The organism is Allobosea sp. P2_B12, from assembly GCF_056404835.1.
Genome location: NZ_JBFUDG010000003.1, coordinates 448229 through 504099, shown reverse-complemented (window position 1 = coordinate 504099; position 55871 = coordinate 448229). Strand labels below are relative to the sequence as shown.

General features: G+C 67.1%; 52 protein-coding genes and 1 tRNA gene (2 of these 53 running past the window's edge). 27 read left to right on the top strand and 26 right to left on the bottom strand.

Annotated features, from left to right (window positions below; genetic code table 11):
* From AC1DYU_RS11205 to soxA, 5 genes are all read left to right on the top strand, one after another.
* A protein-coding gene (locus AC1DYU_RS11205; protein ID WP_476791666.1) for a xanthine dehydrogenase family protein molybdopterin-binding subunit crosses the window boundary here: on the top strand, nt 1-259 show its 3' end. It extends 1940 nt beyond the left edge of the window; 259 of the gene's 2199 nt are visible here — the last part of the coding sequence; the start codon falls outside the window, past its left edge; it ends in the stop codon at nt 257-259.
* 17 nt (nt 260-276) lie between these two features.
* A complete protein-coding gene (gene soxX / locus AC1DYU_RS11200) occupies nt 277-711 on the top strand; it encodes a sulfur oxidation c-type cytochrome SoxX (RefSeq protein WP_476791753.1) in 435 nt (144 codons plus the stop codon).
* The gene (locus AC1DYU_RS11195; RefSeq protein ID WP_158485569.1) at nt 674-1168 is read left to right on the top strand and encodes a thiosulfate oxidation carrier protein SoxY; all 495 of its coding nucleotides are present in this window, start codon (nt 674-676) and stop codon (nt 1166-1168) included. The genes soxX and AC1DYU_RS11195 overlap by 38 nt, the downstream gene beginning before the upstream one ends.
* A gap of 10 nt (nt 1169-1178) precedes the next feature.
* On the top strand, nt 1179-1502 hold the full coding sequence (locus tag AC1DYU_RS11190; protein WP_476791665.1) for a thiosulfate oxidation carrier complex protein SoxZ: 324 nt from the start codon (nt 1179-1181) through the stop codon (nt 1500-1502).
* A gap of 101 nt (nt 1503-1603) precedes the next feature.
* Nucleotides 1604-2416: a sulfur oxidation c-type cytochrome SoxA gene (gene soxA / locus AC1DYU_RS11185; RefSeq protein WP_476791664.1), complete on the top strand. Its 813-nt coding sequence runs from the start codon at nt 1604-1606 to the stop codon at nt 2414-2416.
* Nucleotides 2417-2567: 151 nt separating this feature from the next.
* On the opposite strand, the gene AC1DYU_RS11180 is transcribed toward soxA, so the two are convergent.
* The 5 genes from AC1DYU_RS11180 to AC1DYU_RS11160 all read right to left on the bottom strand — a co-directional run bounded on the left by AC1DYU_RS11180 (nt 2568) and on the right by AC1DYU_RS11160 (nt 6191).
* The gene (locus AC1DYU_RS11180; protein ID WP_158485572.1) at nt 2568-2960 is read right to left on the bottom strand and encodes a c-type cytochrome; all 393 of its coding nucleotides are present in this window, start codon (nt 2958-2960) and stop codon (nt 2568-2570) included.
* 36 nt (nt 2961-2996) lie between these two features.
* Nucleotides 2997-4274, bottom strand: a complete 1278-nt coding sequence (locus tag AC1DYU_RS11175) for an FCSD flavin-binding domain-containing protein (RefSeq protein WP_476791663.1) — start codon at nt 4272-4274, stop codon at nt 2997-2999.
* Between the two features lie 19 nt (nt 4275-4293).
* Complete coding sequence (locus AC1DYU_RS11170) at nt 4294-4644, bottom strand: c-type cytochrome (protein ID WP_476791662.1); 351 nt, start codon at nt 4642-4644, stop codon at nt 4294-4296.
* A gap of 218 nt (nt 4645-4862) precedes the next feature.
* The gene (locus AC1DYU_RS11165; protein WP_158485575.1) at nt 4863-5102 is read right to left on the bottom strand and encodes a tautomerase family protein; all 240 of its coding nucleotides are present in this window, start codon (nt 5100-5102) and stop codon (nt 4863-4865) included.
* Between the two features lie 102 nt (nt 5103-5204).
* Entirely contained in the window at nt 5205-6191 is a 987-nt protein-coding gene (locus AC1DYU_RS11160) for an MBL fold metallo-hydrolase (RefSeq protein ID WP_476791661.1), read from the bottom strand.
* Nucleotides 6192-6233: 42 nt separating this feature from the next.
* Between AC1DYU_RS11160 and AC1DYU_RS11155 the strand changes: the two genes are divergently transcribed.
* A complete protein-coding gene (locus tag AC1DYU_RS11155; protein WP_476791752.1) occupies nt 6234-7196 on the top strand; it encodes a LysR family transcriptional regulator in 963 nt (320 codons plus the stop codon).
* Between the two features lie 37 nt (nt 7197-7233).
* On the opposite strand, the gene AC1DYU_RS11150 is transcribed toward AC1DYU_RS11155, so the two are convergent.
* The 4 genes from AC1DYU_RS11150 to AC1DYU_RS11135 form a co-directional block, all read right to left on the bottom strand.
* Nucleotides 7234-8388: an NAD(P)/FAD-dependent oxidoreductase gene (locus tag AC1DYU_RS11150; RefSeq protein ID WP_476791660.1), complete on the bottom strand. Its 1155-nt coding sequence runs from the start codon at nt 8386-8388 to the stop codon at nt 7234-7236.
* Entirely contained in the window at nt 8385-9749 is a 1365-nt protein-coding gene (locus AC1DYU_RS11145; RefSeq protein ID WP_476791659.1) for an FAD/NAD(P)-dependent oxidoreductase, read from the bottom strand. Before AC1DYU_RS11145 ends, AC1DYU_RS11150 begins: the two co-directional genes overlap by 4 nt.
* Nucleotides 9742-10056 (bottom strand): (2Fe-2S)-binding protein, encoded by a 315-nt coding sequence (locus tag AC1DYU_RS11140; RefSeq protein ID WP_476791658.1) that lies wholly within the window; start codon nt 10054-10056, stop codon nt 9742-9744. Before AC1DYU_RS11140 ends, AC1DYU_RS11145 begins: the two co-directional genes overlap by 8 nt.
* A 92-nt stretch (nt 10057-10148) precedes the next feature.
* Nucleotides 10149-10973 carry an IclR family transcriptional regulator gene (locus AC1DYU_RS11135; protein ID WP_476791657.1) on the bottom strand — a complete coding sequence of 275 codons (825 nt, stop codon included), beginning with the start codon at nt 10971-10973 and terminating at the stop codon, nt 10149-10151.
* A gap of 121 nt (nt 10974-11094) precedes the next feature.
* Between AC1DYU_RS11135 and AC1DYU_RS11130 the strand changes: the two genes are divergently transcribed.
* The 6 genes from AC1DYU_RS11130 to AC1DYU_RS11105 all read left to right on the top strand — a co-directional run bounded on the left by AC1DYU_RS11130 (nt 11095) and on the right by AC1DYU_RS11105 (nt 18505).
* Entirely contained in the window at nt 11095-11868 is a 774-nt protein-coding gene (locus AC1DYU_RS11130; protein WP_158485580.1) for an enoyl-CoA hydratase/isomerase family protein, read from the top strand.
* Nucleotides 11869-11957: 89 nt separating this feature from the next.
* Entirely contained in the window at nt 11958-13025 is a 1068-nt protein-coding gene (locus tag AC1DYU_RS11125) for an ABC transporter substrate-binding protein (protein WP_476791656.1), read from the top strand.
* A gap of 5 nt (nt 13026-13030) precedes the next feature.
* The gene (locus tag AC1DYU_RS11120) at nt 13031-14107 is read left to right on the top strand and encodes an ABC transporter ATP-binding protein (RefSeq protein ID WP_476791655.1); all 1077 of its coding nucleotides are present in this window, start codon (nt 13031-13033) and stop codon (nt 14105-14107) included.
* Nucleotides 14104-15867: an ABC transporter permease subunit gene (locus AC1DYU_RS11115; RefSeq protein ID WP_476791654.1), complete on the top strand. Its 1764-nt coding sequence runs from the start codon at nt 14104-14106 to the stop codon at nt 15865-15867. The genes AC1DYU_RS11120 and AC1DYU_RS11115 overlap by 4 nt, the downstream gene beginning before the upstream one ends.
* A 21-nt stretch (nt 15868-15888) precedes the next feature.
* Nucleotides 15889-17418, top strand: coding sequence for a class I adenylate-forming enzyme family protein (locus AC1DYU_RS11110; protein WP_476791653.1), 1530 nt, complete (start codon nt 15889-15891; stop codon nt 17416-17418).
* A gap of 1 nt (nt 17419) precedes the next feature.
* Nucleotides 17420-18505, top strand: coding sequence for a hypothetical protein (locus tag AC1DYU_RS11105; protein ID WP_476791652.1), 1086 nt, complete (start codon nt 17420-17422; stop codon nt 18503-18505).
* A gap of 87 nt (nt 18506-18592) precedes the next feature.
* Here the strand turns inward: AC1DYU_RS11105 and AC1DYU_RS11100 are convergent, their stop codons facing one another.
* The gene (locus AC1DYU_RS11100; protein ID WP_476791651.1) at nt 18593-19486 is read right to left on the bottom strand and encodes a LysR family transcriptional regulator; all 894 of its coding nucleotides are present in this window, start codon (nt 19484-19486) and stop codon (nt 18593-18595) included.
* 146 nt (nt 19487-19632) lie between these two features.
* Here AC1DYU_RS11100 and AC1DYU_RS11095 point away from each other — a divergent pair, with 146 nt between their 5' ends.
* Both AC1DYU_RS11095 and AC1DYU_RS11090 read left to right on the top strand, forming a co-directional pair.
* Nucleotides 19633-20286: a hydrolase gene (locus AC1DYU_RS11095; protein WP_158485587.1), complete on the top strand. Its 654-nt coding sequence runs from the start codon at nt 19633-19635 to the stop codon at nt 20284-20286.
* Nucleotides 20287-20473: 187 nt separating this feature from the next.
* Nucleotides 20474-24229, top strand: a complete 3756-nt coding sequence (locus tag AC1DYU_RS11090; protein WP_476791650.1) for a DUF2339 domain-containing protein — start codon at nt 20474-20476, stop codon at nt 24227-24229.
* Between the two features lie 82 nt (nt 24230-24311).
* On the opposite strand, the gene AC1DYU_RS11085 is transcribed toward AC1DYU_RS11090, so the two are convergent.
* The 6 genes from AC1DYU_RS11085 to AC1DYU_RS11060 form a co-directional block, all read right to left on the bottom strand.
* Nucleotides 24312-25463 carry an ABC transporter substrate-binding protein gene (locus AC1DYU_RS11085; RefSeq protein WP_476791751.1) on the bottom strand — a complete coding sequence of 384 codons (1152 nt, stop codon included), beginning with the start codon at nt 25461-25463 and terminating at the stop codon, nt 24312-24314.
* 23 nt (nt 25464-25486) lie between these two features.
* Entirely contained in the window at nt 25487-27676 is a 2190-nt protein-coding gene (locus AC1DYU_RS11080; RefSeq protein WP_476791649.1) for a TonB-dependent receptor, read from the bottom strand.
* A 316-nt stretch (nt 27677-27992) separates the two neighbouring features.
* A complete protein-coding gene (locus AC1DYU_RS11075) occupies nt 27993-28331 on the bottom strand; it encodes a LysR family transcriptional regulator (protein ID WP_476791750.1) in 339 nt (112 codons plus the stop codon).
* Nucleotides 28332-28627: 296 nt separating this feature from the next.
* A tRNA-Thr gene (locus tag AC1DYU_RS11070) sits at nt 28628-28702 on the bottom strand.
* Between the two features lie 200 nt (nt 28703-28902).
* A complete protein-coding gene (gene pdeM, locus AC1DYU_RS11065; protein ID WP_476791749.1) occupies nt 28903-29604 on the bottom strand; it encodes a ligase-associated DNA damage response endonuclease PdeM in 702 nt (233 codons plus the stop codon).
* A gap of 5 nt (nt 29605-29609) precedes the next feature.
* Nucleotides 29610-32096 (bottom strand): ligase-associated DNA damage response DEXH box helicase, encoded by a 2487-nt coding sequence (locus AC1DYU_RS11060; protein WP_476791648.1) that lies wholly within the window; start codon nt 32094-32096, stop codon nt 29610-29612.
* 229 nt (nt 32097-32325) lie between these two features.
* Between AC1DYU_RS11060 and AC1DYU_RS11055 the strand changes: the two genes are divergently transcribed.
* A complete protein-coding gene (locus AC1DYU_RS11055) occupies nt 32326-32799 on the top strand; it encodes a VOC family protein (protein WP_476791748.1) in 474 nt (157 codons plus the stop codon).
* Nucleotides 32800-32825: 26 nt separating this feature from the next.
* Here the strand turns inward: AC1DYU_RS11055 and AC1DYU_RS11050 are convergent, their stop codons facing one another.
* A complete protein-coding gene (locus AC1DYU_RS11050) occupies nt 32826-33785 on the bottom strand; it encodes a class I SAM-dependent DNA methyltransferase (protein ID WP_476791647.1) in 960 nt (319 codons plus the stop codon).
* 23 nt (nt 33786-33808) lie between these two features.
* On the opposite strand from AC1DYU_RS11050, the gene AC1DYU_RS11045 reads away from it, so the two are divergent.
* Nucleotides 33809-34900, top strand: coding sequence for a ligase-associated DNA damage response exonuclease (locus AC1DYU_RS11045; protein WP_476791646.1), 1092 nt, complete (start codon nt 33809-33811; stop codon nt 34898-34900).
* 7 nt (nt 34901-34907) lie between these two features.
* On the opposite strand, the gene AC1DYU_RS11040 is transcribed toward AC1DYU_RS11045, so the two are convergent.
* Nucleotides 34908-35690 carry an SGNH/GDSL hydrolase family protein gene (locus AC1DYU_RS11040; RefSeq protein ID WP_476791645.1) on the bottom strand — a complete coding sequence of 261 codons (783 nt, stop codon included), beginning with the start codon at nt 35688-35690 and terminating at the stop codon, nt 34908-34910.
* Between the two features lie 119 nt (nt 35691-35809).
* Between AC1DYU_RS11040 and AC1DYU_RS11035 the strand changes: the two genes are divergently transcribed.
* From AC1DYU_RS11035 to AC1DYU_RS11025, 3 genes are all read left to right on the top strand, one after another.
* Entirely contained in the window at nt 35810-37588 is a 1779-nt protein-coding gene (locus AC1DYU_RS11035; protein ID WP_476791644.1) for a cisplatin damage response ATP-dependent DNA ligase, read from the top strand.
* Nucleotides 37589-37738: 150 nt separating this feature from the next.
* Entirely contained in the window at nt 37739-38419 is a 681-nt protein-coding gene (locus AC1DYU_RS11030) for a response regulator (protein ID WP_476791643.1), read from the top strand.
* 88 nt (nt 38420-38507) lie between these two features.
* Nucleotides 38508-38780, top strand: a complete 273-nt coding sequence (locus AC1DYU_RS11025) for a DUF6460 domain-containing protein (protein ID WP_476791642.1) — start codon at nt 38508-38510, stop codon at nt 38778-38780.
* 3 nt (nt 38781-38783) lie between these two features.
* On the opposite strand, the gene AC1DYU_RS11020 is transcribed toward AC1DYU_RS11025, so the two are convergent.
* Entirely contained in the window at nt 38784-39872 is a 1089-nt protein-coding gene (locus AC1DYU_RS11020; RefSeq protein ID WP_476791641.1) for a quinone-dependent dihydroorotate dehydrogenase, read from the bottom strand.
* A complete protein-coding gene (locus AC1DYU_RS11015) occupies nt 39869-40213 on the bottom strand; it encodes a DUF952 domain-containing protein (RefSeq protein WP_158485627.1) in 345 nt (114 codons plus the stop codon). Before AC1DYU_RS11015 ends, AC1DYU_RS11020 begins: the two co-directional genes overlap by 4 nt.
* A 165-nt stretch (nt 40214-40378) precedes the next feature.
* On the opposite strand from AC1DYU_RS11015, the gene AC1DYU_RS11010 reads away from it, so the two are divergent.
* The gene (locus tag AC1DYU_RS11010) at nt 40379-41008 is read left to right on the top strand and encodes a S24 family peptidase (protein WP_158485706.1); all 630 of its coding nucleotides are present in this window, start codon (nt 40379-40381) and stop codon (nt 41006-41008) included.
* Nucleotides 41009-41023: 15 nt separating this feature from the next.
* Here AC1DYU_RS11010 and AC1DYU_RS11005 read toward each other — a convergent pair whose 3' ends face one another.
* The 4 genes from AC1DYU_RS11005 to AC1DYU_RS10990 all read right to left on the bottom strand — a co-directional run bounded on the left by AC1DYU_RS11005 (nt 41024) and on the right by AC1DYU_RS10990 (nt 47626).
* Nucleotides 41024-42484, bottom strand: coding sequence for a sensor histidine kinase (locus AC1DYU_RS11005; protein WP_158485628.1), 1461 nt, complete (start codon nt 42482-42484; stop codon nt 41024-41026).
* Nucleotides 42485-42494: 10 nt separating this feature from the next.
* Nucleotides 42495-43952, bottom strand: coding sequence for a dihydrolipoyl dehydrogenase family protein (locus AC1DYU_RS11000; protein ID WP_476791640.1), 1458 nt, complete (start codon nt 43950-43952; stop codon nt 42495-42497).
* Between the two features lie 250 nt (nt 43953-44202).
* Nucleotides 44203-46530 carry a putative bifunctional diguanylate cyclase/phosphodiesterase gene (locus AC1DYU_RS10995; protein ID WP_476791639.1) on the bottom strand — a complete coding sequence of 776 codons (2328 nt, stop codon included), beginning with the start codon at nt 46528-46530 and terminating at the stop codon, nt 44203-44205.
* 139 nt (nt 46531-46669) lie between these two features.
* Nucleotides 46670-47626: an enoyl-CoA hydratase-related protein gene (locus AC1DYU_RS10990; protein ID WP_476791638.1), complete on the bottom strand. Its 957-nt coding sequence runs from the start codon at nt 47624-47626 to the stop codon at nt 46670-46672.
* A gap of 664 nt (nt 47627-48290) precedes the next feature.
* On the opposite strand from AC1DYU_RS10990, the gene murA reads away from it, so the two are divergent.
* From murA to AC1DYU_RS10955, 7 genes are all read left to right on the top strand, one after another.
* Complete coding sequence (murA, locus tag AC1DYU_RS10985; protein ID WP_476791637.1) at nt 48291-49580, top strand: UDP-N-acetylglucosamine 1-carboxyvinyltransferase; 1290 nt, start codon at nt 48291-48293, stop codon at nt 49578-49580.
* 31 nt (nt 49581-49611) lie between these two features.
* Nucleotides 49612-50058, top strand: coding sequence for a DUF2948 family protein (locus AC1DYU_RS10980; RefSeq protein WP_158485633.1), 447 nt, complete (start codon nt 49612-49614; stop codon nt 50056-50058).
* A gap of 36 nt (nt 50059-50094) precedes the next feature.
* The gene (gene hisD, locus AC1DYU_RS10975; protein WP_476791636.1) at nt 50095-51384 is read left to right on the top strand and encodes a histidinol dehydrogenase; all 1290 of its coding nucleotides are present in this window, start codon (nt 50095-50097) and stop codon (nt 51382-51384) included.
* A 71-nt stretch (nt 51385-51455) separates the two neighbouring features.
* Entirely contained in the window at nt 51456-51944 is a 489-nt protein-coding gene (locus tag AC1DYU_RS10970) for a UPF0262 family protein (protein ID WP_476791635.1), read from the top strand.
* A gap of 49 nt (nt 51945-51993) precedes the next feature.
* On the top strand, nt 51994-52398 hold the full coding sequence (locus AC1DYU_RS10965) for an arsenate reductase/protein-tyrosine-phosphatase family protein (protein ID WP_476791747.1): 405 nt from the start codon (nt 51994-51996) through the stop codon (nt 52396-52398).
* A gap of 253 nt (nt 52399-52651) precedes the next feature.
* Nucleotides 52652-53005 (top strand): hypothetical protein, encoded by a 354-nt coding sequence (locus tag AC1DYU_RS10960; RefSeq protein WP_476791634.1) that lies wholly within the window; start codon nt 52652-52654, stop codon nt 53003-53005.
* On the top strand, nt 53002-54459 hold the full coding sequence (locus tag AC1DYU_RS10955; RefSeq protein WP_476791633.1) for a methyl-accepting chemotaxis protein: 1458 nt from the start codon (nt 53002-53004) through the stop codon (nt 54457-54459). Before AC1DYU_RS10960 ends, AC1DYU_RS10955 begins: the two co-directional genes overlap by 4 nt.
* 21 nt (nt 54460-54480) lie before the next feature.
* Here the strand turns inward: AC1DYU_RS10955 and AC1DYU_RS10950 are convergent, their stop codons facing one another.
* The gene (locus AC1DYU_RS10950) at nt 54481-55713 is read right to left on the bottom strand and encodes a phosphopentomutase (RefSeq protein ID WP_476791632.1); all 1233 of its coding nucleotides are present in this window, start codon (nt 55711-55713) and stop codon (nt 54481-54483) included.
* 2 nt (nt 55714-55715) lie between these two features.
* A protein-coding gene (locus AC1DYU_RS10945; protein WP_476791631.1) for an ABC transporter ATP-binding protein crosses the window boundary here: on the bottom strand, nt 55716-55871 show its end. Its footprint extends 1473 nt past the window's final position; 156 of the gene's 1629 nt are visible here — the last part of the coding sequence; the start codon falls outside the window, past its right edge — the gene reads right to left on this strand; it ends in the stop codon at nt 55716-55718.

Here is a 55871-nt window from a genome sequence, read left to right as displayed (position 1 = left end):
GTCGGCTTCGCTTTATGGCGAGATCACCATCAAGGACGGCCGTGTCGAGCAGGAGAATTTCGACACCTATGAGGTGATGCGGCTGGAGGCGATGCCGGCGGTCGAGACGGTCCTGGTGCCGTCGGGCGGCTTCTGGGGCGGTGTCGGCGAGCCGACGATCGCGGTCGCGGCGCCGGCCGTGCTGAACGCGATCTTCGCCGCGACCGGCAAGCGCATCCGCAACCTGCCGATCAAGAACGCCGATCTCAAGAAGGCGTGAGAGCGACGGCCGGAGTGATGTTGCGTCTGGCGCTCGCCGGGGCCGTGCTGGCATCCGGCGGCGCCTCGGCGCTCGAATCCTACACGGTCGTTGGCGACGCCATTCCGCGTACCCTCGGCGGGCTTGCCGGCAACTCGGCGCGGGGCGCGGCGCTGGTGCGCGATCGCGAGCGCGGCAACTGCCTGATCTGCCATCAGGGCACGGACGCCTCCGAGCCCTTCCAGGGCACGATCGGGCCGCCGCTCGCTGGCGTCGGGGCTCGTCTCGATGCGGGCCAGATCCGCTTACGGCTGGTCGATGCCTCCGTGCTCAACCCGCAAACGGTGATGCCGCCCTATTTCCGGACGGAAAACCTGCATGATGTCGCCCCAACCTATCGGGGCAAGCCGGCCCTCTCGGCCCAGGAGATCGAGGATGTCGTCAGTTATCTCGCCTCGCTCAAGACGTTCTGAAGCCGGCCCTGACCGCCGCAGCGTCCTCGCCGGCGCAGCGGCAGGCCTGCTGGTCGCGACCTTGCCTGCGCGCGCGGCCACCGACATCTCGCCCGAGCGCGCGCAGCTGATCGCGCGCATCACCGAGGGCGCACTGCCGGAGCGCGGCCGCATCACGCTCGACATCCCCGCTTTGGTCGAGAACGGCAATTCGGTCGACACCCGCATTCTCGTCGAGAGCGCGATGACCGAGGCCGATCATGTCCGCTGGATCCATCTGATCGCCGAGAAGAACCCGTTTCCGGACATGGCGCGGTTCCATCTCGGCCCCCGCGCTGGCCGCGCCGAAGTCGCGACCACCTTGCGGCTGTCGCAGTCGCAGACGGTGACAGCGGTCGCGGCGCTGAGCGGCGGCGGCTTCGTCATGGCCGATGCCGACATCGTCGTGACGCTGAGCGCCTGCATCGACGGCGGCTGAGGAGAGCCCGATGAGCTTCAACGCCCGCATCACCCTGCCGGCCCAGGCCCGCGCCGGCGAGATCGTCGAGATCAAGGTGTTGACCCGCCACCCGATGGATCGCGGCGGCCAGTCCGACGGCAAGGGCGGCACCGTGCCGCGCATGATCCTCAACCGTCTGACCGCGACCTATGCCGGCGAGCCGATATTTCGTCTCGACATGCACACCGGGGTCTCCGCCAACCCCTTCGTCTCCTTCACGACGCGGGCGGTTGCGACCGGCGACATCGTCTTCGAATGGCGCGAGGACGGCGGCGCGACCTACACTCGGACTGCAAGGCTGACCGTGACGTGAGGCCGATGGAGCTTCCGGTTCTAATCGTGCGCGAGTCATCCCGGGCGACCAATGGGAGACCCGGAATCTATGCCGGAACGCCTACCCGGAAAGGTCCCGGAATGGATCCCGGATTTCCGCTTCGCTACGTCCGGGATGACTCGCGTGTTTGTGGAGCAATCGGGTTTGCCCTTGCGCTGGCATGCTTCGTCCTCCAGCCCAGCCCCGCCTTCGCCGACATCAAGTCCGGTACCGAATTCCTCTCCCCCGAGATGCGTCGCCAGCAGGCCGACGAGACCCGCAATCCCGCCTTCTTCTGGGTCGAGCAAGGTCGCGAGTTGTTCAGCCGCAAGCCGTCGCCGGAGGGGCAGGCCTGCGCCTCCTGCCATGCCGAGCCGCAGCAGAGTCTGCGCGGCGCCGCGACGCATTATCCGCAGGTCGATGCAGCCAGCGGCAAGCTGCTCAACCTCGAAGGCCGGATCGAGCAATGCCGCGTCGAGCGGCAGGGACAGCCGGCCTTCGGCTATGAAAGTCCCGAGCTTCTGGCGATGACGGCCTATCTCGGCTCGCTTTCACGCGGGCTGCCGATGGATGTGAAGACCGATGGCGCGGCAAAACCCTATTACGAGGCGGGCAGGGCCTTCTTCGAGCGCAGGCAGGGCCAGCTCAACCTGTCCTGCCAGCAATGCCATGACGGCCTCGTCGGCCAGAAGCTGCGCGGCGACACGATCAGCCATAGCGCCGGCACCGGCTACCCCGCCTATCGGCTCGAATGGAACGATGTCGGCTCGCTGCACCGACGCTTGCGCGCCTGCTCGCTCGGCGTCCGCGCGACGCAGTTCGACTACGGCTCGCCGGAATATCTCGCGCTCGAGCTTTTTCTCGCCGGGCGGGCGAGAGGGCTGCCGGTGGAGACGCCGGGAATCCGGCGTTAACTCAAGCCCGTCTTGGTTCGGAAACACCGCGTCATCCTGGACAAGCGGCGCAGCCGTGCAGCTCCGGGATCCATCGGAGGGCTCAACGCTCTACGATGGATCCCGGGACGACCTTCGGTCGCCCAGGATGACGGTGCGTATCCTGCTGTCCTCAGAGCTTCTTGCCGTCCTTGTCGAACTGCTTGAGATAGGCGGTGAGGTCCTTGACCTCCTGCTCGTTCTTGATGCCGGCGAAGATCATCTTGGTGCCGGGCATCTTGGCCTTCGGGTCCTTGATGTAGTCGGCGAAGACCGCGTCGTCCCAGGTCAGGCCGGCCGCCTTGTTGGCGGGCGAGTAGCTGTAACCCTCGATCGAGCCGGACTGGCGGCCGAACAATCCGTTCAGCATCGGGCCGATCGTGTTCTTCGCGGTTTCGCCGAGCTGATGGCAGGCGCGGCACTTGTTGAAGGACCGCTCGCCGGCGGCAACGTCCTGAGCATGGGCGGAGGTTCCAAGCAGCAGGGCTGCGGCAAGGATCGAGGCGCTGGCAAGTATTGCTTTCATGGTCTTTCCTTCGTCGGTCAGGAGGTTTTGCGCCCGTCAGGTGAACATGTCGGCGCAGATGGCGTCGTACCAGGCGATGTTCTCGGCCTGGATCTGCCTGCGAATCTCGGCGCTTTCGCCCGGCTGCGAGATGAAGGTCTCGACCGCGGCAATGCGGCCGTCCTTCGGCTCGTAGCGGCCGCCGACCTTGATCGCGTCGTCGGTGTCGACCAGGCTCCAGCAGGTGTTGAGATAGCGCGCCGGGAAGGTCTGGGCGCCGACGAGCTCCCCGCGCAGGATCATCGCCGCGACCTTGGCCTGGTTGTTGGCGGAGAAGGCCGATTTCGGCATGTCGCCGGCATTGCAGGCATCGCCGAGCACGACGATGTTGGAATCCACCACCGACTTCATCGTCGCCGGGTCGATGGCGCAGTATCCCCCGGCCGGGGCGAGGCCCGCATCGCGCGCGATCGCACCGGCCATCTGCGCCGGGATCACGTTGACGAAGGCGCAGTTTTCATAGGTCTCGAAGCCGGTGACGACGGTGCCTGTCTTCGGATCGACTGATGTGATGCCGTCATGCACCTTGGGGCCGAGCCATTCGATCATGGCGCTATAGCGCTTCTCCCAGTCGGGCATGAACACGCCTTGCTTGGAGAAGCTTTCCTTGGGATCGAGGATGACGATGCGGGCCTTGTTGCGGCCGCTCTGCTGCAGCACATGCGCGAACATCGAGGCACGCTCATAGGGGCCGGGCGGGCAGCGATAGGGATTGGGCGGGGCGATCATCACGATCGTGCCGCCATCGGGCACCGCGTCGAGCTTCTCGCGGATCAGTTGCGTCTGCCGTCCGGGTTTCCAGCCATGCGGCATGGCCTCCTCGGCCTCTTTCGACCAGCCCGGCACGGAATCATAGTTCAGGTCGATGCCGGGCGAGAGCACGAGCCGGTCGTAGGGCAGGCGCCGGCCATCGCTCAGCACGACCTCCTTGCGGTCGCGGTCGATCTGCGTGGCGCGGCTGCGGACGAGCGCGATGCCATGGGTCGAGGCGAGAGCGTCGTAGCGATGGACGATCTCCTCATAGCGCTTGAAGCCGCCGATGAAGAGATTGGAGTGGAAGCAGGTCTGGTAGGTCTCGTTCTCCTCGACCAGCGTCACCGCAATCGCGCCGGCACTGTCCTTCGCGAGATACTTGGCCGCCGTCGCACCCCCCGGCCCGCCGCCGACGACCACGACGCGCGGTTTCGCCTGTCCGAGGACGGCGGGCGCAGCCAGCGTTCCCGCCGCGAGCACGGCACTGGTGCCTGCCATCCAATCGCGTCGCGTCGGTTTCATCGGCCTGTCCTCCACGCGTTCACGGCTTCGCCACCAGAGCGCCGAAATAGGCGGCGAGCGCAGTCATCTCGTCGCGGCTCAGCCTTGCGGCGATGGTCTGCATCGTTGGGTTGTCGCGCTGCTTGCGGCCATAGGCGTCGAGCGCGGCAACGAACTGCTCCTCCGGCCAGCCGATGATCGGCGGGATGCCGCCGCTGCCGCGGCCGGAGAGCTGGTGGCAGCCGGTGCATTCGGCGGCGAGATATTCGCCCAGCGCCCGGTCCCCGGCGGCCTCGCCAGGCGCGGCGGCAAGCAGAAAAGCCGCGACGCCCGTCAGGGCAAACCCTGCGGGACGTCGCGCATGCCGCCATCTCGTCCTGTGCCTGCCCAAACCGGGCTCTCCCATCGTCATCGTCCACCGGTCGCCCGGCCTCCGCTGCGCAAAGCAGCAGAGTGGCAAGGCGGGATGATGGAGCCGGACTCCTTTTTGGAAGAGTTCTCAGGTTCCGTCTTTCACGATCCTGTCAGAGGTTCGCGAGCAAGGGCGGCCGCCGCAGATCCAGTCAGCCCTGCGCTGGTCGGGAGGCACGCGGGAATGTTTGAGAGTGGCTACGGAGCATCAAGCTGAGCGGTTTGGTCAGGCTTGGCCCGATACGCCTCCGGGATGACGAAAACCCGATCGGCACGAGCATAGCCGCCATCGGCGACCTCCTCGATCAGCACCATGGTGTGTGGCCTCGCGGCTTCCGAGAAATACTCGACCAGCAAGTCCGTCACCCGATGGGCGATCTGCTCCTTCTGAGCCCGGCTCAGCGCGGCTTCGGGCGTCTTGATGTTGACGAATGGCATGCGGCTGTCCTTTCGGGACGAGGTTTTTGAGAGTGCGAGCCTGGCTCGCTGCGGCTGTCGAGGTGGCTAGGCGTCAGCGCCTCGCCGGCAGTGGCGGGACCGTCAGAAACGCCAATTGGCGGGCACCCAAGCATAGCCGTTGTCGATCTTCAGCATGCGGCCGAGGCCCGGAAACGGGTAGTGGAAGCCCAGGACCAGCATCTGCTCGGCTGCTGCCCGGTCGAAGATGCGCCGACGGATCTGCCGCGCGGCCTCCTGATCGCGGTCCGGGCCGGGTCGCCATGGCCGATCAATGTTGACGACCGGATGGTAGGCGAGGTCGGTTGTCAGCAGCAGCTGCTCGTCGCCCGAATGGACCAGGAAAGCGACCATGCCGGGGGTATGGCCCGCAGCCGCGATGGCTGTCAGGCCGGGCAGGATCTCCCCGCCGGGCTCGTAGAGCTCGATCTCCCTGGCGACCGGCTCGACACTGCGCTTGATGGCCGCGCCGAAACGGCGCCGAAAATCCTCCGGCACGGGCATGTAGGACAGGTCGGGGTCGCCGCTCACGAAGAAATCCCAGTCCGCCTTCGGAGCGAACACCTGCGCACGCGGAAACGCCTTGCCACCATCGGCCGTTCGCAGGTTGCCGACATGGTCCGGGTGGGTGTGAGAGATGACGATGGCGTCGATATCGTTGGCGCTCAGGCCGATCGTCGCGAGATTGGCGAAGACCCTGCCGGCATTCGGTCCCATCGTGTCGCCGGCGCCTGCTTCCAGCAGAACCCGCCTGCCGCCTGCTTCAAGCAGGAGCGTGTTGAGGTTCAGGGTCAGATGATCGGTTGGCAGGAAGGCGCGTCGCAGCGCCGTCTGGAGTTCGACCTCAGGGGCATCGCCTGCATAAATCCGGGGCGGCCCTCCGATGACCCCGTCGCTGAGTACTGTCGCGTGAATGTCGCCGATGCGGAACTGATAGACGCCGGCATTGCCTGGGGGACGCACGACCGGCTGGTCAACGGCTCTGCCTGTGCCGAAGGCTGGCGCGAGGCCGGCTCCCGCCGTTGCAGCAGACAGCATGATCGTACGGCGGTTGATGGTCAGGCGGCTCATGTCGTGCGTTCCCGTCAGCTGGTCCGGTTTCGTCCAGCCAAGATGACAGCGGCTCAGCGCGCAGATAAGACTTGCAGATCCGATCAGCTTGATAAGGCATGCTTTGCAATGAGCGCTGTTCGCCTCGACAGCCTGGAGGCCTTTGCTGCGATCGTCCGCTGCGGCGGCTTCCGTGCTGCAGCCAGGGAGAGGCAGGTTTCGTCATCCGCGTTGAGCCAGACGGTGGCCTCCCTGGAAGAGGCGTTGGGAATCCGGCTTCTGAACCGAACGACGCGAAGCGTGGCGCCGACCGAGGCGGGCGCACGCCTTCTCCAGCGACTTGGACCGGCCCTTCGGGACATTCACGACGCGCTCGGCGATCTCGATCTGCTCCGGGACACACCTTCGGGCCTGATCCGGATCAACGCCCCGGCCCCGGCGGTGGATCATGTCCTATGTCCCCTCGTGTTCGATTTCATGCGTCTCTATCCCGACGTGAAGGTCGAACTCGTCAGTGACGGCGCGCTGGTCGATATCGTCGAGCAGGGCTTCGATGCCGGCGTCCGCTTCGGGCGGCAATTGGCGCAGGACATGATCGCCACAGCGCTCGGGCCGGCATTGCGATATGTGATCGTGTGCTCGCCGGCCTATCTCAAGACGCGGGAAAGACCCTCCTGTCCGCAGGAGCTGATCGCGCATGACTGTATAGGCCGCCGTTTTCCCGGCGGAACGATCGCCTCCTGGGAGTTCGAGAAGGAGGGGGAGGCGTTGGAGATCGTGCCCCAGGCGCGGCTCACGCTGGGCTCGGCGCATCAGGAGCTTCAGGCTGCGCTGGCGGGGCAGGGGATCGCCCACGTCTTCGATGACTATGCCAGGCCGTTTTTGAAGGATGGCCGATTAATCGAGCTGATGCCCGACTGGAGCCGCAAGCTGCCGAGCTGGTACCTCTACTATCCCAACCGCCGGCACCCGAGCGCTGCCATGCGTGCGTTTCTTGATCATGTCAGGTCCCATTCCGTGGCATAGCCATGGCGCATGGCGCTCCAGATCGGTGCCTGATCCGTCAATCGAACTCCTTGCGGAATTTCTCGCTGACGGTGGCCGACTGACGGAAGCGGCCGATGGAAAATGGGTCCAGCGGCGTCGGCGTCGCGCCGTCGATGATCATCTCGCTGAGGCACAGGCCCACGCCGGGGCCGATCTGGAAGCCGTGGCCGCAGAAGCCGAAGGCGTGGAACAGGCCGGGCGTCGTCTCGCTCGGCCCGATCACCGGAATCATGTCGGGCAGATAGGCCTCGATGCCGGACCAGACGCGGATGACGTGGCAATGCGCGAGCATCGGCGCGACCCGTGCCAGCGCCCTCATCGCCGCGAGCGTCTTGGCCGGAGGCACCGGCGCCCGGTTCGCGACGGGATCGGCCGCCGTACGCGGATAGCCGGCCAGGATGATGTTCCCGCGCGGGATCTGCCGGAAGATCACCGAGCCGTCGATGGCCTGCACCGAGGGTGCGATCATATAGGGAAACGGCTCGGTCACGAACTGGGGCGGGCCGGCGGGGAAGACCGGCGCCGTCTCGCCGAAACGCTCGGCGATCTCCAACGCCCAGGCTCCGGCGCTGTTGACGAGGGCGCCGCAACTCAGTGTCGCGCCGTCCGCCAGAGAAAGGACGAAGCCATCGCCGCGGCGCTCTGCGCCCGTGACGCATGTGTTTTCGCGGATGATGGCGCCATTCCTTGCCGCTGCGCGCATGATGGCAGGCGTGGCGAGGCGCGGATTGGCCGTGGCGTCGCGGGCGGAGAAGGTGGCGGCGACAGCGCGTTCGCCGAGCCAGAGCCAGCGCCGCCTGAGATCGGCCGGGCCGAGGCGCTCGATCCTGAGCCCATAAGACTCGGAAACCTCGGCATAGCCCTCAAGCTTGGCGTGCTCCTCTGCATCATAGGCGAGATAGAGATGGCCGGACTGCTCGAACTCGCAATCCTCGCCGATCAGCGCGTCGAAATCCTCCCACAGCGCCTGGGATCGCAAAGACAACGGGTACTGGCCGGGAAAGCGGCCCTGGAGCCGAAGGTTTCCGAAGTTCACGCCGCTCGACTGCGCGCCGACCACGCCTTTTTCGAGCAAGGTGACGCGTTGGCCGCGCCGCGCCAGGAAGAAGGCGGTCCAGGCGCCGATCAGCCCGCCGCCGATGATCGCGACATCGCTCGTGCGGTCGCTCATGCCGGATCTCCGGCGGCCGCAAGTGCGATCGGCTTGATCGGGGCCTGACCGCGCAGCCGGCCGGCAAGGGCACCGTCCTGTCCCGCCTCTGCGGCCACGATCTCCTGCAAGGCGGGGCCGCAGACACGGCCCTGGCAGCGGCCCATTCCGCAGCGCGTCATCGCCTTGACCCGGTTGACCTCGATCGGGCCGAATTCCCGGCACATCTCAGCCCGCACCGCGCCGACCGTCACATTCTCGCAGCGGCACAGCGTCACGGAATCGGACAGGGCGGCGATCTGCGCGGTCGGCCAGGCGAAAGCACGCGCCAGCCCGCGTTGAAAATTGCGCAGACGCTTCACCCTCCGCGCCAGCCGCCTCACCACCTCGATATCCTGCGGGTGGCTGAGATCGGAAAGGATCGCGTGGGCGGCCAGCGCACCGCTCGCTTCGGCGGCGTCGGCGCCACCGATCCGCACGCCATCCCCGGCGAGATAGAGACCGGGCCGGGCACGCCCCAGGCCGTCGATCTTCGGCAGATGCAGCCTGAAGCCGGGGTCGTAGGCGAACTCCGCCCGCGCGAGGTCGGCGAGTTGCGTCTCCGGCTTCAGGCCGTATCCGAGCGCGACCGCGTCGCAAGCGAAGCGGTGTTCACGGCCGCGCTTATCGCGCAGCACCAGAGCCTCGACCCGGTTCTCACCCTCGACGGCGACAGGGGTTACGCCGTGCAGCATCGGCGTGCCCGCGCGCAGCGACGCGGCCATGTACCAGATGCCCCGCCGGAGCGTCCGCGGAGCCCGCAGCAGCGCCGGCAGCGCGGCGACCTTGGCGGCCAACGGCGTCGTATCGGCGATGACTGCGATCTCCGCACCCATGTCGCGATACTGCTTCGCGGCGAGCGCCAGCAGGGGCGAGGAACCCAGGAAGGCGACGCGGCTTCCGATCAGGCAACCCTGATCCTTCAGCGCGACCTGCGCTCCGCCGAGCGTGAACACACCGGGCAAGGTCCAGCCGGTCAGGGGCGCGACCCGGTCCATCGCGCCGCTGGCGATCAGCAGCTTGTCGAAATCGAGTGTCTGGGCTTGCCCATCCCGCAGCAGGTGCAGCTGGTTGCCGTCGATAGCCCAGACCAGCGTGCGCGGCCGATAGTCGATCTTCGGCCGCAACATCTCAAAACGGCGATGCAACGCCGTGTATTTCCCGGCCTCCGAGCCCATCAGCCTGTTCATGTCGAGCGCAAGATCGTCGGCCGGGCGCCGATAGCCTTGTCCGCCCGCCTGCGCGCTCTCGTCGATCAGGACGGGCCTCAACCCCTTGGCGCAGAGCACCTCGGCTGCGCTGATGCCGGCCGGGCCGGCACCGATGATGACGATGTCAGCCATGGCCACCGGCCATCGGCCGCGGGTCGGCAAACAGGGTCATCCCGTCGGCGACCGGCGCGGTGCAGGCCCTGAGCCTGCCGCCTTCCGCACTCCAGACCCAGCAATCCTGGCAGGCGCCCATCAGGCAGAAGCCGGCACGCGGTTCAGCCCCGAATTCCAGCCGGCGGATCAGGGCTCCGCTCTCGAGCAGTGCCGCGAGCACGCTGTCGCCGATGGTCGCCCGGATGACCGTGCCTTCGAAGCTGAGCGTCGCTGGCTGTCCGGCGCGAATTGCGACGCGGCGGAACTGGGCCTTCGGAGCGTCCATGTCGGGAACTCGGTATTTATCTCAATGCGATAAGAGTTCGCGAATATTGATAAGGCGGGCGTCGCGCTGTCAAGCGCCTCCTGGCTTGCGGCTCAGACCCGCGAGATGGCGTGCGCGGCGGCGATGACCAGCGAGGAAAACCGCGAGACGACCTCGGCATGGCTGTAGCGCGAGGTCGAGGTGGCGATGTTCACGGCGGCCTCCGGGCGGCCGTGATGATCGACGATCACCGCCGCGATCGAGGCGTCGCCGAGATAGACTTCCTCGAAGGCGGTGGCGTAACCCTGCGCCGCGGTCTGGCGCAGCTTCTCGCGCAGGACGTCGCGTTGCCACGTCGTCGAGGGCGTGTGGGCCTTGAGATCGGACGCGTCGATGATCGCCATCGCCTCGTCCTCCGGCAGCCGCGACAGCATGGCGATGCCCGGCGCCGTGGCATAGGCCGGCATCCGCGTGCCGATGATGACGTCGGTGTTCAGCACATGGCGGCTGAGGAAGCGCGAGACGAAGATGATCTCCGGTCCCTCGCGCACGGTGAGGTTGACCGTCTCCTCCGTCTCCTTGCTGAGGTGCATGAGATAGGGCATCGCCCGGTCGAGCAGGCGGCTGCTGCGCACGAAATGGTAGCCGAGATCGAGCGTCTTCGCGGTCAGCTCGAAGCGCTTGGTCTGGGCATCCTTGCGCAGATAGCCGAGCTTGGTCAGCGTGTGGGTGAAGCGCTGAGCGGCGCTGACATCCATCCCCGTCTCGGAGGCGACCTGCGACAGGTTGAGCGTCTGATGCTGACGGCCGAAGGCGGACAGCACCCGGAACGCCTTCTCGACCGAATTGACCATCAGCGCATCGTTCTTGCGCCCGGCCTGATCGGCCGGGGCCGCCGCCGTCTTGCGGCTGCTCTGTGTCGCTTCGGTCGTCGTCATCGGGGCCGGTTCTCCTGGCTCGATCAATGGCTGCGGCCAACGGCCTTGACAAGGTGAGGCATTCGCGCAGAATATTCAATAGAAGTTATCGCATACCAATAAATACTCATCGGAGAGCGGCATGAAGGACTCTGTTCTGGTCGAGGTGCGTGGCGCTGTCGGCATCCTCACCCTCAATCGGCCGCAGGTCCTCAACGCCTGGAACGCGCCGATGCGCGCCCGCCTGGTCGAGGCGCTCGACGAGCTGGAGGGCAATGAGGCGGTGCGCGCCATCATCCTGACGGGCGCCGGCGAGCGCGCCTTCGGCGCGGGGCAGGATCTCAACGAGACCAAGACCTTCGACGCCGACAGGGCCGAGGAGTGGATGGGCGAGTGGGAGCGCCTCTATGACCGGCTGCGTTCGCTCTCGAAGCCGATCATTGCGGCGTTGAACGGCGTGGCGGCGGGGTCTGCTTTCCAGGTTTCGCTGCTCTGCGACCTGCGCATCGGCCATGAGGGCGTCACCATGGGCCAGCCGGAGATCAATTCCGGCATCGCCTCGGTGACCGGCCCCTGGATCATGCGCGAGATGATCGGCATCGCCCGCACCATCGACCTGACCCTGACCGGGCGGATGATGGATGCCGACGAGTGCTTCCGGATCGGCCTGATCAACCGGATCGTGGCGAAGGAGAAGGTGATGGAGGCCGCGCTGACGCTCGCCACCGAACTCGCCGGCAAGCCACCCGTCGCGATGCGTCTCAACAAGGCCCGCTTCCGCGAGGTCACCGAGGACAGCTTCCGCGAGTGCCTCAAGGCCGGCATCCGCAACCAGCGCGAAGCCTACGCCACCGGCGAGCCGGCCCGGATGATGGAGCAGTTCCTGGCCGTTCGCGCGGCGCGCAAGAGCGCCTGACGGGACCAAGAGCGCCTGACGGGAAGACGCATCTGACGATCTTATCACCCACGGGGAAATGCGGAAAACCGCTTGAAAGGGAGATGACGATGACCACCACGACGACCAGACCGACACGACGCGCACTGCTGCAGCTGGCGGGTGGAGCCGCAGCCGGCGTCCTCGCGGCGCCTTATCTCGCGGGAACCGCACAGGCGGCGACCCAGATCATCGTCGCTGACCCCGGCGGGCCCTTCGGCCCGGCCTTCCGCAAGGCCTTCTACGATCCCTTCGAGAAGGCGACCGGCAACAAGGTCGTCAATGTCGCGCGCGAGGCCGAGCCGACGGCGCAGTTCAAGGCGATGGTCGAGACCAAATCCTATACCTGGGACGTCTGCACGCTGACGCTCTCGGCCCGCGACATCCTCGCCGGCCAGGGCTTGCTCGACCCGATCGGCTTCACGCATGCCGACGTGCCCAAGCTGATGCCGGAGGCGATCTCGCCTCTCTATATGGGCACGGACGTCTATTCGACCGTCTTCGCCTACCGCACCGACCGCGTGAAGAATGCGCCTGCGAGCTGGGCCGATTTCTTCAATGTCGAGAAGTTCCCGGGCCGCCGCGCGCTGCGCAAGAACCCGATCGACACCATCGAGCAGGCGTTGCTCGCCGATGGCGTGCCGCTCGACAAGCTCTATCCGCTCGACGTCGACCGTGCCTTCAAGGTGCTCGACAAGATCAAGCCGCATGTCGCGGTCTGGTGGACTGGCGGCGCCCAGTCGACGCAGCTGCTCCAGAGCGGCGAGGTCGACATGCTGCCGGGCTGGAACGCCCGCCTGCAGGCGGCGATCGACGGCGGCACCCCGGCCAGGATCGTCTGGAACCAGGGCCTCTATTCGATCGAGGGCTGGGGCCTTCCGAAGGGCGGACCGAAGGCCGATGTCGCGCGCCAGTTCGTGCGTTTCTGCTCGGACCCGAAGGCGCAGGCGCTCTTCACCGAGATCCTGGCCTATGGCCCGACCAATCTCGACGCGTACCAGACGATTCCCGCCGAACGCGCCAAGGTTCTGCCGACCTCGCCGGAGAACCTGAAGCAGATGGCGATCGCCGACGAAGCTTGGTGGAGCGCCAACCGCGCCAAGGTCAGCGAGCGCTTCAACGCCTGGCTGCTGACCTGACAGCCATGACGACGACCGCGGCAAAGCCCGACGCAAAGCCGATGCAGGCGAAGCTCGTCATCGAAGGCCTGTGCAAGCGCTATGGCGCGACCACCGCCCTTGAGCCGAGTTCGCTCAGCGTCGCCGAGGGCGAGTTCCTGACCTTGTTGGGGCCTTCGGGCTCCGGCAAGACGACGCTGCTGCAGCTGATCTGCGGCCTCGTCGATGCGAGCGAGGGCAGGGTGGTGATCGACGGGCGCGACCAGTCGCGCATGCCGGTCCACCAGCGCGATATCGGCCTCGTCTTCCAGCACTACGCATTGTTTCCGCATCTCACCGTCACCGAGAACATCGCCTTCCCGCTGAAGATGCGCGGCCGCCCGGCATCCGAGATCGCCAGGCGTGTCGCAGACACGCTGGCGATGGTTCATCTCGGCCATCTCGCTAAGCGCTTTCCGCGCGAGCTCTCCGGCGGCCAGCAGCAGCGCGTCGCGCTCGCACGCTGCTTCGTCTACCAGCCCTCGATCATCCTGATGGACGAACCGCTCGGCGCCCTCGACAAGAAGCTGCGCGAGCACATGCAGATCGAGATCAAGCGGCTGCACCGCGAGAGCGGCGCCACCATCGTCTATGTCACGCATGACCAGGAGGAGGCGCTGGCGCTGTCCGACCGGATCTGCCTGATGAACCACGCCAGGATCGAACAGCTCGGCACGCCGCGTGAAATCTACGAGCGGCCCCGCACCGCCTTCGCGGCCGATTTCATCGGCATTTCCAACATCTTCCGCGGCCGCTGGAACGCCAATGGTTCGCTCGAGACCGCCCATGGCCGCTTTGCCCTGCCGCTGGGCGTACAGAGCCCCTGCGCCGAGCCGGCGCTCGTCATCCGCCCCGAACATCTGCGGCTGGGCTCAGGCGAAAGCAATGCCGTCACGGGCAGCGTCGGCGAGATCGTCTATGCCGGTTCCGAGACTCGCGTGATCGCGACCCTCGCCGACGGCGCCCAGCTCGTGCTGCGGCTCGGTCCCGACGACGCGGTCCCCGCCATCGGAGAGACGATCGTTGCCGGCTGGGCCCGCGAGCGGGCGGTCCTTGTCGCATGAGCGTGGTCGCGACATCAGGTGTAACCGCGCGAAGGGCAGGCGGCTTCCGCTTCGGAGCACTCTGGCTTGCCGTGCCCGGCCTGCTCTTCCTGGCCGTGTTCTTCGTCTGGCCGGTCGCGCAGCTCCTGGGCCTGAGCCTGTTCGATCCCGACAGCGGCAAGGCCTCGATCGCGACCTATGAGCGGATCGCTGCGACCGACGTCTATCTGCGCGTGCTCGGCATCACCTTCCGCATCGCCGGCTACACCGCGCTCTATTCGCTGCTGATCGGCTATCCGCTGGCCTATTGGTTGTCGCGCCTGCCCGACATGTACCGCGGCCGCATGCTGCTTTTCGTCATGGTGCCGTTCTGGACGAGCTATCTCGTCAAGACCTTCGCTTGGATGATCCTGCTCGGCCGCAGCGGCATCATCAACTCGCTGGCGACGGGGTCCGGCCTCGTCGATCAGCCGCTGCCGCTTTTGCACAACGAGTTCGGCGTCATGGTCGGCATGGTCCACGCCATGGTCCCGCTCGCGGTGATGACGATGCTGCCGGTGATGGCCGGGATCGACCGCAGGCTCGTCCAGGCGGCACAGACGCTCGGAGCCTCGCCGGCGCATGCCTTCTGGTTGATCTACTTCAAGCTCTCCCTGCCGGGCGTCGCGGCGGCAGGCCTGCTGGTCTTCATCTCCTCGCTCGGCTTCTTCATCGTGCCGGCCTTCCTGGGAGGGCGCCGCGAGACGATGCTGGCGCAACTCATCATCACCCAGGTCCAGGAGCTGCTGAACTGGTCGTTCGCCGGCGCGCTGTCGGCGATGATGCTGGTGGCCGCACTGGTCTCCTGCGTGATCTACGACCGCCTCTTCGGGCTCTCGACCATCGCCGGCGGCTCGGCACAGGTCGGCACCGGCCGCATCCGCGACCTCGGCCTGGCGATCCTGACTGCTGTCGCCACCCTCGCAGGCCATCTCGCGACACTGGCGCGAGCCCTGCTCGGCAAGCGCGTTTGCGCGATGCTGCTGCCCGGTTTTTGCTGGCTCATCATCGCCTTCCTGGTGCTGCCGACGCTGCTCGTCATCCCGCTCGCCTTCACCTCCTCGCAATTCCTCGAATTCCCGCCGCCGGGCTACGGGTTGTCCTGGTTCAGGACCTATTTCGAATCCCCGCTCTGGATCCAGGCGACCATCCGGTCCTTCCTCGTCGCTTTCGCGACCGCGATCGCGGCGACCGCCATCGGCGGCTTCACGGCGCTTGCCCTGGCCAACAGCCGCACGCGCTGGAGCGGGCTGATCTTCGCCTTCTTCCTCGCGCCGATGATCGTGCCGCGCATCATCATCGCGGTCGGGCTGTTTTACCTCTTCGCGCGGATCGGGCTGGTCGCCACCGATCTCGGCCTCGTCATCGGCCACACCGTGCTCGCCATCCCCTTCACGCTGGTGACGATGGCGGCGGTCCTGAAGGGCTATGACCAAAGACTGGATCAGGCAGCCGCGACGCTCGGCGCCAACCGGCTGCGGACGCTCACGGGCGTCACGGTTCCGCTGGTTAAGGGCGGCCTCGTCGCCGCCTTCCTGTTCGCCTTCATCACCTCCTTCGACGAACTCTCCATCGCGATCTTCGTCAGCGGCGGCGTCAAGACCACTTTGCCGAAGCAGATGTGGGACGACATGATCCTGCAGCTCAACCCGACGCTGGCGGCGGTCTCCGTCGTCGTCTTCATCGTGGTGACGCTGATGCTGCTGGTCGCCGAGCGTTTCCGCTCATCCTCCTCGTCCTGAACGCGAGTCCAACGACCGACCATGATGCCCACCGACGATGCCGGCTTTGTTGGCCTCCTGATTCAGCGCGCCGCGCGCGAGCCCGAGCGAATCTATGCCCGCTTCTGCGGCGAGGCGGTCAGCTACGCCATGGTCGAGGCTCGCTCGGCCGCCTTCGCCGCGCATCTGCGCCTGCGCGGCCTGAAGCCCGGCGACCGTGTCGCGGTGATGATGCGCAACTCGGTCGCGACCATCGCCGTGGTCTTCGGCCTGGCGCGCGCCGGCATCGCCTGGGTCCCCGTCAATGCGCAGCAGCGCGGCGAGGGCCTGCGCTACCTCCTGACCCACCCGCAGCCGAAGCTGATCGTCGTCGATACCGATCTGGCCGAATTGGTCGAAGAGGCGCTGGTGCGCGAAGACGTGCCGCCGATCCTGAGGCAGGGCTTCGAACTCGACTCGATCCTCGAAGACGGCGCACGCTTCGACGAGCCCGCGCCGTCGCCCGATGCCGTCTTCGCGATCATGTACACTTCCGGCACGACCGGGCGGCCCAAGGGCGTCGTCGTCTCGCACCGGATGTTGCGTCTGGCGGCGGAAGGGGTCGGCCGCGTCTCGGCCACCAAGCCCGGCGAGGTGCTCTTCGTCTGGGAGCCGCTCTACCATATCGGCGGCGCTCAGCTTCTACCCCTGCCGATGATCCGCGACGTCACGCTCGCTATGGTCGATCGCTTCAGCGCCAGCCGCTTCTGGAACCAGGTCAAGGCGGAGGGCGCGAGCCATATCCATTATCTCGGCGGCATCCTGCAGATCCTGCTGAAGCAGCCGGCCAGTCCACTCGACCGCGAGCATGGCGTGCGCATCGCCTGGGGCGGCGGCTGTCCGCCCGATATCTGGCCGCAGTTCCGCGACCGCTTCGGCGTCGAGATCCGCGAATGCTACGGCATGACCGAAGCGTCCAGCATCACCACCTGCAACGATTCAGGCGTGGTCGGCTCGGTCGGCCGGCCGATGCCCTGGTTCGGCGTCCGGCTGCTCGGAGCCGACGGCGCGCCTGTCGCGATCGGCGAACGCGGCGAAATCATCGTCGACACCGATGTCGAGGGCGCGATCTTCCCCGGCTATCTCGACAATCCCGACGCAACGGCGAAAGCGCTGCGCAATGGCGCGCTCCACACAGGCGATCTCGGTTCCTTCGACGCGGACGGCAATCTCTATTTCCACGGCCGCATGACCGACAGCGTGCGCTGCAAGGGCGAGAATGTCTCGGCCTGGGAGGTCGAACATGTCGCCGCCGAGCATGCCGATGTCGAGGACTGCGCCATGATCGGCGTCGCGTCGGATGTCGGCGAGCAGGACATCAAGCTCTTCGTCAAGCCGCGCGAGGGCGCGGCCATCGATGCGGCCGCCCTGTCCGACTGGCTGGCCGCGCGTCTCGCTCCCTACCAGAACCCGCGCTACATCGCCTTCGTCGCGGATTTCGAGCGCACGGCGAGCCAGCGCATCATGAAGCACAAGCTCTCAGCCCAACTCGACGATGCCTGGGATCGTGCGGCCTTGGCGATGGCGCGTTGAGATGGCGAGCTGCGACATCCTGATCTCGGGCACCGGCTCGTTTGCAGCCCGCATCGCCTTCGATATCGCCGCGGTGGCGGCCGAGCCGGTCGAGGTGATCATCGCCGGCCGCAACCGCGACCGCCTCGACTGGCTGCGCACGGCGGCGAATGCGCGTGCGGCCATGTTCGGCAGCAAGGCGCGCTTCACGGCGCACCCGATCGATCTGCTGGCTCCCGATGCCTCCGACACGCTGTTGGCGGCCACGAATCCGCGCATCGTCGTGCAGGCCGCCTCGATCCAGACCTCGCAGGTCATCGCCCAGAGCGGCAATGCCTGGACCCGCCTGGTGGCCGAAGGAGGGTTGAGCGCGACCGCTGTCTTCCAGGCCTTGATCAGCTCCCGCGTCGCCGCCGCGATCACGCGCCGCGGTATGCCGGTGACGCTGGTCAACTGCAGCTTTCCCGACGTGGTCAATGGCATCATCGTGGCGCTCGGCCATGCCGTCTCGTGTGGCATGGGCAATGTCGCGATCCTCTCCAACGTCTTCGCCGGATCGGCCGCGATGCCGCCAGGTGCCGAGATCAAGGTTCTCGCGCATTACCAGAATCTCGCCGCATGGCGCCGCCGGCCCGACGAGCGTGGCGGGCGGGCGCCGCGCGTTTGGCTTGATGGCGAAGAGGTGGAGGACGTCTACGGACGTTTCGCCGAAATCCAGCTCACCCCTGAACCGGTCATCGAGATATCCGGAGCGAGCGGCGTCCCCATGCTGCTCGCCCTGGCGGCTGGGCGGCCGTGGAGCGGCCATGTGCCAGGTCCGAACGGGCTGCCCGGCGGCTATCCTGTCCGCCTGACGGATGGGGCGCTTGATCTCGACCTTCCAAACGGCGTGACAGAAGCTGAGGCGATTGCTTGGAACGGGACATTCGAGGCAGAGAATGGTCTCGTCGTGTCGCCCGAGGGCCATCTCGGCTTCACCGGCATCCTGGGCGAAAGGCTCTCCGAGCATGTCCCCGCTCTTCGCAATGGCTTTGCCGTGCGAGAGCTGGAAGCTGTTTGCGAGGAGCTGCTTCAGCTACGCGCGGTCTTGATGCTGAAGTCCCGGTGAGCCATCGCGGATGGGTTGCGGCCAGTGCCGAGCCGGCCGACCGGATGACGCTCGGCGTCCAGGCAAAGTTCACATGTACTGCCGCGGTCAGCGACCGACGTCCACCGCATTCCGGACGGGTTCGCAGTGTTCGATCAGCATCTCCGTCAGAATTCGGATCTTTCGAGCGGGGTGCAGTCCCGGCGGTCGCACGACATACGCGCCGGCGGGAGGGGGCGGGTAATCCGTCATGACCGGCACGAGCGCGCCGGATTCCAGATGGTCATGCGTAAGGCCATCCGGGAGCCAGGCGATGCCGAGGCCTGCAACCGCAGCGGCAAGCAATGCAGTGCCGTTGTCGGCCTTGAAGCGGCCCTGCGGACGAACCGTTACAGTCGTGTCGCCATCCATGAACTGCCAGGCTTCGGTGCCCTGCATGAGCGCTTCATGGGCAACGATCTCGTCCGGCGTGGCGGGTGACCCATGCGCTGCGATGTAGCCGGGGCTGGCGACCAGCTTTCCGTAGATCGGCCCAATCTGTCTCGCCATCAGACGAGAGTCCTGGATGTAACCGACCCTGATCGCGCAATCGTAGCCTTCCGAGATGAGGTCGACGAACCTGTCCGTGTAGCAGGTGTGGATCTGGAGCTGCGGGTGACGACGCGCCATGTCCGCCAGCGCCGGGGCAAAGTGCGTCGGGCCGAACGACAGCGGCGCAGCGACCCGCAAGCGGCCACGAAGTTCGCCTCCTGGTACGATGAGGTCCCGCGCAATGTCGATCTCGGCGCAAGCTCTTGCGGCATGGTCCCGGAACGTCGCGCCAGCTTCCGTGAGCGCGGCGCCGCGGGTGGTTCGTACCAGAAGCTGGACGCCGAGTTCCGCTTCGAGCCGGAAGAGTCTGCGGCTGACGATGGACTTGGACACCCCGAGCCGGCGCGCCGCTGGCGAAACGCCCCCGGCGTCGGCGACTTCGACGAACGTCTCCAGATCACTGATCTCCAATTCGGCGTTCCCCGTTCTGCGACACAGCTGGGCAGAGCATGAGGCTACCGCACTGCCAGGAGGAACGGCAATACGAGGCAGCGCTGCTGTCGGCGCATTCCGCCTGGCAAGCGTCCACTCCTCCATGACGTCGAATGAGGATAGCAATGACCTTTCGTAACGGCCTCAAATCGCTCCTTCGCCCCGAAGACTCGGTCCTCGTCCTGATCGATCACCAGCCTTACCAGCTCACAAACCTGAACAGTCACGACCCGCATATGGCGGTCAACAACGCTACGGGTCTGGCGAAGGCCGCCAAGGCATATGGCGTCCCGACGATCCTCACGAGCGTGCTCGCTGACCGAGGTGGGGCCATCTTTCCGCAGATCACCGACGTCTTCCCCGGCCAGGAGGTGATCGACCGGATGCTGATCAACACCTGGGAAGACCAGAAGGTCGTCGACGCGGTCAAGAAGACCGGCCGCAAGCAGCTGGTCATCGCCGGTCTGTTCACGGAGATCTGCGTTGCAATGCCGGCGATTCAGGCTGCCGGCGAAGGCTGGGACGTGACGGTTATCACGGACGCCTGCGGCGGCGTGTCCGTCGAGGCCCATCAGGTGGCGATCCAGCGCATGATCGCGGCCGGCTGTAACATGATGACGTGGATGGCGCTCGCGTGCGAATGGCAGCGCGACTATACGCGGGCCGGGACCCTCCCTGCGTTGGTCGAGCTCCTCAAGGATCACATGGCCGGCAGCGGCATGGCGTATCTGTGGGAGCAGCAACTGCTCAACACCCCGGTGCCGGCCGCCGCGGGCTGATCCAAGCGGGGATGGGATGGCGAGGCACTGGCGCGATGCCTTGCGCAGACTGGGCCCGGGTGCCTCGTCATTCCTCTCTCGCCGTAAAGTGGCGGCGAGTTTTCCTCTGCCATGACAATCCCGATCCGCCGCGATAGGCTGTCCGTTCGTTTCGAATGTTGCGTGGACCGGAGGCTGATCGATCGTCATGGAATGGGTGATCATCGGCCTCGCTTTCGGTTTCTTTTTCTTCATCGTCGTTCCCCGGGCGGCGCTTCAGGCGTCCGGACGCAGCACCGCTGCGCTCGATCAGATCGCACAGCTGAAATCCGAACTGGCCATACTCCGTGACGAACTGGCGGCGCTGAAGCGCGGCGACGTCCCGGTCCCTGCCGCTTTCGGGGCGACGGGCGTCGCGCCTGCTGAGGGCGAGCCGTTGCCAGCGGTGATCGGGCCGGAGCCCTGGGAGTCTGTCGCGGTGCCCGAGCCGGCCGCGCCGGCAGCCCCCACGCTCGAGGAGATTCAGCCAGAAGAAGTTCCGCCCCAAGAGTTTCCACCCCAACAGGTCCCGCCCGAAGAGATCGCGCTCGCGGCTCGGACGGGGGACGAAACAATCTACGAGCCCGCAGCCGACGCCGTTCCTGCGTCCTTCGACCGCTTCGCGCAGGAGGCCAGTCCGGAAGCAAAGGCGGAAACCGCGGCGCCGCCACCGCGGCGCGACATCGAGGAAACCATCGGCTCGCGCTGGGCCGTCTGGGTTGGCGGCGTGGCCCTCGCCTTCGGCGGCCTGTTTCTCGTCCGCTACTCGATCGAGGCCGGCATGTTCGGGCCCGGGGTCCGGCTGCTGATGGGCGCGGCCTTCGCCCTCCTGCTGGCCGGCGCCAGCGAATATCTGCGCCGTCGCGAGGCGCCGCTGCCCTTCATCGCGCCGGGCGCGCTGCGCAACGCCAACATCCCTTCCGTTCTTGCCGGTGTCAGCGTCCTGGCCGGGTTCGCGGTCGTCTTCGCCGCTCATGCCATCTACGGCTTCATCGGCCCGACGATCGCCTTCGTGCTCATGGCGCTGATCGGCCTTTCGGCGCTCGCAGCCTCGCTGCTTCACGGGCCGGCGCTCGGACTTTTCGGCCTGGCCGGCTCCTATGTCACGCCCTTCCTGATCGCCAGCACGGCCCCGGCCTTCGCTTCGCTCTCGCTCTTCATCGCGTTCGTCACGGCCACCGCCTTCCTGCTGCACGCGTGGCGCCCGAGCCGGATCGTCACTCTGGCGGCGGTCGCCGGCCATGGCGCCTGGACCGTGCTGATCGCCTTCGCCATGCGCGGGCTGCTGTGGCCCTCATTCCTGATCGTGGCCGGCGCCGTCCTCGCCTGGCTGCTGTTGAAGGAACTGCCGCTGCTGCGCCGGCGCGGCGAGGTTGCGCCCTGGCGCCCGGCCTCCTTCGATATCACTGGCCTTGCAGCCATCGCCGTGCCGCTGGTCATCTCGGGCGTGCTCTGGGTCGGGCTGGGCGCGCCGGGGCCGCTGCATGTCGCAATCCTCGCGACCGTCGCGGTCGGCATCATCGCGTCGGTCCGCCATCGCGACCTCGCGCCCCTCGCTCTTGTTGCTGCCGCAGGCGCGGTCGGCATGGTCCTGCTCTGGCCCCGCCAGGAAGGCCCGCTTGGCCTCTCGCCTGCGACCCTGCTCGACCTCGTCAGGCTGAGCATCGCCCCCGACGCCGGGCCGGGGCTGGCCTGGACTGCCGCGCTCTTCGCCGCTGTGGTCGGCGGTTTGCCCTTCGCGGCGCTGGTCACGCGCCGCTGGGCCGGCTCCGGCGGCTATATCGAGCGCGGCTGTCTTGCTTTCGCCTCGGCGCTGGCGCCGGTCTGCCTGCTGCTGGCGACGACGCTGCGCGTCAACGGCTTCGAGCGCGCGCCTGGCTTCGCGGCGCTGGCGGCGCTTCTGGTCGCGGCGCTGTTCCTCGCCTCCGAGTTCCTTCTGCGGGTCGAGCGTGCCAGCACCAGATCGCAAAACCCGCTCGCGCTTGTCGGCTCCGCCGCCTATGCCGCCGCCGGTGCGATCGCGCTGGGCCTCGCCGTAGCGCTGGCCCTGCGCGAGACCTGGCTGGTGGTGGGCTTCGCGATCTCTGCTGCCGGCCTCGCCATCCTCGCTCGCGCCCGCCCGATCCCGCTGCTGCGGACGATGTCGGCCAGCCTCGCGACCGCGGCTTTCGCCCGCTGGATCTGGGATCCGATCCTCACCGAGATGGGGTCATGGCCGCTGCTCAACTGGCTGATCCCGGCCTATGCCCTGCCGGCCCTGTGCTTCTGGGTCGCCGCGCTGGCGCTGCGCGACGGGCAGGATCGGCCGAGGACAGTGCATCAGGCGCTCGCCGCCTTCTTCACCGCCGCTTTCGTGCTGCTTCAGATCCATCAGTTCTTCGTCGGCCCCGATCTCAGGCTCGATCTCGCCTGGATCGCTGGCCACTATGTCCAGCCGCGCAACCGGCTGTTCGAGGAGGTCGCCTGCCTGGTCATTGCGACAGGGCTGCTCGGCGCCGGCTTCCAGCGTCTCGGCCGCTCGGCCGGCAACGCGCCCTTCCGGATCGCGGGGCTCGCCGCCGCCGCGCTCACGATGCTTCTCGCCCTCGGCGGGCTCGGGGCCTTGCTCAATCCGCTCTTCGACGGCACCAGCGTCGATGGTTGGCCGGTGCTGAACCGGCTGCTCTGGTATGTCGTTGCCGGAGGTGTGCTTGGAGCGCTGGGCTTTGCGAAGGGACGCAGGGACAGCTCGCCGGTCGCGGATGCGCTGAGCGCTTGCGGCGCCTTTCTGGTCTCGCTCGGGGTCGTACTGATCACTCGGCAGGCCTTTGCCGGGCCGCAGCTCTCGCCGGTGGACGGCGCTTCGGTCGGCTATGCCGAGGCCGTCATGATAGCGATCGTGCTGATTGCCCTGACCGCCGCGGCACGGCTCTGGCATGACGCTGCGCGGGGCGAGATCGCGCGGCTCGGCGTCCTGACGCTGGGGGGCATCGCGATCGGCTGGGCCGTGCTCGCCTTCGGCTTCGGCCGCAATCCGTTCTTCGACGGTCGCGCGGTCGAGGGGCCGGTCGTCTTCAACCGCATTCTCTGGGGTTATGGCTCGACGGCCCTGGCCCTTGCCGGCGCTGCGTGGTGGCTGCGCGACGGCTTTGACAGGCTCGCACGCGCCTTCGGGCTGGCCTCGGCCGCAGCCGCCATCGGCTGCGCCTTCCTGCTGCTGCGCCACGCACTGCACGGCCCCTATCTCTCGTCGGAGGTGCCGATCACCCTGGCCGAATCCGGCATCTACGCCTCGCTCGCCTTCATCCTGGCCATCGCGGTCATGATCGGCGGCTCCGTCCGCTGGCAGGGGCGCAATGTGCCGGTCGATCCGCTGGCCGCGACGCTGGCGGCCTGCGCAGTCTTCGCCGGTGTAGCCCTCATCGCCAGCCCGGCGATGACCGGCCAGCCTCTGGCCGGCGTCCTGATCCTTGACAATGCGCTGATCGGCTATCTGCTGCCCGCGGCTCTTGCCTTCGCAGCCGCCGCCTGGGCGCGGGCCCATCTCGGCCGGCCGCTGGTCGCACGGGCCTATGGAGTCGCCGCCATACTGGGGGCGTTGGCCTATGTCGTCACCGAGGTCCGCCGGGCCTTCGTCGGTCCCGACCTGTTCAGCGCCAATGTCGGCGCCGGCGAACTCTACGCCTATTCGGCGGCGATCCTGCTCTATGGCGTCGCCTTGCTCGCGCTTGGCTTCCGGGCCCGGTCGCGCGACCTGCGCCTGGCCTCGCTCGGCATCGTCACCATCGCGATCTGCAAGGCCTTCCTCGTCGACATGTCGGGGCTGGAGGGGCTGCTGCGGGCCCTGTCCTTCATCGGCCTGGGCGGGAGCCTCGTCGCGATCGGCCTCGCCTATCAGCGCGTTCTGCGTCGAGGGACGGAGGTCACAGCGCCCGCCGATGCGTAAAAGGCAGCGGAGGCAAGTCTATCCAGCCGCGACCAAGATCTCGTCGCTCCGGCCGGCGGAAAACGGCGGCGCCGGGTCCGGATCACGGCAGCCGGGCTGGCTCGCCATGGCCTGCGTCGAGGCTGGTCCAGTAGCCCGGCCGATAGGGGACCGGCAGGAAACGCTCGGACAGCTCGCGAAGGGTCGCGTCAGGATCGAGATCGGCGAAGAGGTCCGGATGCAGCCATGTCGCAATGCGCTGCAGGGCCACGAACTGGTAGGGGTTGTTGTAGAACTGGTGCCAGATCGCATGGACCCGCCGGTTGGCGACCGCCGAAGAGTGCAGGAAGGCGGGGCGTTGCGTCAGCGCGGCGAGCTTGCTGCGTGCCAGCGCCATATCCGCTCCCGGCCCGAGCCCGACCCAGCCGCCGCCGGGCGCCAGCGCGCCGAAGCTCCCCCCGGTCACGATCAGCACCTCCGGATCGCGCGCGACGATCGCCTCGGGATTGACGGTTCCGAAGGTGCCGGAGAGCAGCTCCGAGCCGAGATTGCGACCGCCCGCGACCTCGACCATCCGGCCGAAATTCTCAGGGCCGAAGGTCAGGCAGCAATCTTCCGAATAGCCCGGGATCCGATCGACCATCACCAGCGGACGCTTCAGTTGCGGATTCTGAGCCAGTCGTCCGGTGACGCGTGCCATCTGCGCTGCGCGGAACGCAATCAATCGTTCCGCGACCTCCTCGCGTCCGAACAGCTTTCCCAGCAGGCGCAGCGAGGGCTCGATGTTCTCGAACGGGGCATGGCGAAAATCGATGTAGACCACCGCGATTCCGACGGAAGCCAGTTTTTCGACGAGCCGCGTTTCGTCGCTCGCCCGTTGCGCCTCGTAGTTGAGCAGGACGATGTCGGGCTTCAGGACGATGGCGGCTTCGGCGTCGAAGCCGCCGCCCGTCACGCTCCCGAATTTCGGCAACACCGCCGCCTGCGGGTAGAGCGCCACATAAGCGGCGTAGCTTTCCGGGTCGGCTTTCTCCAGATCGACGCCCCAACCGACCACCCGCGCGAACGGCGCCTCGCGATCAAGCGCGGCAACGGTATGGATCTGCCTGCCTTCCGCGAGCAAAACGCGCTGGACGGGAAGCGAGAGGTTGACGCTGCGGCCCTTGATGTCCGTCAGCGTCACCTGCTCGGCCCACGCAGGCATCAGGCTGGCGAGCATCGCCAGTGCCGCGAAGAATCCCGCAATCCATTTCATCCGTCCCAGCATCAAGTGCCGTCTCACAGGTCGACCGACATGGACAGGCGGTAGGTCCGCGGCGAGCCGAGATAGAAGGTGCCGAAGGATGCCACGCTCGACCAGTATTTCTCGCCCGTGACGTTCTGAACCGCAGCGCGGAAGGTCGTCTTGCGGCCGGCGATCTCGGTGGCGTAGCGCGCACCGATGTCGATGCGCGCCCAGTCGGGCAGGGATTGGGTGTTGGCGGCGTCGATGTACTGCTTGCCGGTATAGACCAGCGTGCCGGTCAGCGTGAGACCCTTGAGCCAGGGCACATCCCATTCGGCGCCGAGATTGAATTGGGTGGACGGCACGCCGATCGGGGTGTTGCCGCGATTGGCCACGACAGCCGTCTTGGTCAGCTCGCCGTCGAGCAGGGCAAGCCCGCCCAGAAGCCGCACCCCTGATGCGACTTCACCATAGATATTGAACTCCAGGCCACGAACCCGCTGCTCGCCGCCGACGACGAACAGATTGCCGTTGAGCTCTCCGCTCGGCTTGGTGATCTGAAAGCCGGCAAGCGTCGCGCCGAAGCTGCCATACTGCACCTTCACGCCGGCCTCGTACTGCTTCGTCCGGTAGGGGGCGAAGGTCTCTCCGGCATTGCTGGCGGTGGTCGGGGCGATATCGCCGCGGCTCAGCCCTTCGACGTAGTTGGCATAGAGCGACACGTTCTGGTGAGGCTTCAGGACGAGGCCGACCAGCGGCGTCGTGGCGCTCTCGTCATAGGACGAGGTGACGGCGCCGTTCACAGTCGAGTAATTGGTCGATTCGACGGATTGACGTCTCACGCCGAGCGTCAGAGCGATGCGCTCGTCCAGCACGGACAGCGTGTCGGCCAGCGCGATGCTGGTCAGGTCGCTATCCGAGAGCCGGATGCGGGGCGCGCGCGTCGCGAATTGCGGTGCGGTCAGCGCCGGAGCGTAGATGTTCGACGAGAAGGCTCGCCCGGTGGTCAGGGCCCGATCGGTTTCCTCACGATAATAGGATGCCTGGAAGGTCAGCGCATGCTTGACGAAGCCCGTATCGAAGCGGGCGCGGAAGCCCGCGTCGTAGCTCCGGCGATCGACCGTCAGATCGAAGTACTGCGGTGCCTGTGTGGTATCGCCTCTCGCATTGAGAATCGTGGGCAGGGGCGAATTGGCGAAGAAGCGGTTGCCCCGCGTCTGCGAGCCGCCGGCATTGGCAAACAGCGTCACATTGTCGGTGAGATCATATTCGTTCTTGATCAGCGCCGAGGTGTCGTCGACCTGTGAGAACTCCCAGGGCTGGATCATGTTGCGCGTACCATTCGGCGCCTTGGGAACCGCAATGCCCGGGCTCATCCTGTAGGGGCGTGAAGGCGCGTCCCAATTGTCGCGCTGGGCCAGGGCATAGACCCAGCTCCTGAAGCGCTCGCCCTGGTAGTCCAGAGCCAGCGAGCCGATGCCCGTGACATTGCGCTGCCCGTCGATCGCCGTATCGCCGCCGCGCAGGCTGCCGTTGACGCGCACGCCGAATTCGCGACCGGGGCCGTATCGGCGAGCCACGTCGAAGGTGGCTCCGCCATAGGCTTTCGAGGAGAATTCCGTTCCGACCCGTGTCAGATCCGCTCCGGCGCGCTTCGGGACGATGTTGATGACGCCGCCGACGCCGCCATTGGGTGCAATGCCTGTCAGCGCCGCTGCCGGACCCTTGAGGACCTCGATCCGCTCGATGTAATCGGTGAAGACCTTGTAGTTTGGCGCCACGCCGAACGCGCCGTCGAAGGCAAATTCGCCGCTGTTGCCCTCGCCGACCGGAAATCCCCGGATATTGAAGGATTCGACGATGCCGCCGGAGGGATGCGAGCTACGCACCGACGGATCGAGGATCAGCGCATCGCTCAATGTCGGCGCCTGCTGATTGCGGATGAACTCGTCCGTGTAGCTGGTGACGTTGAAGGGCGTGTTCAGCGTCTCCGCATTGCCGAGAAGACCAAGGCGCGCGCCCGTCGCGACCTGTCCGCCTGCGAAGGCCGGAGGAACGGAGCCGGGGTTTGCCGGCCCTTCGACGACGATGGCGTCGAGCTGGACCGTAGGACGTGGCTCCTGCGCCTGAACCGCAGCCGCCCCCAGGACCATCGCTGCGCCTGTCAGCGCCAGCTTGCGCAGGCCGAGGCCAGGCTCCGCGCACGCTTCGGTGCGGTCGAGAGGGGTGCGCTGAATCGTCATGCCTGTCTCCGTCAAGGAATACCCAGCCGATTCCGGCTGATATCGCGGAGATTTACTGTCAGGGCAAAATCAGAATGACAAATGTAAAATAGTATATCTTCCCAAGCGGCGGGAGCGATGTCGCAAAATTGCAACTCGTATATTATAATTACTATAAAGATGCGCAATCAGGGCGCGTGAAAATACCCCGATCCTTGCTGGAAGGCGCGGCTTCCTGCCGCTGCCGTGCTGCGCGTCGGGTTGGGCCCGTCCGCCCGCATTCGGTCGATGATGATTTTGAGAACCCTGCCTCTCAAAAGCAGAGGCAGACGATGCTTCAGGTTGCGAAACCGCGCAGCCGCGGCAGCAGCCAGTGCAGCGCGAAGGTCGGGAGCACCTTGATCGTGATCGCGTCACAGTCGTTGCGAAACGAATTGACGGCGTTGGCGATGTCGTTGAACGCCTCCTTGACGCTCAGGGCAAGGCGGCGGCCCGCATCGGTGATCTCCAGCCCGTTATGGTTGCGCAGAAAGAGCTGGGCGCCGAGCTGGTCCTCGAGGATCTTCACCTGGCGGCTGACCGCGCTCTCGCTGACGTTCAGGATCAGCGCCGCCTTCTTGATGCTGAACTGAGCTGCGGCGACTTCGAAGCAGCGAGTGCGTTGAGGGAGGGCGATCGTCTCGCCATGGCATCTGCCATTCCGAAATCGTGCCGCCGCGCCGGAGTGGTTGCGTTTCAGCTAGAGGCCCGCCGATCTGCGCCGGCGGGCCAGCAGCGACCCCTTTCAGGGCAGTGCCATAGGCCGGGCGGGTGAACGGCAGATCGGAGCGCTTGCCGATGATCGAGCGTAGGCGGCGGCCACGATAGGGCTCGCTTCACCGGAACTCGCGTCCCTTTTGCGGTAGCGAGATGGGTATATCTGCCTGAATTCAAGCTATTTCAGCGTTCCCAAAGCCTTGAGGCAGGGAAGGCTGGTGCTGCGAGAGAGGATTGAACTCTCGACCTCACCATTACCAATGGTGTGCTCTACCACTGAGCTACCGCAGCAGGAATTGAGCGTCCACGGCGGTTGGCAGTCGCCGGGAGGCGAAAGTCAGCGTGGCGTCGTTTCCGAAGCGGCGTCCTGATGCCACAAGCCCCTCGTGGACGCAACCCGTCTCGTCACTGGGCGTGAAACGATATGGGGATCGCGGCCTCGTCGCGGCCGGGGGCGCGTCCTTCGGGGAGGAGGTGCCGGCCTGGCAGCGTCAATCCGGCAACAGCAGGCGGGGGTCGATGCGGAACAGCCTGGTATCGCCGAGCAGATGGGCGCTGAAGCCCTCCTGCAGCAGCGGTCGGAAGGCGATGTCGCGCAGGTTCAGGCCGCCCGCATAGGCGCCCATGGCCGGCATGACGCAGCGCCGCGACGACAGGGCAAAGCAGCGCCGCCGCAGCGCCCGCCCGCGCATCCTGACCTTGGCGGCCGGGTGGAGATGGCCGGCGATCTCGAAGCCGGTCTCGCGCGCATCCGGCTCGTGGCGCAGGGTGACGCCGGCGAGGCTGAGCCTGTCGGTGGTGTCGCCGCCCATTGCCGCGCTGATCTGCGGATCATGGTTGCCGGTCACCCAGATCCAGTCGCGGCCTCTTTGCAGCAGGCGCAGCGCGGCGAGGTTTTCGGCGCTGATGCGCGCCTCCGCCTCGCGATCATGGAAGCTGTCGCCGAGCGCGATCACGCGCAGCGGGGCATGGCGCAGGATCGCCGCCGTCAGCGCCGCCAGCGTCGCGGCCGAATCATAGGGCGGCAGGAAGACGCCGCGCGCGGCATAGGCCGAGCCCTTTTCCAGATGCAGGTCGGCGACGACGAGGGTGCGCTCGTCGGGCAGCCAGAGCGCGCCGGAGAGATCGGGCACGACCGCAAGCCGCCCCAGCATGAAGGCCGGGCTTCCCGTCCTGCCTGCCGCTGCCGCCATTGCGTTCACGCCATCGCCTCCTCGATCAGCATCGCTTCCGCCTCCGCCAGAATCTCGTCCGCCGCCTCGCCGAAGACGGCCTCGCGCCCGATTTCGAGCATGACGGAGACGCTCAGCGGCGAAACGTGATCGAGCGGCTGATGCACGATATGGCCGCTGATTCGCGTCAGCATCTGACCAAGACGCTGGATGTCGAGCAAGCCCGTGGCGGCATCGGCGCGTGCGGCTTTCAGCAGCACATGCTCGGGCTCGTGCCGGCGCAGCACATCATAGACCAGATCGGTCGAGATCGTGACCTGCCGGCCGTTCTTCTCCTGGCCGGGGAAGCGCCGCTCGATCAGGCCGGCGATGACGGCGCAGGCGCGGAAGGTGCGCTTCATCAGCGCCGATTCCGCCAGCCACTCCTCGAGATCATCGCCGAGCATGTCCTGCGCGAACAGGTCGTCGAGGCTTAAGCTGTCCCGCGCGATCGCCGCGCTCATGTCGCCGAGCCCCCAGCAGGCGATGCCGTAGTCGTTGCAGACGAAGCCGAGCGGCCGCATCTTCGCCCGCTCCAGCCGCCGGGTCAGCAGCATGCCGAGCGTCTGGTGGGCGAGGCGGCCCTCGAAGGGATAGGCGACGAGATAAAAGCGCCCGCCGCGCGGAAAGGTCTCGACCAGCAGTTCGCCGGGCTTCGGCAGGCGCGATTTCAGGCGCTGGGCATGCAGCCAGGACGAGACCTCCTCGGGCAGGCTGTCCCACTCCTTCGGGCTCGCCAGCATGGCGCGCACGCGGGCGGCGAGGAAGGTCGAGAGCGGGAACTTGCCACCGGCATAGGAGGGGATCTTCGGGTCGGTGCCGGGCGCCGCGCGCGAGCAGACCGCCTCGTTTCCGGTGATGCCCTCGAAGCGCAGCACCTCGCCGGCGAAGATGAAGGTGTCGCCTGGCGTCATCGTCTCGGCGAAATACTCCTCGACCTCGCCGAGCACCCGCCCGCCGCGCGTGATCGTGCCGGGCTGGCCAGGCTTGCCCGCGCGCGCCCGGCCGAGCCGGACCTTCAGCATGGTCGATTCGACGATGGTGCCGACATTCATCCGGTATTGCTGGATCACCTTGGCGTTGCTGGCGCGCCAATGCCCGGCCTTGTCCTGCCGCAGCTTGGCGAAGCGCTCATAGCTGCGCAGCGCATAGCCGCCGGTCGCGACGAAGTTCACCACCGCGTCGAAATCCGCGCGCTCCAGCCCGGCATAGGGCGAGGCGGTACAGACCTCGTCATAGAGCGCGTCGGTGTCGAAACCGTCCGAACAGGCGACGCCGAGCACATGCTGCGCGAGCACGTCGAGCGCGCCGATGCGGGCATCGGCCGTGTCCTGCGCAGCTTCCGCGACCGCATCGAGCGCGGCGCGGCATTCCAGCAGCTCGAAGCGGTTGGACGGCACCAGCAGCGCCTGCGAGGGCTCGTCCATGCGGTGGTTCGAGCGGCCGATGCGCTGCATCAGCCGGCTCGCCCCCTTGGGCGCGCCGATATTGACGACGAGATCGACATCGCCCCAGTCGATGCCGAGATCGAGCGTCGCGGTGCAGACAACGGCCTTGAGCCGGCCATCGGCCATCGCAGCCTCGACCTTGCGGCGCTGCGCCACATCGAGCGAGCCGTGATGCAGCGCGATCGGCAAATTGTCGTCGTTGATGGTCCACAGCGCCTGGAAGGCGAACTCGGCCTGCATGCGCGTATTGACGAAGACCAGCGTCAGCTTGTGCGCCTTGATGGCCTCATAGACCGCGCCCATCGCATGGCCGGTGGTATGCCCGGCAAGCGGCAGGCGGGTGTCAGTCTGCAGGATGCCGATGCGCGCCGCAGCGCCGCCCGTGACGGTGACGAGCCCCGCCGGCGTCTCGGTTCCGCCGAGGAAACGCTGCAGATCGGCCGGCTCGCGCACCGTCGCCGAGAGCCCCACCGCACTGACCTGCGGCGCCAGGCTGCGCAGCCGCGCCAGATCGAGCGAGAGCAGATCGCCGCGCTTCGAGATCACCAGTGCATGCAGCTCGTCGAGCACGATGTGCCGCAGATTCGCGAAGAAAAGCGCGGCATCGCGATGCGAGACCAGCAGGGCGAGCTGTTCCGGCGTGGTCAGCAGGATATCGGGCGGGCGCTGGATCTGGCGCGTGCGCTTGGCCGCCGAGGTGTCGCCGGTGCGGGTCTCGACGGTGACGGCCAGCCCCATCTCGCGGATCGGCGTCTCCAGATTGCGGGCGATATCGACGGCGAGCGCCTTCAGCGGCGAGATGTAGAGCGTGTGCAGCCCCTCGCGCTTGGCCGCACGCTCCGAGAGCTCGACCAGCGAGGGCAGGAAGCCGGCGAGCGTCTTGCCGGCCCCGGTCGGGGCGACCAGCAGCGTCGAGCGCCCGGCCCGCGCCTCGTCCAGCAGCGCGAGCTGATGCGCACGCGCGCTCCAGCCTCGGCTTGCGAACCAGTTGTCGAAGGCGGGCGGGAGCGGGGAGGGCGCGGCCATGCGTTCGAGAGATAAGGCGTGACGTGTGAGAACGAAAGGGGAATGAAGACATTCGCCGGATGGATGTCCGGGCCTCAAGGCGACTGTCCCGAGCGCGTTGCCGCTCCATCCGGCCTCATGTCACAATCTTACGTCAGGCTGGCCGGTGGAACGCGGCGCGGGCGAGAGTGTTCTCCGTGCATGCAGCTCCGCCGATCTGCCTCCAGGAGCGAAGGGAAACGCCATGACCATAGCCAAGAACACGATCTGCGTGTGGTACGATAAGGAGGCCGAGGCTGCCGCCCGGTTCTACGCCGAGACATTTCCGGATAGCTCTGTCGGTGCAATCCACCGGGCGCCCGGCGACTATCCCTCCGGCAAGGAAGGTGACGTCCTGACCGTCGAATTCACCGTCGCCGGCATTCCCTGCATCGGTCTCAATGGCGGACCGATCTTCAAGCACAACGAAGCTTTCTCGTTCCAGATCGCTACCGACGATCAGGCTGAGACCGACCGCTACTGGGATGCCATCGTCGGCAATGGCGGGCAGGAAAGCGCCTGCGGCTGGTGCAAGGACAAATGGGGCGTCAACTGGCAGATCACGCCGCGCGTGCTGACCGAAGCCCTGGCTGTCGGCGGCGACGAGGCCAAGCGCGCCTTCGCCGCGATGATGGACATGCAGAAGATCGACGTCGCCGCGATCGAGGCTGCCCGGCGCGGCTGAGGATCAGTCGGCATCGGCTGACCAGCTTAGCCCCGCTCCGCCACGACCAGCAGCCCCGGAACGGGCAGGTCGCGATCCTGCCGCGTGCTGGCGGGCTCCAGCAGTACCGGTCGAAGCCCCGCCTCCTTCAGCCTCTGCCGCAGCCAGCCCTCCGCATGCGCGAACCGCCGATCCGCCCCGACGACGACGCCCTCGCCGGCATGGCTTTGCACCGTGAAGGCGAAGAGCCCGCCTCGCCTCAGCACGCGCGCGCTCTGGGCGAAGCTGGGCGCGAGCTCGCCGAGATAGACGAAGACGTCGGCCGCGACGACGAGATCAGCGCTGGCGTCGGGCCGGCTCGACAGGAAGGCGGTCAGCCCCGCTACTGCCAGCTTATCGTAGAGCGGGGTGCCATCTTGTTGCAGCTTCACCCGCGCCCGCTCGATCATGCGCGGCGAGAGATCGCAACCGGCGAGGAAGCCGGTCTCGGCCCGTATCGCCTCGCCCATCAGCCCGGTGCCGCAGCCGAGATCGAACACGGCGTCGAACCGGAAGGGCCGGCCGGCGTTGTCGCAGATGCGGGTCAGCGCGGCCCGCAACAGGGCGGGGGCGTTATAGTGCAGGGCCTGGGTCAGATGGCTGTCGAAGCGCTCGGCATAAGTGTCGAACAGCGTGCCGGAAAAGTTCTCGGAGGTGGCGTCCTCCGCCGACATCGCGCCGATGCGGGCGAGGTCGAGCCTTGCGCCGAAATGGTCGTTGGGGTCGAGCTGGAGGCATTGCCGCCAGGCGGTCGCGGCCTCCTCGTTGCGGCCGAGCGTCTCCTGCGCCAGCCCGTAGAGATGCCAGGCGGCGGTGAAGTGGTAGGCCTCGGCGAGCGTCTGGTCGAGGATCTCGACGCAAGCCTTCGCATCGCCCTCCTTCAGCGCGGCTTCCGCCCAAGCGTAGCGGCGGTCGAGCGTCAGGTCGCCGGAACTGGCGGAATGCGCGGTGGAGCCCTGTTCGATCATGCGCGTCGGTCTATCTGAGGAGTATGACACTGGCCAGACCGCGCCCGCTCAAGACGATGCGCCCATCCGAACTGCTGATCCCGACGGCGGCGGGTTTGTGGTGCCCGCCGGCTGACATCTATATCGACCCCGTCCGGCCGGTGGACCGGGCGCTGATCACCCATGGCCATTCCGACCATGCCCGCGCCGGCCATGGCGCCGTACTGGCGACGCGCGAAACGCTCGCGATCATGGCGCTGCGCTATGGCGAGGGCTTCACGGGCACGCGGCAGGAGGCGGTGCCCGGAGAGACGACGCGGATCGGTCCGGTCGATTTCACCTTCGTGCCCGCCGGCCATGTCCTCGGTTCCGCTCAGATCGTGGTCGAATCCGGGGGGCTGCGTATCGTCGTCTCCGGCGACTACAAGCGCGAGCGCGATCCGACCTGCGCAAGGTTCGAGCCGGTGTCCTGCGACATCTTCATCACCGAGGCGACCTTCGGCCTGCCGGTGTTCCGGCACCCGCCGGCACATGCCGAGGTTGGCAAGCTGCTGGAATCGGTGCGGGTCTTTCCCGAGCGGACCCATATCGTCGGCGCCTATTCGCTGGGCAAGGCGCAGCGCGTGATGGCCCTGATCCGAGAGGCCGGCTACGAGCGCCCGCTCTATGTCCATGGCGCGATGGAGAAGCTGACGGATTTCTATCTGTCGGAAGGGGCCGTGCTCGGCGAAATCCGCAAGGTCGCGGCCACTGACCGCAAGACGCTGGGCGGCGAGATCGTGCTCTGCCCGCCAAGTGCGATCCAGGACCTATGGGCGCGCAAATTCCCCGATCCCGTCACCAGCTTCGCCTCTGGCTGGATGCGGATCAGGGCGCGTGCCCGGCAGAAGGGCGTCGAACTGCCGCTGATCATCTCCGACCATGCCGATTGGGACGATCTTCAGGCGACGATCCGCGAGACCGGCGCCGGCGAGATCTGGGTCACCCATGGCGAGGCCGAAGCGCTGGTGCACTGGTGCGGCACGGTCGGCCTCAAGGCCAAGCCGCTGCATCTCGTCGGCTATGGCGACGAGGGCGAGGCGGAACCGACGGGGGCAGAATTGGCAGGAGAAAGCGCCGATGCCGCGGTTGTCTAAGCCCGCGTTATTTGCTCTGCGCCATGACGGGACGCCCGGCGGTCGTCAGCGAGACGAGGCCAGCTGCCATGTCGCGGGCGAGGCAGTCATAGCCGGCATCGCTCATATGGAAGCTGTCGGGAGCGAGCGCGGCGGTGAAGGCCTGCGCATCCGAGCCGTGCCATTCCCGCATCGTGTCGTAGCGCGTGAACACCGGCACGTTCTGGCCCTTCGCGACCTCGCCGATCGCATCGACGTAAGTGCGGTAGCGGGCCGGCTCACGGATGCCCGGAAAATACTGCGGATCGAGCAAGGCAAGGCTCATCCCGGCCTGCCGCACGATCGAGACCCCGTCTTCCACCATCGCCTTGAAGGCGGCGAGGTCGCCGCCGGTGACGGCGTCATTGGTGCCGACCTGCCAGATCACCAGATCATAGCGCCGCTCGGTCACGGCCCGCTTCAGGCGGGCCAGCGTCTGGGGGGCGATTTCGCCGCCGATGCCGGCATTCGCCACATTGATCTGGACGCGCGGCCAAGCTGCGCCGAGCAGGGCCTGCAGGCGCGCCGGATAGGTCCTGTCCTTGGCCGAGGCGCCGATGCCCTCGGTCGAGGAGGAGCCGATGGCGAGGATTTCGAGCTTTCCGCCGGCCGCTATGCGCGGCGCGAGCGTGGCGAGCTTGTCGGTCGCGCGCACGATCGGGGTCTCGCGGCAGATGAACGGGCCCGCCTGGGCCGCTCCTGCCGAGATCGCCGCAACAATGAGATTCAAGGCCAGAAAACGCAAAGGCAGGAACCGCATCGTGCCGCGCATCAATGTCCATCCTCGGATCAGGTTCTCATCGGTAACAATTCCTTGATGAACGGTAACTGAATGACGCGGTGCAGCAGGACGATACCGGCGACGCACGGCCCCGGCCGGGAGGCACGGCCATGAACCGTTTCGCCTGGCTGCTCGACCGCCTCGCCTATGAGCCGCGCCGCAACGCCAAGCTCGCGCTGATCGCCGATTATCTGCGCACCACGCCCGATCCCGATCGCGGATTGGCTCTGGCGGCGATGACCGGCGGGCTCGTCTTCGCCAACGCCAAGGCCGGCCTGATCCGCGCGCTGATCGCAGAGCGCACCGATCCGGTGCTGTTCGCACTGTCCTACGACTATGTCGGCGATCTCTCGGAGACGGTCGCGCTGATGTGGGGCTCGACGCAGAACCCCTCCCCCTCGTGGAGAGGGGCAGGGGTGGGAGGCGTCCCGCCTGGTGAGCGCTCCCCAGGGGGGACGCCTCCTCTCTCCATCTCTCCCCCACCAGGGGGGAGAGATGAGCACGCACCGGCCACCACCGAGCCCGGCCACAACCGCCCGCCACTGACCCTTCCCGATGTCGTCTCCGGCCTGCGCAACGCCGGCAAGACCGATCTGCCGCGCCTCGTCGCCTCCTGGCTCGATGCGCTCGACGAGACCGGGCGCTGGGCGCTGCTCAAGCTGATCACTGGCTCCTTGCGCATCGGAGTGTCCGCGCGCCTCGCCAAGACCGCCGCCGCCAGCCTCGGCGGCGTTGCGCCCGATGAGGTCGAGCAGGTCTGGCACGGTCTGGAGCCGCCTTACGAGGCGCTCTTCGCGTGGCTGGAAGGGCGCGGCCCGCGGCCGGAGGCGACCGATCCGGCGCCGTTCCGGCCGGTGATGCTGTCTCATCCGATCGAGGATGGCGATTTCGAGAAGATGGAGCCGGCGGACTTCCAGGCCGAGTGGAAATGGGACGGCATCCGGGTCCAGGCCGTCAGCGGCACGCGGCCCGACGGCACGCGCGTCACAAGGCTATTCTCGCGGACGGGCGAGGACATCGCAGCCTCCTTCCCCGATGTCGTCGAGGCGCTGCTGCTGGATGGGGCGATCGATGGCGAATTGCTGGTTCGGCGCGAGGAGACGGTCCAGAGCTTCAACACCCTCCAGCAACGGCTCAACCGCAAAAGCGTGACCGCGAAGATGCTGGTCGAATACCCCGCCCATATCCGCGCCTATGACCTGCTGGTCGATGGCGATGAGGATCTGCGCGGCCTGCCGCTGTCGGAGCGCCGCAAGCGCCTCGAGGCCTTCGTCGCAAGGCTGGCGAGCCCGATCGTCGATCTCTCGCCGCCGATCGCGTTCTCGAACTGGGAGGAGCTTGCTGCCGCCCGGGCCGATCCGGTCGCGGCCGGCGCGGGTGCAGACGCCGAGGCTGTCGAGGGCTGCATGATCAAGCGGCTCGAATCGCTTTATCTGCCGGGGCGTCCCAAGGGCCATTGGTGGAAATGGAAGCGCGAGGCCAGGCTCGTCGATTGCGTGCTGATGTATGCCCAGCGCGGCCACGGCAAGCGCTCCTCCTTCTATTCGGACTTTACCTTCGGCGTCTGGCGCGTTGGCGAGGAGGGGGCGGACGAGTTGGTGCCAGTCGGAAAGGCCTATTTCGGCTTCACCGACGAGGAACTGCTCGAACTCGATCGCTATGTCCGCAAGCACACGCTGAACCGCTTCGGGCCGGTGCGCGAGGTGACGCACAACGCGCAAAGCGGGCTCGTCTTCGAGGTCGCCTTCGAGGGGCTGCAGCGCTCGACGCGCCACAAATCCGGCCTCGCCATGCGCTTTCCCCGCATCAGCCGCATCCGCTGGGACAAGCCGCCTGGAGAGGCCGACCGCATCGAGGCGCTGGAAGTTCTGCTGCCGTCAACGGGCTGAAAGGCCCGGTTTCGCCGTTTGTCGGATTTGCTCCCCGGCGCGGGATGGTTCACAGCCTTCCAGGCTAGCTGCGATGCAGCATCGCCGCCACGCTTGAGATCATGGCCCCGTCTGGGGCAGGATACGGGCGCACACTGGGGATCGGTTCCAATGAAACGGCAACCTTCGACGCGGATCGTGATCGCGGATGACCATCCGCTCTTTCGGGGCGCGCTCCGGCAGGCCGTCTCCACGGCGCTCGAAGGCGCCGATGTCAGCGAGGTCGGCTCGTTGGAAGCACTGACCGAGGCGCTGGACACCGGCGGCGACGCCGATCTCGTTCTGCTCGATCTGACCATGCCCGGCGTGCAGGGCTTCTCCGGGCTGCTCTTCCTGCGCGCCGATCATCCCGAGGTGCCGGTCATCGTCGTCTCCGCCAATGACGAGCCCAGCGTGATCCGCCGCTGCATCGAGTTCGGCGCGCTCGGTTTCCTGCCCAAGACCGCCGATGTCGAGCAGATGGGCGAGGCGATCCGCGCCGTGCTCGAAGGTAGCGTCTGGACCCCGCCCGGCATCGATCTCAACGCGCCCGTCGATGCCGAGACAGCCACCATGGTCCGCAATCTCTCGACGTTGACGCCGCAGCAGGTGCGCGTGCTGATGATGCTGTCGGAAGGGCTTTTGAACAAGCAGATCGCCTATGAACTCGGTGTCTCGGAAGCGACCGTGAAGGCCCATGTCTCGGCCATCCTGACCAAGCTCGACGTCGACAGCCGGACGCAGGCCGTCATCGCCGCCGCCAAGATCGCCGGCACGGCCTGGGCCTCGACCGGAGCCTCCGCCACTTTGTGAGGCGAAAGACCTCATCGCTTGACCGGCCGTTCAGCCCTGGTTCAAGCGCGCGGGGCTCTGATGAATGCGTATCGGGGATAGATCAGTCATGGCCAACGGCAGCAGTATCGAACGTTTTCTCGGCGGCTCGCCGCTCGCCGTGGTGGTGCGCCTGCTCTTCATCTCGCTGCTGGTCGGCGCGGCCATGGCCTTTCTCGGCCTGTCGCCGCGCGCGCTTTACGAGACAGCGGCCCGCTTCGTGCGCTCCCTCGGCGATATGGGCTTCGGCGCGGTGCGCGAAGTTGGCCAATGGGTCATCGCCGGTGCGCTGCTCGTGGTGCCGATCTGGCTCCTGGCCCGGCTCTTCGCCGCGCGGCGCTGAGCGCTACAGCGTCTCGCCACGCGCGATCGCGGCCGCATCGCGCCCGACCAGCGCACTGAGCCTCGGCAGCCCGGCCTTGCGCGCCTCGACTGCCAATCCCGCCTTGACCGTCGTCACCAGTGACGGCCCCCGGAACACCATCGCCGAATAGAACTGCACGAGATCGGCGCCAGCCCGGATCTTGGCGAAGGCGCTCGCGGCCGAATCGATCCCGCCGACGCCGATTAGCGGGAACTGGCGTTCGACCCGCAGGAAGGTCTCGGCCAGCAGCTTCGTCGAGGCCGTGAAGAGCGGCTTGCCGGACAGCCCGCCAGTCTCGTTCTTGGCCGGGCTGCGCAGGCTGTCGGCCCTGGCGATCGTGGTGTTGGAGACGATCATGCCGTCGATGCCGCGCCGGCGCGCCACCGCGACCATGCCGTCGAGCTCGGGCAAGGTCAGGTCGGGCGCGATCTTGAGCAGCATCGGCGTGCGCCGGCCGCCGGCTGCGACCTCGTCGCGCGCCTCGATCGCCCGTGCGATCAGGTCGTCCAGCGCCGATTCCGCCTGCAGGTCGCGCAGGCCCGGGGTGTTGGGCGAGGACACGTTGACCGTCAGGAAGTCGGTGACATCGGCGAGCCGGCGCGTCAGTACGGCATAATCGGCGGCGCGATCGGCCGATTCCTTGTTGGCGCCGAGATTGACGCCGACGATGCCGCCACGCGCGCGCCGTGCCGCCAGACGCTGGGCCACGACCTCCATGCCGTCGCTGTTGAGGCCGTAGCGGTTGATCACCGCCGCGTCCTCGATCAGCCGAAACACGCGCGGCCTGGGGTTGCCGGGCTGGGGCAGGGGGGTCACGCCGCCGACCTCGATGAAGCCGAAACCGAGGCCAAGCGCGCCGTCGACCGCTTCGGCATGCTTGTCGAAACCCGCCGCGAGCCCGACCGGATTGGCGAAGGACAGCCCGAAGGCCTCGGTGGCGAGCACCGGATCATCGGGGGCGGGCCGCAGCGACGGCGCGGCGGCGAGCGCCGCGACCGTCAGGCGATGCGCGGTCTCGGCATCCATCCGGTGGATCAGCGGCCGGGCGAGATTGAACAGGGAGCCGATCACGCGATGTCCTCCGGAATGATGTGCCGCCCGTCTGGATCCTGCGGCAGAGGCGCCACCCAGCGCACAGCCTTGGGGTCAAGCGCGGCATAGAGATGCGGGAACAGCGCGCCGCCGCGCGAGGGCTCATAGCGCAGCGCCTCACCCAGTGTCGCGTCGTCGATTGCGATCAGCAGCAGCCCCTGCTGGCCGGCGAAGTGCTTGGCCGCGGTTTCGCGGAGCTGCACGCCCGTCGAGAAATGGATGTAGCCGTCCGTGAGGTCGATTGGGGCGCCGGCAAAGCGCCCGGCGGCCTCGGCATCGCGCCACAGGGTCTCGGGGCAGATCTTGTAGATGAGCGGCACGAAAAACCTCGGCGAACGGGACGACCGACGGCATAGCGTTTGTCAGGAGGGCTGGGCAATTTTTATCCGCATCATGGCGGAAATCAGATTGAAATCTTATCGGATAGGGGATATTTCCTATCTTTGTCCCCGATAACCGGCAACATCCCCTGCGAGGCCTCCGCGGTGCTGTCCCACGACCAGATCTGGAGTGCGATCGACGCGCTCGCCCAGCGCTATGGTTTCACCGCCTCGGGGCTGGCACGCAAAGCCGGCCTCGACGCCACCACCTTCAACCGTTCGAAGCGGATCGGGCCGGACGGGCGCGAGCGCTGGCCCTCGACCGAATCGATCGCCAAGATCCTCCAGGCCACGGGCGCGTCCCTCGACGAGTTCATGAGCGTGGTGATGCGGCGCGGCGCCGCGCCTGCCCGCACCATCCCGCTGATCGGCTTCGCTCAGGCGGGCTCCGGCGGCTTCTTCGACGATGGCGGTTTCCCGGTCGGTACCGGCTGGGAGGAGGTCGCCTTTCCCGGCGTCGCCGACGAGAAGGCCTATGCGCTGGAGATATCCGGCGATTCGATGCTGCCGCTTTATCGGGATGGCGATACCATCATCGTTTCGCCGACGGCGACCGTCCGTCGCGGCGACCGTGTCGTGGTCAAGACCGTCGAGGGCGAGGTACTGGCCAAACAGCTCAAGCGCCAGACGGCGAAGACGGTCGAACTGGCCTCGCTCAATCCCGACCATGCCGATCGCAGTTTGAATCTCTCCGAGATCGCCTTCATGGCCCGGGTCATCTGGGCGAGCCAGTAAGCAGGTTTTTTCGAATTATGCCGCTACCTGGCGCCGCCCTGGCAGCGTGACCTTAAATACTGCGCCGGTATCCGAAGGTTCGAGCGCGATCGTGCCGCCATGCAGCCGCACCAGTTCCGCCGCGACGGCAAGCCCCAGCCCGGTGCCTCCGGGCGTGACCGAGCCGCGAAAGGCCTGGAACAGGTTCGCCCGCGCCCGCTCCGGAACGCCGGGGCCGTTATCGGCGACGCGCAGGATGACCGAGCCATTGTCGCGCTCTGCCCTGACGGCGAGCATGGGCCGCCCGTCATTGTCGGCCCCGGCCTGGGTCAGGGCCTGCACCGAATTGCGCATCAGGTTGAGCAGGACGCGCGCCATCTGGTCGGGATCGCAGGGCGCGATCATCTCGGTGGGGACCTCGTTGCTGAAGGTCAGCAGGGCAGCCTCGGCCAAGCCGAGCATGTCGGCCTGCTCGGCCACGAGCTGGCGTAAAGCCACATCCTTCAGCACCGGCGTCGCCTCGGCGGCGCGGCCATAGGCGAGCGTCGCCTGGCAGAAATCGATGGCGCGGCCGAGCGTTGCGATCAGCCGCGGCGCGAAGCGCTTGATCTTGGCGTCGCGCGTATCGACGAGCCGGTCCGACATCAACTGCGCCGCCGCCAGCATGTTGCGCAGATCATGATTGATCTTGCTGACGGCGAGGCCGAGTTCGGCGAGGTGCTTCTTGGTGCGCAATTCGCCGGCAAGCGTCATCTGCATGCGCGCCAGCGCGCGCTGCGCCTCGCCGATCTCGTCGGCCCGCTGCGTCGGATCGATGATCCGATGCGGGTTTTCAGGGTCGGCCTCGAATTCCATGACATTGGCGGCGAGTTGGCGGATCGGCCCGACGATCATCCAGTTGAGCGCGACATAGACCGCGACCGCCGTCAGCCCCGAGATCAGCAGCGACAGCAGCAGCAGATTGGTCGAGAACTTCAGCATTGCCCGCCGCAGCGGCCCCTCGTCGATGACGAGCTCGACGAAGTCAGCGCCGCCGACCGCCTCGCCAATCACCCGGATCGGCATGTTCGCCGGCGGCAGCACCAGGGTTTCCAGCGCCTCGCCGATCGCGCCGATCCAGCCGAGGCTACGCAGGTCGACGGTGCGGGAGACGGCGGCAGGCGGCATCGAATCAAGGCTGAGCAGGCGGCGCGCGCCACCGACACGCGCCGCGATGGCGCGGGCGCCGACGCCCATCAGCAGGCGGTTCTCGCTGCCTTCCGGCAGGCCGTCCTGCGGTGCGCCCTCCAGCACCAGCACGGCGATCTGCGCCGCCGCCAGCCGGTCATTCAGCCAGTTGCGCCGGAAATTGGCGACCGACGGCAGGTAGATCAGCACTTCCGCCAGCATTACGAACAGAACCGTCAGGACGAGCAGCTTGGCCGAGAGCCCGAGCCGCGTTAGGCCCCGCGGCAGGCTGATTGAAAGCTGGTCCCTGTCAGGTTCATATGGATGCATCGAACTGAGCTTAGCCGAAACGGCGCAGGAAGCCGATAAGGCGGCGCAGGCCGGGCTTTGCCGCCAGCGGCATGAGAAACGAGGTCGCCGCCCGCTTCGAGACCTCGGACAGGGTCGGATACGGCATCATCAATTCCGCCATCTCCGTGGCGTTCATGCCGGTCTTCAGCGCCAGCGCCCAGGTCGCGATCAGATCGCCCGCCCGCGCCCCGACGATCGTGACGCCGAGAACGCGGCCCTTGGTGTCGGTCACGAGCTTGACGAAGCCGTCGGTCTCACGCTCGGCTTGGGCGCGCTCGCTCTCGGCATAGGGCCAGCGCAGCACGCGGATGGCGCCGGCCTTGGCGCGCGCCTGCTCCTCGGACAGGCCGAGGCTCGCAAGCTCCGGCTGGGTTTGCGTGACGCGGGGCACGGCCGTCGCATCGAACCGGCCGCGCTGGCGAAACAGCGCATGACGCAGCACCAGCCGGGCATGCTCCTCGGCGACCTGCCCGCCGCCCATACCGCTGGCCAAGCCGCCGGCACAATCGCCGATGGCATAGACACGGGCGTTCGTGCTGCGCAGCAGCCGGTCGACGCGAATGCCGCCCGCATCGCCGACGATGCCGGCAAGCTCGAGGTCGAGCGTCTCGATCGCGGGCGTCCGGCCGGTCGCAAGCAGGAGATGCGTGCCCTCGATGATCTGCTCGGCGCCATCGGCCCCGGCGATGGCGAGCCGCACGCCGCCCCGGATGGATTGTGCCCGCAGCACCTGGACCTGCTCATGCAGGATCACGCCTTCGCGCAGCAGCGCCCGGCGCAGGATCGCGACCGCCTCGGGATCGTCGCGCCCGAGCAGGCTGGCGGATTCGACGAGCGTGACCTGGCTGCCGAGCCGGGCCATCGCCTGCGCGATCGCGACGCCTGTTGCGCCGCCGCCGAGCACGATCAGGCGGTCGGGCCGCCGCGTCGCGCTTGCCAGGCTCGCATCGGTCAGGAAGGGGATGGTCTCCAGCCCTGGGATCGGTGGCGCAACGATTCGCGCGCCTGTCGCGATCACGAAGCGGCGGGCCTTGATCGTCTGCTCGCCGGCCGAAAGCGTGCTGCGGCTGACGAAACGGGCCTCGCCCGCGATCAAGCTGGCGCCGAGTGCCGTCATGCGTTCGGCCGAGGCGTTGGGCGCGGCCGCCGCGAGCACACGCTGGACATGGTCGTGAAGCTGCGCGTCGTTGACCTCGGGCTCGATTGTCGCGATGCCGAAGCGCCGGGCGTCGCGGATGGCCTGCGCGCGGGCGCCCGCGGCCGCGAGGGCCATCACGGCGTTGCTGCCGGTATCGCCGCCCATCCGGTCGCGCTCGACGATAACGACCGAGACCCCGAAGGCCGCCGCGGCCGTCGCAACCGCAAGCCCGGCTGTGCCGGCGCCAATCACGCAGAGGTCCGGCGTCAGCGCCGCAGGCTTCGCCGCCGATGCCGTGCCCTCGCTCACGCCGCTCCTCCCGTCCTGCAAGACCATAGCGCAGCGTCAGACCAGTCTGACGAGCCGGTCCATGGCGAGACCCGGCTGTCGGGCGAGATCATGCTGCCTCCCGGGGCTGCTGACGGATTCCAAGGACGCAGATGCGTTGCTCGATGAGCGGAATCAAGGCCGCATCAGCCGTAACACGGATTGGAGGCGCCGACTCAAGGCCGGTACTTCGGCGCCGGCTGACCTTGCCCGCCGCCCTGCCGCGCCGCCCTCAGGCGACGTTGCGGTCTTTCCGCGGCAGGAAATTCGCCAGTGGCTCCGGCCTGCCGAAGAGATAGCCCTGGGCCCGCTGAGCGCCGAGAAGCTGCACGGCGATACGCTGCTGCTCGGTTTCAATGCCCTCGACGACGACGTTCATCGAGAGGCGGCGCGCGAGCTGGCAGACCGCCTCGATGATCGCCTTCGAGGCTTCGCTGGAATGAACGGTGCGGGTGAAGCTCTGGTCGATCTTCACCTGCGCGAAGGGATAGGTCGAGAGATAGGCGAGCGAGGAATAGCCCGTACCGAAATCGTCCAGGGCGAAGGTCACGCCCAGCGTCCGCAATTCGTCGATCACGCCGAGCGTCGTCTTGTTGTCCTCGATCAGCAGCGATTCGGTGACCTCGAGCGTCAGCCTGCGCGAGTTGAGCCCGGACGAGATCAGCGCGTCCTTCACCGTCTCGACGATGCGGCGCGGCTCGCGGAACTGCAGCGGCGAGATGTTGACGGATACGCCGACATGGCTTTCCCAGGAGGCGGCGTCCTTGCAGGCCTGGCGGATCGCCCAGTCGCCGATCGCGGCGATAAGCCCGGATTGCTCCGCTATGGGAATGAACAAGCCGGCCGAGACCATGCCGCGCGTCGGATGCTTCCAGCGCATCAGCGCCTCGCGCGAGACGATCTCCCCGGTCCGCAGATCGAGGATCGGCTGGTAGTACAGCTCCAGCGAGCCGTCCTCGCAGGCCTTGCGCAGATCGACCTCGATCTCGTGGCGCTCGAGCATCTCCTCGGCCATGGCCGGGTTGAAGAACATCAGCGTGTTGCGGCCGGCGGCCTTGGCCTTGTAGAGCGCGGTATCGGCATGGCGCAGCAGGTCGGCCGGCATCGCGCCATCATGCGGCGCCATCGCGATGCCGATGCTGGCCGTGACGTAGACTGTCTTGTTGTCGAGGACGAAGGCCTTGGACATCGCGTCGATCATGCGCTGCGCGATCATGGTGACGGTAGCGTGGTTCGCAGCCGGCAGGATCAGCAGGAATTCGTCGCCGCCGAAGCGGGCCAGGAGGTCGCTGCCCCGGATAGCGCCGCGCAGGCGATTGGCGGTCTCCACCAGCACGCGGTCGCCGAGATCATGGCCGAGATTGTCGTTGATCTGCTTGAAGCCGTCGAGATCGACATAGAGCAGTGCGAAGGACTCGCCGGTCCGCTCCAGCCGGCCGAAGGCCTCTGCAATGTTGCTGTTGTATTCGAAGCGGTTGGCGAGCCCGGTCAGCTCGTCGAAGCGCGCCATCTGCTCGATGCGCGCCTCCGTGGCTTTCCGGCTGGTCGCATCCTCGGTCGACATCAGAACGCCGCCTTCGGCCGCGGGCGCGAAGGTGACGACGAGAGTGCGGCCGGCTCGCGTCTGGATTTCCCGGCTCGTGGTGTGCTGGGTTCTCTGGATCTCGACGAGCGCCTCCCTGAGGTCGCGCAGCTGCTCCGCGCGGACGACCTGCCGCTCGACCAGGAAACGCCCGATCGCGGTGATCGGCGTGCCCGGCAGGGCCAGCGTCTCGGGCAGTCCGTAAAGCGCCTGGTGAGGTGCGTTGCTGACGGCGAGCTTGAGGTCGCGGTCAAACATCGCCAGCCCATGGATCATGGTGTTCAGGGCGGCGTCGAGGGTCAGGTTCTGGGAGTGCAGGGCCGACGCCAGCGCCTTCGACTGCTTGGTCGCGTCGCTGAGGGCCAGCAGGTTGCGATGGATCGAGTTCGTGATGGCGATGTTGGCCGCCACATACAGGAAGGCGAAATAGCCGATATAGTGATAATAGACATTGTGGGCCTGGATCAGGCCGATCGCCATCGGCACGCAGAAGGTCAGCAACTGGACCGCGACGAATTTCGGCCGGCCGGCATTGCGCGAGACATAGCCGGACGCGATCGCGATCGTCGAGGCGACCGAGGTGATATGGGCGGCCGGATCGTCCGTATACACGAGTGCGGCGTAGCAACTGTAGCCGAGTACGGCGCTGAAGGCGGTCGCGCCCAGGAAATAATCCCGGTCCCAGCGCCTTGTCTCGGCATAGCCGTCGTTGGAATGGTCATGCCGGTGATAAGAGACGAAATTCGCCAGCCGCAGCAGGACGATGGCGGTGACCATCAGGGTCAGTTGCAGGAACAGGTCGAGGCCTGTCGAAATCCAGCACAGGAACGGCGTCAGGATGCCGGCCACGCCGCCGGGAATGATCGAGGCGGGCGACGAGAACAGCGAACTGACCAGCAGCGCATAGCCGGGCAGGTCGAAACCCTCGCCCGGATCGTGCGCTCTGGCGTTCCACAGTCGCTTGAGCGCGCCCGCCATCAAATCCCGTCCCAGGGGCTGCCGGGAGCGCCTGCTCGCCGCACCCGCGTTTCCTGTCGTTTGGGGGATTTAAGGGCTGAGAGGTAAATGTTTCGTGTTTGGAGGACCTTTCCGCGTGGAAGAGGCGGCCGCGCGGCGCTCAGACGCCCAGCCGCTGAACGGCGGGCGCGGGCCGCTGGTAGACCCGCGCGAGCATCCTGTCCTGCGTCTGCGCGATCCGCTGCAGCTTCGAGATCGCACTGGGATTAAGCCGCAGCATGCAGTCGGTCCAGATCTGGCCGAGATGTTCGAGCTCCTCCTTCAGATCCCCCGCGCGGCGGTTGAAGGCCGAGAACAGCGCGGTCTTGGCGGCATGCATGGGCAGCGAGTCGCTCGCATATTTGCGGATCCAGGCCTCGCCGGTTCCCGTCGGCACGACAGCTTCGAGCCCGCCCGCCTCGAGGAATTCCTGGGCGCTCATCTCCTCGCCCGACAGAAGCATCGCCTCGGCAGCGCGCGGACCCATGCGGCGCGACAGGATCGCGACCGCCGTGATCGGGAAATGGTTGAACTTGATCTCGGGGTAGACGAACGAGGCCTGCTCCTCGGCAATCATGATGTTGCATGAGCGCGGCGCATCGATGCCTCCGCCGATCGCCTTGGCGTGGATCGTCGACAGCGTCACGACGAGGCCGTTCAGGCCGCTGGCGTTCATCACCGCTCCGGCGCTCGAAAGCCGGGCATATTCGGCCAGCGCCGCGCGATCGTTCTTGGCCAGGCAGTCGAGATAGAAATCGAGATCGCCGCCGAGCGTGAAGAATGGGCCGGTTCCCCGGAAGGCAAGAAAACGCACCGGCGCGCGATGATACTGCTCGGGAGCGCCCCAGAGCGCCATGATCGCGTTCTGGATTTTGACCAGGCTGTCGAGCAGCTGCAGCGTGAAAACGGGCTTCAGTTCGGGGCGGATCGTCACCCAGAGGGTCTTGATCTCCGGCTCATAGGACAGCTGGGTCTCGGGCAGGAAGCCGGCCTCGTGGCGGATCGCGTCGATCACTTCGCAGTGTTCGAGCACTGTCGGTGCCGAAACATCCATGACCGAAGCAAATGACTGAAACATGCCGCTGACCCCCAAGTTGCCGTGCATCGAGAGCGATGCTCACAAGGTATCCGAAGTTAACAAACTGTAAACGAAATCCCATGGAAATGGTTAATTTCGTTAAGCTTTGTTCCCTAACGTTACGTCCTCATCCTCGCCCTGTATCAAGATGGATCGACGCAAGGGCGATGCTTGTCCCGCACGCAAGCCGCGTGCCTTGCCCCGGCTCGCATCTGCTTGCGCCAGATCGCCGAATGGACGCCGCAGCACGCCGGCGACAGCCTGGCTTCCGCATCATGACGTCAGTGCGCGACGATGCTGTGCCGCGCTGGCACGCGCCTCTGTCCTCATGCGACGGCGGCGCCTTGCCCGCTGTGCTTGTCCAAATCAATGCATGCAGCTAACGATGCGCCGCGATTTCGCCGCGATCCGAGCGTTGAACCCCGGTACCGAGTTGATGCCGTGAACCGCCAGACAGCCGCAGACGACGAGAAGAGGGCGCGCCTTGCCGCCGCCCTTCGGGAGAACCTGAAGCGCCGCAAGGCACAGGCCCGGGCTCGCCGCGCGGAAGAGGCGCCCGCGCAGGAGCCGGCACCGCAAACCCAGGCCGACCCCGACCGGTCCTGACTTAAACGTTTCCCATGCGCCGCCGGCTTCCCGCCGGCCGGCTTAGCAGGACCTGACGATGGACAAGATCCGCATCACCGGCGGCCAGCGCCTCAATGGCGCGATTCCGATCTCGGGCGCGAAGAACGCGGCTTTGCCGCTGATGATCGCGAGCCTGCTCACGGATGAGACCCTGACGCTGGCCAATGTGCCGCGCCTCTCCGATGTCAGCGCGCTCTCGCGCATCCTGTCGAACCAGGGTGTCGACCGGACCGTCGCCGGCAAGCGCATCGGCCAGTCGGCCGAGACCGGCCAGACGATCTCGCTGACCGCCCGCCAGATCGTCGATACCTGCGCGCCCTACGAACTCGTCTCGACCATGCGCGCCAGCTTCTGGGTGATCGCGCCGATCCTGGCCCGCATGGGCGAGGCCAAGGTCTCGCTGCCCGGCGGCTGCGCCATCGGCACGCGCCCGGTGGATCTGCTGCTGATGGCGCTGGAGAAACTCGGCGCCGAGATCGAGATCGAGAACGGCTACGCTCTCGCCCGCGCCCCCAAGGGCCTCAAGGGCGCCGAAATCGTCTTCCCTAAGGTCACGGTCGGCGGCACCCACACGGCGCTGATGGCGGCCGTGCTGGCGCAGGGCACGACCGTGATCGAGAACGCGGCGCGCGAGCCCGAGGTCGTCGATCTCGCCGCCTGCCTGTCCAAGATGGGCGCCAGGATCGAGGGCGCCGGCACGAGCCGGATCGTCGTCACCGGTGTTGCGCGCCTCGGCGGCGCGCATCATACCGTGCTGCCCGACCGCATCGAGACTGGCACCTACGCCATGGCGGTGGCGATGACCGGCGGTGACGTGCTGCTGGAAGGCGCTCGGCCCGACCTGCTGCAGTCGGCGCTCGACGTTCTGGTCAAGGCTGGCGCCGAGGTCAGCTCGACCAATGAGGGCATTCGTGTCCGCCGCAACGGCCAGCCGCTGGAATCCGTCGATGTCGACACCGACCCGTTCCCCGGCTTCCCGACCGATCTCCAGGCCCAGTTCATGGCGCTGATGACGAAGGCCAAGGGCACCTCGCGCATCCGCGAGACCATCTTCGAGAACCGCTTCATGCATGTGCAGGAGCTGGCGCGGCTCGGCGCGAAGATCCGGCTCGAGGGCGATGCCGCCCATGTCGAGGGCGTCGCCAAGCTCACCGGCGCGCCCGTTATGGCAACCGATCTGCGTGCTTCGGTCTCGCTCGTCATCGGCGGCCTCGCGGCCGAGGGCGAGACGATGATCAACCGCGTCTACCATCTCGATCGCGGTTTCGAGGCGCTGGAGGCCAAGCTGACGCGCTGTGGCGCGCAGGTCGAGCGCATCACCGGTTGACGTATCTCGGCGGCACCGCCAGAACACCCCCATGTCGGACGATGCCGCAGACCCGCTGAAGCTTCTCGCGCTCGACGCCGATGATTTGGCGGTCGTGTCGGCCCATCTCCAGGATGCGGTCCTGAAGGTGGCCGACATCGTCTGGCTGCCGGCGGAGAAGCGCTTCGCGCTCGCCGCCCGCCGCTTCGACTGGGAGGGCGTGGCGCTCGGCCAGCGCCGGCGCCGGCTGACCGCCCTGCATTTCGACCGCGTGCTCGCCGTTCGCAGCACGAAGATCGACAAGGCCGCGCCCGACCAGGTGCTGAGCCTGCTGGCGATCACCTTCGCCGAGGGCGAGCTTCCGGCCGGCGACATCACGCTGCATTTTTCCGACGGTGCCGCGATCCTGCTTCAGATCGAATGCATCGAGGCCCAGATGAAGGATCTCGGCCCGGTCTGGGAGGCCGTGGCGACGCCGGGCCATCCCGACGGCCCCTGAGCCCTTTCCTGCGACATCAGACATCCGGGGACAGCGATGCCGATCAGGCTCGACGACAGCAGCGCCGCTTTCGAGCGCGACTTCCGTGACCTGCTCTCGGCCAAGCGCGAGGTCTCGGAGGAGGTCGATCGCGTCGTCGCCGACATCATCGGCGATGTGCGCGAGCGCGGCGACATGGCCATCATCGACTACACCCAGCGCTTCGACGCGCTTGTGCTGACGCCGCAGACGCTACGCATCCAGGCTGACGAGATCGAGGCTGCGGTGGCGGCCTGCCCGCCGGCCCAGCTTGCGGCGCTGGAGACGGCGCGCGCCCGCATCGAGGCCTATCACCTGCGCCAGAAGCCGCAGGACGCCTGGTTCACCGACGCGGCAGGTGTCGAGAGCGGCTGGCGCTGGAGCGCCATCGAGGCGGTGGGCCTCTATGTGCCCGGCGGCACGGCGAGCTATCCCTCCTCGGTGCTGATGAACGCCGTTCCGGCCAAGGTCGCGGGTGTCGATCGCGTGGTGATGGTCGCGCCGACCCCGCGCGGCGAAACCAACCCGCTCGTGCTGGCGGCGGCGCGTCTGGCTGGTGTCGACGAGATCTACCGCATCGGCGGTGCGCAGGCCGTGGCCGCTTTGGCCTATGGCACGGCCAGCATCGCGCCGGTCGCCAAGATCGTCGGCCCCGGCAACGCCTATGTCGCCGCCGCCAAGCGCCGCGTCTTCGGCCAGGTCGGCATCGACATGATCGCCGGTCCCTCGGAAGTGCTGGTCATCGCCGACGCCACCGCCAATCCCGACTGGATCGCCGCCGACCTGCTGGCCCAGGCCGAGCATGACGTCTCGGCCCAATCCATCCTGATGACGGATGATGCGGGGCTGGCCGCCGAGGTCGAGAAGGCGGTGCAGGCGCAGCTGCAGACATTGCCACGCAAAGATATCGCGGCCAAAAGCTGGGCCGACTATGGCGCGATCCTGCTGGTGGCGGATCTGGCAGCCGCCGTGCCGCTGATCGACCGGTTGGCGCCGGAACATCTTGAGATCATGACCGCCGATCCCGACCGCCTCGCCGCGATGATCCGCAATGCCGGCGCGATCTTCATCGGCGGCCATACGCCGGAAGCCATCGGCGACTATGTTGGCGGCCCCAACCATGTCCTGCCGACGGCGCGCTCGGCGCGCTTCTCCTCGGGTCTGGGCGTGCTCGATTTCATGAAGCGGACATCCCTGCTGAAATGCAGCCCCGACGCACTTCGCGCGCTGGCGCCGGCCGCGACGCAGCTCGCGGAGGCCGAGGGCTTGCAGGCGCATGGCCGTTCCGTGACGATCAGGCTCAACTGAGCGCGGCGGATCGTCGTGAGCACGAATATCTGACGGCGGCGCGCGCGCCGCGACCCAGGACCGGAGGTGTGATGCCGCAAGCCGATCCAACCGCGAAGCAGTGCCTGGTCGGCGTCACGCTCGACCCGTCCTCGCTCGGCGGCGGCTCCGCCGATCAGGAGCATGAGCGCGCGGTCGCGATCTACGACCTGATCGAGCGCAACCACTTTGTCGTTCCCGGGCATGAGGGCGGCCCTTATCTGGCCCATCTCGCCATGGTCGAGCGCCGGCTGGTGTTCGAGATCAGGCAGGCGGATGGCGCTCCAGTCGTGACCCATCACCTTTCGCTCACGCCGTTCCGTCGCATCGTCAAGGACTATGCGATGGTCTGCGAGAGCTATTATGCCGCCATCCGCACCGCCACGCCCTCGCAGATCGAGGCGATCGACATGGGCCGGCGCGGCCTGCACGACGAGGCAGCCGGTATCCTGGTCGAGCGTCTCGCCAGCAAGGTCGAGATCGATTTCGACACAGCCAGGCGACTCTTCACCCTGATCTACGCGCTGCACTGGAAGGGCTGAGCGCTTGGAGCCGCCCGCCTCGCGCAGCAAGGTCCAGAGTGTGCTGTTCATGTGCGCGCATAATGCGGTGCGCTCGCCGATGGCCGAGGCGATGGCGAAGCACTTCTTCGGCAAGTCGGTCTATGTCCAGTCGGCTGGCGCCCGGCGCGGCGAAGTCGATGCCTTCGCGATCGCCGTGCTCGACGAGATCGGCATCGATGCCCACAAGCACAAGCCGAAATCGATCGAGGATCTGGAGGAATGGGAGGGGCTGAACTTCGACCTCATCGTCTCGCTCTCGCCGGAAGCCCACCACAAGGCGCTCGACCTGACCCGTACCGTCGCCGCCGCGGTCGAATACTGGCCCACCGTCGATCCCACCGCCGTGCAGGGCTCGCGCGAGCAGGTGATGGAGGCCTATCGCGAGGTGCGGGACGGATTGATGCGGCGGATCAAGGACAGGCTGGCCTCCTGAGACGGCCCGATGTCGGCATCTCGCCTTGCGGCGGAACGTAGGGCCGAGCTTGCCCCGGGGCAGGCCTCAGCCGCCTGCAATCTACGGTTGTATTGGCCGCCGCGAACGACCTGTGATGTCTGAAGACGCCGCTTAGAGCCGCTTGCGATGCGCCTTAAGGGAACCGTTAACCCAAAGTCGCGCAACTGAGCTGTCTGCTGGGGGGCTTGCGGGCGGTCGTGTAGCGTTCGGGCAATCCATGGAAACGAGAACTGTGATCCGTCTCCCGCTGCGCCAGAAATTGTCCGCCGGCGAGCGCGTTGCGCTGTGCCTGATGTTCCTTGCCAGCATTGTCGGCGCGGTGGCGGCCCTGCCCGGTGCGTCGCCCGCGAAGCGCACGCCCGTCGCTATCGTCTTCCCACCTTGGATAACCGGCGACGAGGCCGTGACCCGCAGCATCGACGCCGGTCATCTGGTGCTGCGCTCGGGCCGTTCGGCCTTCATCGTCATCGTGGCGGCCGATGCGGATACCGCTTCGGCCCATAGGCCGCAGGGCGCGATCCTCGTCCTGGTGCTGGCGGGTCTGGCAGGCTGCCTCGACGCGCGCGCGACGGAACTGGCAGCATGACCTGGACCCTCGACATCATCAGGCAGCGCGTCGCCTGCGTCCTGCTGGGCTTGGCCTTCCTGCATGTTCCGGCGCTGGCTCTGGTCTTCTGGCTGCGCGGTGAGAACGGCTCTCTGCCGGTCGTGTTGGCGTTCTTCCTGGCCGCCGGCGCCCTCCTGCTCTACAGCCGCCGCGGTGCGGCGCCGATCACCCGGCTGTTCATGGCGCTCGTGCTGATCGGCCAGGTCTCGGTCATGGTATTCAGTCTCGCCGGTCACCCCTGGCAGCCGGACATGCACATGTATTATTTCGCGGTGCTGGCGCTGCTCGCCGGCTTCTGCGACTGGCGGCCGATCGTCATGGGTGCGGCCCTGACGGCCGCCCATCACCTCGTCCTGCAATATGTGCTGCCGTCGGCCGTCTTCTATCAGGGTGGCAGCCTGATGCGGGTCATGCTGCATGCCGTCATCGTCGTGATGGAGACCTCGTTCCTCGCCACCATTGCCGTGATCATGGAACGCATGTTCATCCTGAACGAGGAGAGCCTCACTCTGGCGCGCGACACCGCCGAACGGGAACGCCTTGCCGGAGAGAGCGAGAAGCGCCTCGCCGAAGCGATCGGCCGGCGCGCCGAGATGCTGCGCGAACTCGTCGCCGCCTTCCGCGGCAGGATGGAGCAGGAGATGGCGGTGCTCGACCGCTCGGCCGACATCATGCAGGGCGGGGCGGTTGCCCTGATCGGCACGTCGGACCGGGCGCGGCACCAGACGGTGCTCGTCTCGGATGCCACATCCGAAACGATGCTCGGGATCGATCATCTCTCCGCAGCCAGCGACGAATTAGCTGTGTCTATCGGTGAGATCGGCCGCAGCATGTCGCAATCGGCCGCGGGCTCGACGGAGGCGTCGGAACTGGCGCGCAAGGCCAGCGACGAGATCGAGAATCTTGCCCGCAACAGCGAGAATGTCGGCGCGGTGGTCGAGCTGATCCGTGGCATCGCGGCACAGACCAGCCTGCTCGCGCTCAACGCGACGATCGAGGCGGCGCGCGCCGGCGAGATGGGGCGCGGCTTCGCCGTGGTCGCGAGCGAGGTCAAGACGCTATCGGCCCAGACGGCCAAGGCGACCGACGAGGTCTCGATCCAGATCGGCGCCATGCAGGACGCATCCCAGCGCTCGCTGAAGGCGATCCGTGATATCGTGGTGGCGATCGGCGATGTCGAGCGGGTCGCCGACGCGATCTCGGATTCGGTCCAGCAGCAGGGCCAGGCGACCTCGGAGATCGCCCATCAGGTCCGCATGTCCTTCGAGGGCGCGAGGCGCAGCGCCGACATCGTCGGCAGCTTCGAGGCGATGACCGAAGGCGCCCATGACGCCGCCCGCAAGGTTCAGGATTCCGCCGATGCCCTGGCGGCCCAGGCCCGCGGCATCCGTGAGGAGGTCGCGGCCTTCTGCGAGCGCGTCGCGGCCGCCTGACGGGCTACCAGCCGTCCTTCCCTACCAGGCTTTGCCCGGCCCCACCTTGCCCAGGCCGAGCCAGTCGCCAAGCGTCGCAGCGATATCGGCAAAGCTCTCGCGCCGGCCGAGCGGTTCAGGCGCGATGCCAAGGCCTGCGGTATCTGGCCCAAACGCCAAGATCGGCACATGCTCGCGGGTGTGGTCGGTGCCGGGCCAGGTCGGGTCGTTGCCGTGGTCGGCGGTGATCACGACGAGATCGCCCGGCCGCAGCGCTGCCTCCAGTCGCGGCAGCATCGCATCGAAGGCTTCCAGCGCCGCCGCATAGCCCGGTACGTCGCGGCGATGGCCGAACTCCGTATCGAAATCGACGAGATTGACGAAGCAGAAGCCGCCATCGGGCAAGCACTCCCACGCCGCGAGCGCCGCATCGAACATCGCGGCGTTGCCGAAAGGCTTGATCTCCTCGCCGGTGGCGCGATGCGCGAAGATGTCGCCGATCTTGCCGACGGTGACGATCGCGCGCCCATGCGACGCCAGACGATCGAGCAGCGTCTCGTCCGGCGGCGGGATGGCGAAATCCTTGCGGTTGCCGGTGCGGGTGTAGCCGCTCACAGCCGAGCCGACGAAGGGCCGCGCGATGACGCGCCCGATCCTCAGCGGATCGACCAGAACCCGCACCTTGCGGCAGAGCGCATAGAGCCGCTCCAGCCCGAAATGCTCCTCATGTGCGGCGATCTGGAGCACGGAATCGACGGAGGTGTAGCAGATCGGCTTGCCCGTCCGGATATGTTCCTCGGCGAGATCGTCGATGATCGCGGTGCCCGACGCATGCCTGTTGCCGAGGATGCCGGGCAGGGCGCCCTCGCGGATGATCGCGGCGACGAGGTCGGGCGGGAATGAATTCTCCAGCGCCGTGAAATAGCCCCATCTGAACGGCACCGGGCAGCCCGCGATCTCCCAATGTCCCGACGGCGTGTCCTTGCCCTGGCTGATCTCGACGCCATAGCCGGCCCGTCCGGCGGGCGCAGCCGGCTTCATGGCGCCAGCGAGAGGCCGCCCCGTGGAAGCCTCATAGGCATGGGCGAGGCCGAGCCGGACGAGGTTGGGCAAGGCGAGCGGCCCGCTGTGCAGGCCCTCGCGATCGCCGCGGCTGTCCGCGCAGGCCTGCGCGATGTGGCCGAGCGTGTCGGCGCCGGTGTCGCCATAGAGATGCGCGTCTTCGGCCTCGCCGCAGCCGACGGAATCGAGCACGATCAGGATCGCGCGCGCCATGATCACTCCCTCACGGCGGCGGTTCCGGCCGGTTCGAGATTGAGCGCTGCGGCGAGCAGCGCCTGCGTATAGGCCTCGCGCGGACGCGAGAAGATGTCCTCGGCTGGACCTTCCTCGACGACCTTGCCGTTTTGCATCACCAGAACCCGATGGGCCAT

Bases quoted from the DNA above. Each gene is read 5' to 3' on its own strand.
- soxX (WP_476791753.1), top strand. From the start codon at position 277: ATGTTGCGTCTGGCGCTCGCCGGGGCCGTGCTGGCATCCGGCGGCGCC.
- AC1DYU_RS11195 (WP_158485569.1), top strand. From the start codon at position 674: ATGTCGTCAGTTATCTCGCCTCGCTCAAGACGTTCTGAAGCCGGCCCT.
- AC1DYU_RS11190 (WP_476791665.1), top strand. From the start codon at position 1,179: ATGAGCTTCAACGCCCGCATCACCCTGCCGGCCCAGGCCCGCGCCGGC.
- soxA (WP_476791664.1), top strand. From the start codon at position 1,604: ATGGATCCCGGATTTCCGCTTCGCTACGTCCGGGATGACTCGCGTGTT.
- AC1DYU_RS11180 (WP_158485572.1), bottom strand. From the start codon at position 2,960: ATGAAAGCAATACTTGCCAGCGCCTCGATCCTTGCCGCAGCCCTGCTG.
- AC1DYU_RS11175 (WP_476791663.1), bottom strand. From the start codon at position 4,274: ATGAAACCGACGCGACGCGATTGGATGGCAGGCACCAGTGCCGTGCTC.
- AC1DYU_RS11165 (WP_158485575.1), bottom strand. From the start codon at position 5,102: ATGCCATTCGTCAACATCAAGACGCCCGAAGCCGCGCTGAGCCGGGCT.
- AC1DYU_RS11160 (WP_476791661.1), bottom strand. From the start codon at position 6,191: ATGAGCCGCCTGACCATCAACCGCCGTACGATCATGCTGTCTGCTGCA.
- AC1DYU_RS11155 (WP_476791752.1), top strand. From the start codon at position 6,234: ATGACAGCGGCTCAGCGCGCAGATAAGACTTGCAGATCCGATCAGCTT.
- AC1DYU_RS11150 (WP_476791660.1), bottom strand. From the start codon at position 8,388: ATGAGCGACCGCACGAGCGATGTCGCGATCATCGGCGGCGGGCTGATC.
- AC1DYU_RS11145 (WP_476791659.1), bottom strand. From the start codon at position 9,749: ATGGCTGACATCGTCATCATCGGTGCCGGCCCGGCCGGCATCAGCGCA.
- AC1DYU_RS11140 (WP_476791658.1), bottom strand. From the start codon at position 10,056: ATGGACGCTCCGAAGGCCCAGTTCCGCCGCGTCGCAATTCGCGCCGGA.
- AC1DYU_RS11135 (WP_476791657.1), bottom strand. From the start codon at position 10,973: ATGACGACGACCGAAGCGACACAGAGCAGCCGCAAGACGGCGGCGGCC.
- AC1DYU_RS11130 (WP_158485580.1), top strand. From the start codon at position 11,095: ATGAAGGACTCTGTTCTGGTCGAGGTGCGTGGCGCTGTCGGCATCCTC.
- AC1DYU_RS11125 (WP_476791656.1), top strand. From the start codon at position 11,958: ATGACCACCACGACGACCAGACCGACACGACGCGCACTGCTGCAGCTG.
- AC1DYU_RS11120 (WP_476791655.1), top strand. From the start codon at position 13,031: ATGACGACGACCGCGGCAAAGCCCGACGCAAAGCCGATGCAGGCGAAG.
- AC1DYU_RS11115 (WP_476791654.1), top strand. From the start codon at position 14,104: ATGAGCGTGGTCGCGACATCAGGTGTAACCGCGCGAAGGGCAGGCGGC.
- AC1DYU_RS11110 (WP_476791653.1), top strand. From the start codon at position 15,889: ATGATGCCCACCGACGATGCCGGCTTTGTTGGCCTCCTGATTCAGCGC.
- AC1DYU_RS11105 (WP_476791652.1), top strand. From the start codon at position 17,420: ATGGCGAGCTGCGACATCCTGATCTCGGGCACCGGCTCGTTTGCAGCC.
- AC1DYU_RS11095 (WP_158485587.1), top strand. From the start codon at position 19,633: ATGACCTTTCGTAACGGCCTCAAATCGCTCCTTCGCCCCGAAGACTCG.
- AC1DYU_RS11090 (WP_476791650.1), top strand. From the start codon at position 20,474: ATGGAATGGGTGATCATCGGCCTCGCTTTCGGTTTCTTTTTCTTCATC.
- AC1DYU_RS11085 (WP_476791751.1), bottom strand. From the start codon at position 25,463: ATGAAATGGATTGCGGGATTCTTCGCGGCACTGGCGATGCTCGCCAGC.
- AC1DYU_RS11080 (WP_476791649.1), bottom strand. From the start codon at position 27,676: ATGACGATTCAGCGCACCCCTCTCGACCGCACCGAAGCGTGCGCGGAG.
- pdeM (WP_476791749.1), bottom strand. From the start codon at position 29,604: ATGGCGGCAGCGGCAGGCAGGACGGGAAGCCCGGCCTTCATGCTGGGG.
- AC1DYU_RS11060 (WP_476791648.1), bottom strand. From the start codon at position 32,096: ATGGCCGCGCCCTCCCCGCTCCCGCCCGCCTTCGACAACTGGTTCGCA.
- AC1DYU_RS11050 (WP_476791647.1), bottom strand. From the start codon at position 33,785: ATGATCGAACAGGGCTCCACCGCGCATTCCGCCAGTTCCGGCGACCTG.
- AC1DYU_RS11045 (WP_476791646.1), top strand. From the start codon at position 33,809: ATGACACTGGCCAGACCGCGCCCGCTCAAGACGATGCGCCCATCCGAA.
- AC1DYU_RS11040 (WP_476791645.1), bottom strand. From the start codon at position 35,690: ATGCGCGGCACGATGCGGTTCCTGCCTTTGCGTTTTCTGGCCTTGAAT.
- AC1DYU_RS11035 (WP_476791644.1), top strand. From the start codon at position 35,810: ATGAACCGTTTCGCCTGGCTGCTCGACCGCCTCGCCTATGAGCCGCGC.
- AC1DYU_RS11030 (WP_476791643.1), top strand. From the start codon at position 37,739: ATGAAACGGCAACCTTCGACGCGGATCGTGATCGCGGATGACCATCCG.
- AC1DYU_RS11025 (WP_476791642.1), top strand. From the start codon at position 38,508: ATGGCCAACGGCAGCAGTATCGAACGTTTTCTCGGCGGCTCGCCGCTC.
- AC1DYU_RS11005 (WP_158485628.1), bottom strand. From the start codon at position 42,484: ATGCATCCATATGAACCTGACAGGGACCAGCTTTCAATCAGCCTGCCG.
- AC1DYU_RS10995 (WP_476791639.1), bottom strand. From the start codon at position 46,530: ATGGCGGGCGCGCTCAAGCGACTGTGGAACGCCAGAGCGCACGATCCG.
- AC1DYU_RS10990 (WP_476791638.1), bottom strand. From the start codon at position 47,626: ATGTTTCAGTCATTTGCTTCGGTCATGGATGTTTCGGCACCGACAGTG.
- murA (WP_476791637.1), top strand. From the start codon at position 48,291: ATGGACAAGATCCGCATCACCGGCGGCCAGCGCCTCAATGGCGCGATT.
- AC1DYU_RS10980 (WP_158485633.1), top strand. From the start codon at position 49,612: ATGTCGGACGATGCCGCAGACCCGCTGAAGCTTCTCGCGCTCGACGCC.
- hisD (WP_476791636.1), top strand. From the start codon at position 50,095: ATGCCGATCAGGCTCGACGACAGCAGCGCCGCTTTCGAGCGCGACTTC.
- AC1DYU_RS10970 (WP_476791635.1), top strand. From the start codon at position 51,456: ATGCCGCAAGCCGATCCAACCGCGAAGCAGTGCCTGGTCGGCGTCACG.
- AC1DYU_RS10965 (WP_476791747.1), top strand. From the start codon at position 51,994: ATGTGCGCGCATAATGCGGTGCGCTCGCCGATGGCCGAGGCGATGGCG.
- AC1DYU_RS10955 (WP_476791633.1), top strand. From the start codon at position 53,002: ATGACCTGGACCCTCGACATCATCAGGCAGCGCGTCGCCTGCGTCCTG.
- AC1DYU_RS10950 (WP_476791632.1), bottom strand. From the start codon at position 55,713: ATGGCGCGCGCGATCCTGATCGTGCTCGATTCCGTCGGCTGCGGCGAG.